This window comes from Tessaracoccus flavus (assembly GCF_001997295.1).
Classification (GTDB): Bacteria; Actinomycetota; Actinomycetes; order Propionibacteriales; family Propionibacteriaceae; genus Arachnia; species Arachnia flava.
In genome coordinates this window covers 3,027,887-3,085,557 of the sequence record NZ_CP019605.1, presented here as the reverse complement: position 1 = coordinate 3,085,557, position 57,671 = coordinate 3,027,887, and the positions used below count along the sequence as shown (strand labels likewise).

The 57,671-nt window shown below is 67.1% G+C and carries 42 protein-coding genes (2 of these 42 running past the window's edge); 22 read left to right on the top strand and 20 right to left on the bottom strand.

Translation table 11 applies throughout. The features are described 5' to 3' along the window. The 3 genes from RPIT_RS14080 to RPIT_RS14070 form a co-directional block, all read left to right on the top strand. Window positions 1-1,328, top strand: partial view of an MFS transporter gene (locus RPIT_RS14080; protein WP_218121644.1) — the 3' portion only. It extends 4 nt beyond the left edge of the window; only the last 1,328 of its 1,332 coding nucleotides appear in the window; its start codon lies beyond the left edge, outside the window; its stop codon occupies window positions 1,326-1,328. Next, window positions 1,328-2,677 (top strand): L-serine ammonia-lyase, encoded by a 1,350-nt coding sequence (locus RPIT_RS14075; protein ID WP_077344017.1) that lies wholly within the window; start codon window positions 1,328-1,330, stop codon window positions 2,675-2,677. The genes RPIT_RS14080 and RPIT_RS14075 overlap by 1 nt, the downstream gene beginning before the upstream one ends. An 83-nt stretch (window positions 2,678-2,760) precedes the next feature. Next, window positions 2,761-3,297 carry an NADPH-dependent FMN reductase gene (locus RPIT_RS14070; protein ID WP_077344016.1) on the top strand — a complete coding sequence of 179 codons (537 nt, stop codon included), beginning with the start codon at window positions 2,761-2,763 and terminating at the stop codon, window positions 3,295-3,297. 6 nt (window positions 3,298-3,303) lie between these two features. Here the strand turns inward: RPIT_RS14070 and RPIT_RS14065 are convergent, their stop codons facing one another. From RPIT_RS14065 to RPIT_RS14055, 3 genes are all read right to left on the bottom strand, one after another. Continuing rightward, window positions 3,304-4,284, bottom strand: coding sequence for a ribose-phosphate diphosphokinase (locus RPIT_RS14065; RefSeq protein WP_077344015.1), 981 nt, complete (start codon window positions 4,282-4,284; stop codon window positions 3,304-3,306). Between the two features lie 579 nt (window positions 4,285-4,863). Beyond that, window positions 4,864-6,078, bottom strand: a complete 1,215-nt coding sequence (locus RPIT_RS14060; protein WP_077344014.1) for a TIGR04053 family radical SAM/SPASM domain-containing protein — start codon at window positions 6,076-6,078, stop codon at window positions 4,864-4,866. A gap of 46 nt (window positions 6,079-6,124) precedes the next feature. Then, window positions 6,125-7,498, bottom strand: a complete 1,374-nt coding sequence (locus RPIT_RS14055; protein WP_226996275.1) for an MFS transporter — start codon at window positions 7,496-7,498, stop codon at window positions 6,125-6,127. A 192-nt stretch (window positions 7,499-7,690) separates the two neighbouring features. Here RPIT_RS14055 and RPIT_RS14050 point away from each other — a divergent pair, with 192 nt between their 5' ends. From RPIT_RS14050 to RPIT_RS15125, 3 genes are all read left to right on the top strand, one after another. Further along, window positions 7,691-7,933, top strand: a complete 243-nt coding sequence (locus tag RPIT_RS14050) for a DUF6458 family protein (protein ID WP_077344013.1) — start codon at window positions 7,691-7,693, stop codon at window positions 7,931-7,933. A 179-nt stretch (window positions 7,934-8,112) separates the two neighbouring features. Next, on the top strand, window positions 8,113-9,399 hold the full coding sequence (locus tag RPIT_RS14045; protein WP_077344012.1) for a citrate synthase: 1,287 nt from the start codon (window positions 8,113-8,115) through the stop codon (window positions 9,397-9,399). A gap of 600 nt (window positions 9,400-9,999) precedes the next feature. Then, entirely contained in the window at window positions 10,000-10,155 is a 156-nt protein-coding gene (locus tag RPIT_RS15125) for a hypothetical protein (protein WP_157633357.1), read from the top strand. Here RPIT_RS15125 and RPIT_RS14040 read toward each other — a convergent pair. Beyond that, complete coding sequence (locus RPIT_RS14040) at window positions 10,141-11,457, bottom strand: chromate transporter (RefSeq protein WP_162274585.1); 1,317 nt, start codon at window positions 11,455-11,457, stop codon at window positions 10,141-10,143. The genes RPIT_RS15125 and RPIT_RS14040 overlap by 15 nt on opposite strands. Window positions 11,458-11,750: 293 nt before the next feature. Further along, window positions 11,751-13,196: an MFS transporter gene (locus RPIT_RS14035; RefSeq protein WP_077344010.1), complete on the bottom strand. Its 1,446-nt coding sequence runs from the start codon at window positions 13,194-13,196 to the stop codon at window positions 11,751-11,753. Window positions 13,197-13,310: 114 nt separating this feature from the next. Between RPIT_RS14035 and RPIT_RS14030 the strand changes: the two genes are divergently transcribed. Together RPIT_RS14030 and RPIT_RS14025 are read left to right on the top strand one after the other, a co-directional pair. Then, on the top strand, window positions 13,311-15,113 hold the full coding sequence (locus RPIT_RS14030) for an ABC transporter ATP-binding protein (protein WP_176789357.1): 1,803 nt from the start codon (window positions 13,311-13,313) through the stop codon (window positions 15,111-15,113). A gap of 53 nt (window positions 15,114-15,166) precedes the next feature. Then, window positions 15,167-17,215, top strand: coding sequence for an MDR family MFS transporter (locus tag RPIT_RS14025; RefSeq protein ID WP_077344009.1), 2,049 nt, complete (start codon window positions 15,167-15,169; stop codon window positions 17,213-17,215). 62 nt (window positions 17,216-17,277) lie between these two features. On the opposite strand, the gene RPIT_RS14020 is transcribed toward RPIT_RS14025, so the two are convergent. Together RPIT_RS14020 and RPIT_RS14015 are read right to left on the bottom strand one after the other, a co-directional pair. After that, entirely contained in the window at window positions 17,278-18,675 is a 1,398-nt protein-coding gene (locus tag RPIT_RS14020; protein WP_077344008.1) for a TIGR01777 family oxidoreductase, read from the bottom strand. A 200-nt stretch (window positions 18,676-18,875) separates the two neighbouring features. Next, the gene (locus RPIT_RS14015; protein WP_077344007.1) at window positions 18,876-19,553 is read right to left on the bottom strand and encodes a Crp/Fnr family transcriptional regulator; all 678 of its coding nucleotides are present in this window, start codon (window positions 19,551-19,553) and stop codon (window positions 18,876-18,878) included. 116 nt (window positions 19,554-19,669) lie between these two features. Between RPIT_RS14015 and RPIT_RS14010 the strand changes: the two genes are divergently transcribed. Both RPIT_RS14010 and RPIT_RS14005 read left to right on the top strand, forming a co-directional pair. Further along, complete coding sequence (locus RPIT_RS14010; RefSeq protein WP_077344006.1) at window positions 19,670-19,900, top strand: heavy-metal-associated domain-containing protein; 231 nt, start codon at window positions 19,670-19,672, stop codon at window positions 19,898-19,900. 13 nt (window positions 19,901-19,913) lie between these two features. Then, window positions 19,914-21,842 (top strand): heavy metal translocating P-type ATPase, encoded by a 1,929-nt coding sequence (locus tag RPIT_RS14005; RefSeq protein ID WP_077344005.1) that lies wholly within the window; start codon window positions 19,914-19,916, stop codon window positions 21,840-21,842. Window positions 21,843-21,861: 19 nt separating this feature from the next. On the opposite strand, the gene RPIT_RS14000 is transcribed toward RPIT_RS14005, so the two are convergent. Both RPIT_RS14000 and RPIT_RS13995 read right to left on the bottom strand, forming a co-directional pair. After that, complete coding sequence (locus RPIT_RS14000) at window positions 21,862-22,140, bottom strand: hypothetical protein (protein ID WP_077344004.1); 279 nt, start codon at window positions 22,138-22,140, stop codon at window positions 21,862-21,864. 23 nt (window positions 22,141-22,163) lie between these two features. Further along, window positions 22,164-27,686, bottom strand: coding sequence for an ATP-binding protein (locus RPIT_RS13995; RefSeq protein ID WP_077344003.1), 5,523 nt, complete (start codon window positions 27,684-27,686; stop codon window positions 22,164-22,166). Between the two features lie 424 nt (window positions 27,687-28,110). On the opposite strand from RPIT_RS13995, the gene RPIT_RS13990 reads away from it, so the two are divergent. Both RPIT_RS13990 and RPIT_RS13985 read left to right on the top strand, forming a co-directional pair. After that, window positions 28,111-29,544 carry a sensor histidine kinase gene (locus RPIT_RS13990; protein ID WP_077344002.1) on the top strand — a complete coding sequence of 478 codons (1,434 nt, stop codon included), beginning with the start codon at window positions 28,111-28,113 and terminating at the stop codon, window positions 29,542-29,544. After that, on the top strand, window positions 29,541-30,206 hold the full coding sequence (locus RPIT_RS13985; RefSeq protein WP_077344001.1) for a response regulator transcription factor: 666 nt from the start codon (window positions 29,541-29,543) through the stop codon (window positions 30,204-30,206). Before RPIT_RS13990 ends, RPIT_RS13985 begins: the two co-directional genes overlap by 4 nt. Before the next feature lie 71 nt (window positions 30,207-30,277). Here RPIT_RS13985 and RPIT_RS13980 read toward each other — a convergent pair whose 3' ends face one another. The 5 genes from RPIT_RS13980 to RPIT_RS13960 all read right to left on the bottom strand — a co-directional run bounded on the left by RPIT_RS13980 (window position 30,278) and on the right by RPIT_RS13960 (window position 37,238). After that, window positions 30,278-31,369: an IS110 family RNA-guided transposase gene (locus RPIT_RS13980; protein ID WP_077344000.1), complete on the bottom strand. Its 1,092-nt coding sequence runs from the start codon at window positions 31,367-31,369 to the stop codon at window positions 30,278-30,280. Between the two features lie 514 nt (window positions 31,370-31,883). Then, a complete protein-coding gene (locus tag RPIT_RS13975) occupies window positions 31,884-32,303 on the bottom strand; it encodes a hypothetical protein (RefSeq protein ID WP_077343999.1) in 420 nt (139 codons plus the stop codon). 85 nt (window positions 32,304-32,388) lie between these two features. Next, complete coding sequence (locus RPIT_RS13970) at window positions 32,389-34,065, bottom strand: fumarate hydratase (RefSeq protein WP_176789370.1); 1,677 nt, start codon at window positions 34,063-34,065, stop codon at window positions 32,389-32,391. Between the two features lie 110 nt (window positions 34,066-34,175). Then, window positions 34,176-35,612 carry an alanine/glycine:cation symporter family protein gene (locus tag RPIT_RS13965; RefSeq protein ID WP_077343997.1) on the bottom strand — a complete coding sequence of 479 codons (1,437 nt, stop codon included), beginning with the start codon at window positions 35,610-35,612 and terminating at the stop codon, window positions 34,176-34,178. A 216-nt stretch (window positions 35,613-35,828) separates the two neighbouring features. Next, a complete protein-coding gene (locus RPIT_RS13960; protein ID WP_218121668.1) occupies window positions 35,829-37,238 on the bottom strand; it encodes an MFS transporter in 1,410 nt (469 codons plus the stop codon). Window positions 37,239-37,340: 102 nt separating this feature from the next. Between RPIT_RS13960 and RPIT_RS13955 the strand changes: the two genes are divergently transcribed. Then, window positions 37,341-37,760, top strand: coding sequence for a hypothetical protein (locus RPIT_RS13955; protein WP_077343996.1), 420 nt, complete (start codon window positions 37,341-37,343; stop codon window positions 37,758-37,760). 242 nt (window positions 37,761-38,002) lie between these two features. Beyond that, a complete protein-coding gene (locus RPIT_RS13950; protein ID WP_077343995.1) occupies window positions 38,003-39,832 on the top strand; it encodes a polysaccharide biosynthesis protein in 1,830 nt (609 codons plus the stop codon). Window positions 39,833-39,837: 5 nt separating this feature from the next. On the opposite strand, the gene RPIT_RS15275 is transcribed toward RPIT_RS13950, so the two are convergent. After that, the gene (locus tag RPIT_RS15275) at window positions 39,838-40,122 is read right to left on the bottom strand and encodes a PqqD family protein (protein ID WP_077343994.1); all 285 of its coding nucleotides are present in this window, start codon (window positions 40,120-40,122) and stop codon (window positions 39,838-39,840) included. Window positions 40,123-40,272: 150 nt separating this feature from the next. Here RPIT_RS15275 and RPIT_RS13940 point away from each other — a divergent pair, with 150 nt between their 5' ends. Continuing rightward, window positions 40,273-42,153, top strand: a complete 1,881-nt coding sequence (locus tag RPIT_RS13940) for a glycosyltransferase (RefSeq protein WP_077343993.1) — start codon at window positions 40,273-40,275, stop codon at window positions 42,151-42,153. Here RPIT_RS13940 and RPIT_RS13935 read toward each other — a convergent pair. After that, complete coding sequence (locus RPIT_RS13935; protein ID WP_077343992.1) at window positions 42,142-42,609, bottom strand: arsenate reductase/protein-tyrosine-phosphatase family protein; 468 nt, start codon at window positions 42,607-42,609, stop codon at window positions 42,142-42,144. The two genes, RPIT_RS13940 and RPIT_RS13935, sit on opposite strands and share 12 nt — an antisense overlap. A 93-nt stretch (window positions 42,610-42,702) precedes the next feature. Between RPIT_RS13935 and RPIT_RS13930 the strand changes: the two genes are divergently transcribed. Further along, entirely contained in the window at window positions 42,703-43,683 is a 981-nt protein-coding gene (locus tag RPIT_RS13930; RefSeq protein WP_077343991.1) for an O-antigen ligase family protein, read from the top strand. Window positions 43,684-43,860: 177 nt separating this feature from the next. Here the strand turns inward: RPIT_RS13930 and RPIT_RS13925 are convergent, their stop codons facing one another. Next, on the bottom strand, window positions 43,861-44,334 hold the full coding sequence (locus tag RPIT_RS13925; protein ID WP_143028304.1) for a hypothetical protein: 474 nt from the start codon (window positions 44,332-44,334) through the stop codon (window positions 43,861-43,863). Between the two features lie 650 nt (window positions 44,335-44,984). On the opposite strand from RPIT_RS13925, the gene RPIT_RS13920 reads away from it, so the two are divergent. The 6 genes from RPIT_RS13920 (at window position 44,985) to RPIT_RS13895 (ending at window position 53,395) form a co-directional block, all read left to right on the top strand. After that, a complete protein-coding gene (locus tag RPIT_RS13920; RefSeq protein WP_077343989.1) occupies window positions 44,985-46,262 on the top strand; it encodes a nucleotide sugar dehydrogenase in 1,278 nt (425 codons plus the stop codon). A 451-nt stretch (window positions 46,263-46,713) separates the two neighbouring features. Then, window positions 46,714-47,691, top strand: a complete 978-nt coding sequence (locus RPIT_RS16205) for a polysaccharide pyruvyl transferase family protein (RefSeq protein WP_077343988.1) — start codon at window positions 46,714-46,716, stop codon at window positions 47,689-47,691. Window positions 47,692-48,012: 321 nt separating this feature from the next. Continuing rightward, complete coding sequence (locus RPIT_RS13910) at window positions 48,013-49,377, top strand: IS1380 family transposase (RefSeq protein ID WP_169835162.1); 1,365 nt, start codon at window positions 48,013-48,015, stop codon at window positions 49,375-49,377. A 271-nt stretch (window positions 49,378-49,648) separates the two neighbouring features. Continuing rightward, the gene (locus tag RPIT_RS13905) at window positions 49,649-51,130 is read left to right on the top strand and encodes an ABC transporter ATP-binding protein (protein ID WP_218121669.1); all 1,482 of its coding nucleotides are present in this window, start codon (window positions 49,649-49,651) and stop codon (window positions 51,128-51,130) included. 301 nt (window positions 51,131-51,431) lie between these two features. Further along, window positions 51,432-52,271: a glycosyltransferase family 2 protein gene (locus tag RPIT_RS13900; protein WP_077343986.1), complete on the top strand. Its 840-nt coding sequence runs from the start codon at window positions 51,432-51,434 to the stop codon at window positions 52,269-52,271. Continuing rightward, the gene (locus RPIT_RS13895; protein ID WP_077343985.1) at window positions 52,268-53,395 is read left to right on the top strand and encodes a polysaccharide pyruvyl transferase family protein; all 1,128 of its coding nucleotides are present in this window, start codon (window positions 52,268-52,270) and stop codon (window positions 53,393-53,395) included. Before RPIT_RS13900 ends, RPIT_RS13895 begins: the two co-directional genes overlap by 4 nt. Here RPIT_RS13895 and RPIT_RS15115 read toward each other — a convergent pair. The 3 genes from RPIT_RS15115 to RPIT_RS13885 form a co-directional block, all read right to left on the bottom strand. Beyond that, window positions 53,378-54,019 (bottom strand): hypothetical protein, encoded by a 642-nt coding sequence (locus RPIT_RS15115; protein WP_143028305.1) that lies wholly within the window; start codon window positions 54,017-54,019, stop codon window positions 53,378-53,380. The genes RPIT_RS13895 and RPIT_RS15115 overlap by 18 nt on opposite strands. Window positions 54,020-54,922: 903 nt before the next feature. Beyond that, window positions 54,923-56,188 (bottom strand): IS256 family transposase, encoded by a 1,266-nt coding sequence (locus RPIT_RS13890; protein ID WP_077344348.1) that lies wholly within the window; start codon window positions 56,186-56,188, stop codon window positions 54,923-54,925. A gap of 691 nt (window positions 56,189-56,879) precedes the next feature. After that, window positions 56,880-57,671, bottom strand: partial view of a glycosyltransferase family 2 protein gene (locus RPIT_RS13885; RefSeq protein ID WP_162274584.1) — the 3' portion only. Its footprint extends 366 nt past the window's final position; only the last 792 of its 1,158 coding nucleotides appear in the window; its start codon lies off the right edge, out of view — the gene reads right to left on this strand; its stop codon occupies window positions 56,880-56,882.

Genomic DNA, 57,671 nt, shown 5'->3' with positions numbered 1-57,671 from the left:
ACAAGACTGGATACGGCCACATGGGCTGGATCGTCTGGGGCGTCGGCCTGTTCGCCTACGGCGTGGCCGTCATGCACCGGACGTCGCTGGGCGTCGCGGGGCTCGAGGCGGCCGACCACTTCGGCACCACTCCCGGGATCGTCTCCACCTTCGTCGTGCTGCAACTGGCCACCTATGCGCTGGCCCAGGTGCCCGTCGGCCTGGTGCTCGACCGCGTCGGGTCGCGCGTGATGGTGGTGGCCGGGTCCCTCATCATGGGGGGCTCGCAGGCGCTGCTGGCCGTCTCCGACGACCTACCGCTCGCCTACGCGGCCCGCGTGCTCCTCGGCATCGGCGACGCCTGCATCTTCAACTCGGTCCTGCGCCTGCTGCCCCGCTGGTTCCGGCCCCAACTGGTGCCGCTGCTGAGCCAGGTCACGGGCATGTCGGCCTCCTTCGGGCAGATCGCCGCAGTCGCCGCGCTGCTGCCGCTGGTCAAGAGTGGTGGCTGGGAGTACGGGCTGCTGATCGCCGCAGCGGTGAGCCTGCTGCCTGCGACTGCCGCCGCCATCTGGATCCGCAACGCACCGCCGGGCACCGAACCCGGCGTCGTCAGCGACCGGCTCCGCGAGATCCCTTCGAACGTGCTCGGCGTCACGAAGCACCCGGCCACCCAGCTCGGCTTCTGGATCCACTTCACATCGGGCTTCTCCTTCACCGCGTTCGTGTTCATGTGGGGCCTGCCGTACCTGGTGGTCGGGCAGGGGCTCAGCCAGGCGGCGGCCGGTGGCCTGCTGTCGCTGCTGGCCGTGTCAGCGATGGTCGCCGGTCCCATCATCGGGACGCTCACCAGCCGTCACCCTCTCCGACGCTCCGACCTCGCGCTCATCGTCATCGGGGCCATCATCCTCGCCTGGGCGGTCGTCCTGCTGTGGCCGGGGCGGGCGCCGCTGCCGCTGCTCATCCTGCTGGTCGTCGTGCTCTCCGCCGGGGGCCCGGGCACCGGGATCGGTTTCGACTTCCCGCGCACGAACCTCCCCCTCACCCGGCTGGGCGCGGCCAACGGCGTGGTCATCACGGGCTCGTTCAGCGGCGCAACGTTGCTGATCCTCGTCATGGGCGTCTTCCTCGACCTCGTGGCCGACGGCCGGCCCTACACCCCGGACCACCTCCGCTGGGCCTGGGCGTTGCAGGCGCCGTTCTTCCTCGTCGGGCTGGCGGGCATCCTCGCCAGCCGTCGCCGCTTGCGCCGGCTCATGGCGGAGCAGGGCGTCGTCGTGCCGTCCTGGCGCGAGGTGGTCGAGCGCATCCGCCGCCGCCGGGGCCGGCCGGGTCGTAGGCTTCACTGATGGCCCTCAGCGTCTTCGATCTGTTCAGCATCGGCATCGGGCCGTCGTCGTCCCACACCGTCGGCCCCATGCGCGCCGCCGCGACCTTCCGCGCCTCCCTCCCCAACGACGCCACGCGCGTGACCGCGGACCTCTTCGGGTCGCTCGGCGCGACCGGCCACGGCCACGGCACGCCTGGCGCCGTCGTGCTCGGCCTGCTGGGCGAGCTGCCGGAGACCGTCGACCCACGCCTCGGCGCCGAGCGGGTGGCCCGGGCCCGCGAAACCGGGCTGCTCGACGTCGGCCACGAGATCGCGTTCAGCATGGACGACGACATCACCCTCCACCGCCGCCGGGAGCTGCCGCTGCACTCCAACGGCATGATCTTCCGCGCCTACACCGGAGACGAGATGGTGCAGGAGCGGACGTTCTACTCGGTGGGCGGCGGGTTCGTCGTCGACGGTGCGGCCGACGGCGACGCGCGCGTGGTGCAGGACACCACGGCGGTGAGCCACCGGTTCCACACCGGCGACGAACTGCTCGCACTCTGTGAATCCACCGGAAAGTCGATCTCGCGGATCGCGCTGGAGAACGAACTCTCCTGGCGCTCCGAGGACGAGGTTCGCGCCGGGCTGCTGCGCATCTGGGCGGTGATGCAGGAGTGCGTGCAGGCGGGCATCGCGACGGAGGGGTACCTCCCCGGCGGCCTGAAGGTGCGCCGTCGCGCCCCGGAACTCGCCGCGAAACTGGCCGTCGAGGGCGACTCGACCGACCCCATGCGCGGGATGGACTGGGTGACGCTCTTCGCACTGGCGGTCAACGAGGAGAACGCGTCGGGCGGCCGCGTGGTGACGGCCCCCACCAACGGTGCCGCCGGCATCATCCCGGCCGTGCTGCACTACTACGCCCGGTTTGTGCCCGGCGCCTCCGACGACGGGGTGGTTCGCTTCCTGCTCACCGCTGGCGCCGTTGGGATGATCTTCAAGGAGACGGCCTCCATCTCGGGTGCCGAGGTCGGGTGCCAGGGCGAGGTCGGGTCGGCCTGCTCCATGGCCGCCGCCAGCATGGCGGCGGTGATGGGCGGGACCCCGCAGCAGATCGAGAACGCCGCGGAGATCGGGATGGAGCACAACCTCGGACTCACCTGCGACCCGGTGGGCGGGCTGGTCCAGATCCCCTGCATCGAGCGCAACGCGATCGCGTCGGTCAAGGCGATCGCTGCGGCCCGCACGGCACTGCGCGGCGACGGCCGCCACATCGTCAGCCTCGACAAGGTGATCAAGACGATGCGCGAGACCGGGGCGGACATGAAGGTCAAGTACAAGGAGACGGCCCGCGGCGGTCTTGCCGTCAACGTCATCGAGTGCTGAGCGTCGGTCCCTGAGCTGTCGAAGGGTTACGGACAAGCTCAGAGCCCCACTACCCTGGGATGCGTTCTGCGGAAGGAGCAGCCATGAAGGTGGGAATCATCGTCGGGTCCATCAGGGACGGACGTGTCGGACGCGGGATCGCCGACTGGGTCTATGAGATCGCAAGCAAGCGCGACGACGCCGAGTACGAGCTGATCGACCTCAAGGAGTTCAACGTCCCCCTGCTGACCAGCGGCACCCACCCGATGGCGGCGAAGCGGAAGTACGACTCGGAGGAGGTGCAGGCCTGGAGCAACGCGATCGACCCCTGCGACGCCTACGTCTTCGTCACCCCCGAGTACAACCACGGCGTGCCGGGCGCCCTCAAGAACGCCGTCGACTGCCTCGGGGAGGAGTGGATCGGCAAGACGATCGCGTTCGTCGGCTACGGCTCCGTCGGCGGGGTGAGGGCCATCGAGCACTGGCGCTCCATCGTCGCGAACTTCTCGATGGTCGACATCCGCGCGGAGGTGAACATCAGCCTCTTCGCCGACTTCAAGGAGGGCACGTTCACGCCCATCGACCGCCGCCCCGACGAGGTCAACGCCCTGTTCGACGCGCTCGTGAAGGCCGCGTCCTAGGCGGCCTCAGAACAGCCCCTCCGGCTGGGGCGGCGGCGCGTAGGACGGGTCGACGTCGTTGAAGAGCTTGCTCACCGAGCGCCCGTTGTGGATCCGGTCGATCGCCTCGGCGAAGAGCTGGGCGACGCTCAGCACCTGGAGGCCCGGGAAGTTCGACGGCGGCGGCACGGTGTTCGTCGAGACCACCTCGACGATCTTCCCGCAGGAGGTGAGCTTCTCGCGTGCGTTGCCGGTGAAGAGGCCGTGCGTGCAGGCGACCGACACCTCCTCTGCGCCGAAGTCCGCTAGGCGGTTGCAGATCTCGAGGATCGATCCCCCGGTGGCGATCTCGTCGTCGAGCACGATCGCGCGCTTGCCTGAAACGTCGCCGACGATGGCGTCGATGACCACCCGGTCGTCGGCGAGCCGCTGCTTGGAGCCCGCAGCAACAGGCAAGTTGAGCAGCCGGGCGAGCAGCGTGGCCTGCTTGGCGTTGCCGAGGTCGGGCGAGACGACGACGCAGTTGGTGAGGTCGCGCTCGCGGTAGTGGTCGGCGATGACGCCGAGCGCCGTCAGGTGGTCCACCGGGACGGAGAAGAACCCGTGCACCTGTGGCGCGTGGAGAGCCATCGTGAGGACCCGGTCGACGCCGGCGGCCGCCAGCATGTCGGCCACGAGCTTCCCGCCGAGCGAGATGCGGGACGAGTCCTTCTTGTCCGATCGCGCGTAGGCGTAGTGCGGGATGACGGCGGTGATCTGTCCGGCCGACGCCCCGCGCGCCGCGTCGACCATGAGCAGCAGCTCCATCAGGTGCTCCTGAGTGGGCGGCACGAGCGGCTGGACGATGTAGACGTCGCGCTGCCGGCAGTTGGCCAGCAGTTGGGCCTGGAGACAGTCGTTGCTGAACCGGGAGATCTTCACCCCGGATCGTCGAAGCGAGAGATAGCCACAGATCTCGTCGGCCAACTCGGGGTGCGCCGAGCCGGAGAAAACTACGATGCCCTTCACGGATGATGCCCTTCCCGCAGGTTGGCCTCAGCCTAGTGCTCCTCGCCCGCGGTATGTCCGGGTACCACATTGATCCCTGAGCTTGTCCCCATGCTCCCTGAGCTTGTCGAAGGGGTAACGGCCCCGTTCCTAGTCGCCGCCCGACGATTCGCCAACCGTCCGGTCAGAACGCCAACCGGGAGCAGGAAACGCCAACCAGGGAAGGAAACGCCAAGGACCAGGCGCCGGACGCCAACGGAGATCCACAAACGCCAACGCGGACGTCGAGACGCCAACGGATATGCGGAAACGCCACCTGACAAGGAAAAACGCCGGCGAAACTCAGCGACGCCCGCGAAATATCACGGGCGTCGCTGAGTCTCGGCGGCGTCAGGGGAGGTTGGTTGGCGTTTGAACCTAACCGTTGGCGTTCGGGCCTGACCGTTGGCGTCGGGGTTGACGCCTCGACGAGCCGACCACCAGGGCGGCGGCCAGGAAAGGGGCCGTTACCCTTCGACAAGCTCAGGGATCACGGGGACAAGCACAGGGATCACGTGGACAGGCTCAGGTGCCCAAGGGCGGCGGCCAGGAAAGGGGCCGTTACCCTTCGACAAGCTCAGGGATCACGGGGGCCGAGGGGCGCCACGCCTCGGGGATCCACACGCAGGTCGGGTCCGAGGCCAGCGGGTCGCCGAGCATGGCGTGCGCGCGGGCGCGGGAGCCGCCGCAGATCCAGTTGAACTCGCACACCCCGCACTTGCCCTCGTACGACGACGGGTCGCGCAGCGCCTTCATCATCGGGGCCTCGGCGTAGATCTCGGGGAACGACTGCTCCTTCACCGAGCCGCAGCGGTGCGGCAGGAACCCCGACGGGTAGACGTCGCCAATGTGGTCGACGAACGCGAACCCGCGGCCGCTGTTGACCCCGATCGGGGGCCGGGGTGGGCGACGCTCGGTCACCTCGCCGAGGAGCCGTTCGGTCTCTTCGGTGAGCCACGCGTGCAGCTCACCGGTCGGGGGCATCGGCTGACCGGCGGTCCGGGCGTCGTCGCGCTGGATCGCGACGCGGCGGTAGTTCGGCGCCTCGGTCACCTTGACGGCGATCCGGTCGGAGACGTCGTGCAGCCAGTGCAGGACGTCTTCCATCTCCTCCGGGCTGAGCGGCTCCAGGTTGGAGCCGCGCCCCATCGGCACGAGGAACAGCACGTACCACATGTGCGCCTGCATGCTCATCGCGGTCGCAAGGAGTTGGGGCAGCTCGCGGAGGTTGTTGCGGCAGATCGTCGTGTTCACCTGGAACCGGAAGCCGTGCTTGACCACCAGCTTGGCGGCGGCCATCGTGTCGTCGAACGTGCCCTCGATGCCGCGGAAGGAGTCGTGGGTCTCGGGGGTAGCGCCGTCGAGAGACAGGGAGAACGCCTTGACGCCGGCCTCCCGGACGGAGGCGAGGCGCTCGTCGGTGAGCAGCGGCGTCACCGACGGCGACAGCGCGATCGGCAGCCCGATGCTGGTGCCGTACGCGATGAGCTCCTCGAGGTCGTCACGCTCGAAGGCGTCGCCACCGCTGAGGATCACGATGGGCCGGGGGGTGCCGTAGGACGCGAAGCTGTCGAGCAGCGCCTTGCCCTCGTCGGTGGTGAGTTGGCGCGGGTCGGCGCGCGTGAAGGCGTCGGCGCGGCAGTGACGACAGGCGAGCTGGCAGGCGCGCGTCACCTCCCAGACCAGCACGTGAGGGCGCTCCCCCGCGTCGTGGTGCAAGGTGCGGACGACGCCCTTGCGGGCCTCGTGGGGATGGGATCCAGGATGCGGGCTCACGCCGCGATACTACAAGGCGTAGTGAGAGCTGCCTGCAGCCGGGTCGCTACTGATGCCGACGCGGGTCCATCGACCGCACTTCGGGCGGCACCGCGACCACGGGATGCTTGGACGGGTCCTTGACGAACAGCGCGAAGACGAACCCGACGGCGAGCACCAGCACGATGCCGAGGATGCCCCAGTGCTGCGCCGACTCCTCGGCCGAGTCGGTGAACGTCGCTCCGACGGCGATGGCCACGCCGAACATCGTCGGGGCCAGGAAGCTGACGGCGCGCCCGGTGGTCGCGTAGAGCCCGAACATCTCCCCGCTGTGCCCCTCCGGGATCAGCCTCGCGAGGAAGGAGCGCGACGCCGACTGCGCGGGCCCGACGAAGATGCACATGGCCAGCCCGAGAGCCCAGAAGACCGGCTTGCCGCCGTCGTGGAAGATGAAGATGGCCGTGCCGAGCGCGATGAGCGAGACCAGCGAGGTGAGGATGACGGTCTTGGGCCCGATCCTGTCGTCGATCAGGCCGAAGCCGATCGTCGCTACGCCGGCGATCACGTTGGCGGCCACGCCGAACATGACCACCTCCGAGAAGGCGAACCCGAAGGTGCCCGCCGCCAGCACGCCGCCGAAGGTGAAGACGCCGGCCAGCCCGTCGCGGAACAGTGCGGCGGCGATGTAGAAGAACAGCGTGTTGGGCGCGGTCCTGGCCAGCCACTTGATCGAACGGAACAACTCCCGGTACGAGCCGAGGATGCCTATCTTGGGTGCCACGTGGTCGGGGCGCCGGTCCTTGAGGGCGACGAAGATCGGGACCGTGAACACGAGCGTCCACGCGCCGCAGAACAGCATGGCCACGCGGACGTCGTCGGGCCCGAACTCCGAGCCGCGCACCGCGATGATGAGCAGCAGGATCGCGATGCCGCCCAGGTACCCGAGACCCCAGCCCAGGCCGCTCACCCGGCCGACGTTGCGGGGGGTGCTGACCTGATCGATGGCGGCGTAGTAGTTGACGTTGGCGATCTCTGAGATGACGTTGCCCGCGCCGAGCAGCGCCGCGCCGAGCAGGAAGTACTCCGGGGCGGGCGCGACGAAGTACATCGCGGCGCAGATGGCCGCCAGCACCCACGTCTGCCACCGCAGGTGGAACATCCGCTTCCCGGTGCGGTCGGCCCCCTGCCCCAGCACCGGCGCCAGCAGCGCGATGAGCAGCCCGGCCAGGCCGGTGGCCCAGGCGAGCTTCATCGTCACCTCGTCCTTGGGACCGAACGCCGAGCTCGTCAGGTACACCGAGAACACGAAGGTGGTGATGACGGTGGCGAACGGCTGCGTCCCCCAGTCCCAGAGCGCCCAGCTGATGACCCTGCTCCGCGGGGCCTCCGTCGCCGACAGTGCCCCGGGCGTCAGGCCGGGCACCTCCTGAAGATTCGTCACGGGCCCACCGTAACCACAATCGCCCCCACGGCAGCGCAGATCCACACATCGAAGGGCCACGCAACCCCACGCGACGTCGCCGCCACCCCTCCCGCGACGCGCCCGACAGCGCGATCTACTGCATCGCCGCTGGTCAAGGCCCTATGCTCAGTCCCACACTGCGCTCTGCGCTCGACCCCCTAGGAGGAACCAATGCGAATCGGTTCTGCAATCGTCCTCATCGCCGTCGGCGCGATCCTCGCCTGGGCAGTCAATGCCGAAATCCCCTACATCAGCCTCGACCTCGTCGGCTACATCCTCATCGGTGCCGGCGTCATCGGCCTCATCTGGGCGCTCATGGCCTCCCAGCGCAGCCGCGTCACCGAGTCCCGCGTCGTCCAGGACCCCAACACGGGCGAGACCGTCCGCCGGTCGGAGTCGCACGACGGGCTCTGATCCCGAGCAGCGAACAGCCCCGGTCGCCACGCGCGACCGGGGCTGTTCACGCTCAGAGCGCACGTATGGACCGAATTGCCACCCCGTTACGCTCGGGTTGTAAGGTGGGTGTCCACCGGCCAACGAAGACGGTTTTCGCGCCCACCGTTGGACGCTTTCAATCAGAGAAAGGCACATGCATGACCGACAGCGGAGTCCTCAAATACGGAGAACTCGAACTTGAACTGCCGATCGTGGAAGCCACGCAGGGAAACAACGGTTTCGACATCAGCAAGGTCCTGGCCACCACCGGCGCGACCACGCTCGACCCGGGATTCGTGAACACCGCTTCGTGTACCTCGGCGATCACCTTCATCGACGGCGACGAGGGCATCCTCCAGTACCGCGGCTACCCGATCGAGCAGCTCGCGGAGAAGGCCACCTTCATCGAGGTCGCGTACCTACTCATCTACGGTGAGCTGCCCACCCAGGAGCAACTCGACCGGTTCAGCGGCAAGATCTCCCGCCGCATGATGCTGGATGAGCGGCTGAAGGAGCTCTACCGGTCGTTCCCCCGCGGTGCCCACCCGATGCAGGTGCTGGCCGCCGGCATCATGGCGCTCGGCGCGTTCCACCGCGACAACCTGTCGGTGCACGACCCCGCGCAGGTCGAGGAAGCCTCGCTGCGACTGCTGGGCTCCATGCCGACGCTGGCCGCCTACGCCTACAAGAGCTCGGTCGGCGAGCCGTTCCTCTACCCGCAGACGAGGCTGGGCTACGTCGAGAACTACCTGCGTCTGTCGTTCGGCACGCCGCAGGAGGAGTACGAGATCGATCCCGACATTGTGCGGGCCTTCGAGACGCTGTTCATCCTGCACGCCGATCACGAGCAGAACGCGTCGACCTCGACCGTGCGTCTCGTCGGCTCGGCCGATGCCAACATCTACGCCTCGATGAGCTCGGGCGTCAACGCGCTGTCCGGCCCGCTGCACGGCGGCGCCAACCAGGCGGTGCTGGAGATGCTCGCCCGAATCAACGACGAGGGCCTCGACATCAAGGAGTTCGTCTCCCAGGTCAAGGACAAGAAGTCCGGCGTGAAGCTGATGGGCTTCGGCCACCGCGTGTACAAGAACTACGACCCGCGCGCCAAGATCATCAAGGGCCACGCCGATCAGCTGCTCCGCAAGACCGGCGCGTCGAACGCGCTGCTCGACATGGCTCTGGAGCTCGAAGAGACCGCGCTGAACGATGACTACTTCATCGAGCGCAAGCTCTACCCCAACGTCGACTTCTACACCGGCCTGATCTACGAGGCGATGGGCTTCCCGGCCCAGCACTTCACCGCGCTGTTCGCACTCGGCCGTCTGCCCGGCTGGATCGCCCAGTGGCGCGAGCAGCACGCCGACCCGGCACGCAAGATCGGCCGCCCGCGGCAGATCTACGTCGGCGAGAAGGATCGCACCTACTCGCCGATCAACGAGCGCTGACCTCGGTCCGCTCCTCGACGGCCCCCGCAGCCCCGGCTGTGGGGGCCGTTCGGCGTTCCTCACGATCCGGTATTTGGTATGCCATCTGCCGTTTGGCAAGGCGTTTTGCCTGACTTTGCAGCTGAATTGCCCGTTTCGACCGAGTCCGTACAGGTCCGTACGCTCTACAGCCGCCTTCGACCGCCCCAATTACCGGGCGGCGGCTGACAATGGAAGCGGCCCGGTGATCAGGCCGGCAGCATTGGGGGGCTGCCGGATCGTCCCGGGCCTTCTACATCACTGCTCAGGGGCCAGTTCCCTGAGCTTGTCGAGGCCAGTTCCCTGAGCTTGTCGAGGCCAGTTCCCTGAGCTTGTCGAGGCCAGTTCCCTGAGCTTGTCGAGGCCAGTTCCCTGAGCTTGTCGAAGGGTTACGGCCGTGACCTTCGTCGCCGCCCTTGTGGTCGGGGGCGGCGGTAGGGATCGGGGCCGTTACCCTTCGACGGACGCTCGCTCGTTCCTCGCGAGCTGCTCAGGGACCACCCTTCGACGGACGTTCCTTAGCTCTTGCGCTCGTCACTGCTCAGGGGTCAAGGTCCCTGAGCTTGTCGAAGGGTTACGGCCGTGACCTTCGTCGACGGCCAGCCGGGTCAGAACTACCTGTGCGAGGGTTACTACACGTTCTTCAGCCATGCGGCGCCCGCGATCGAGCAGATGGCGCGGCTCATCTCGTCCGGACGTCCGGCCGCGGACATCATGGGTGTGTCACACCAGCAGTAGCGCCACCAGCGACAGCACGCCGGCGACGGCCAGCAACACCAGGTCGGGCGCGAGCTTACGGACGTGCAGCACCGTCAGGATCGCCGCCGCGGCCACCAGCACCCACAGTGCTGGCCCCACCGGGTCGACGACGTCCTCCATCACACCGGCCGACACCTCGAGCATCGTCGCCGCCACGGACACCAGCAGCCCGCAGATGACCGGAAGGATGTAGCGCCCGATGCCGACGATGACCGGATGGTCCTTCAGCTGTTTGTAGAGCCCCAGCACCGGGACCGCGAGCGCGCAGCAGGCGCCCACCGTGATGAGGAGGCCTGCCCCGCCGAGAGCCCAGCCCTGCCAGGCGCCGTGCGCGACGCCGAACAGGTAGCTGGACCCGACACCCACCTTGACGAGGATCGGCCCCGGGAGAGCGTTCGCGATGGGCACCAACTGGGTGTAGAAGACGCCGGCGTCGATGAGGCCGGGCTGCACGAAGAAACCGTCGGCGACCGCGATGTATGCCTCGCCGCCGCCGAAGGCGGTGATGGTCGAGAGCGCCAGCAGGCTACCGAACGCGAGCCCCGAAGTCCCCGCCGCCACCACGAACAGGCCGAGGCCGAGCGCGGTCAGCACGGCGAAGGCGGCGGTGGCGCGCCAGATCGAGGTCATGGACCGCAGCTGCAGGCGGCTCTGACTGCGCTCCTCGCCCCGATGGGCGACGAGGCTGGCCACGGAGATGGCGACGAGCGCGGCGAGGATGACCTGCACTGCCGATAGCTGCGGCAGCTCGCCGCTCGGCTCGGGCAGTCCCAGCAGCTCGGCACCCACTGCGGCGATGACGTTGGCGCCCGTGGCGGCCGCGGTCACGGCGGTGATGAGGGCGAACTTGGGCCAAGCGGATCCGGCGTGGCTGTGGACCTTGATGACGTAGCCGGCCAGCAGGGCGATGATGAACGCGGTGATGCCGACGGAGGCGAAGTTGAGCAGGTTGAGGCCGCCCTCCCCCAGCGCCGAGATGCCGACCATGAGCAGGAGGGTGGCGAGCGCTCCAGGCAGCGCGACGACGAGGGCGGAGGCGGTGCTGAGGCGGGCGCCGCCCCGGTTGAGGCCCGCCGCGGCGGCCAGCTTGACGGGCAGCGCCCCGGGGGTGATGTTCGCGACGACGACGTGGCGGGTGTAGGTGGCGGCCGCCAGCAGCCCCTTGTGGACCGTCAGCCGCTCCATCACCGGGATCAGGGCACTGCCACCGCCGAAACCGATGACTCCTGCGGTCAGCATGGCCGACAGGACCTGCCTCGGCCCGCCCTTGAGCTCCTCCACAGCGCCACCTCCTCGGATCGAGGAATACTGTTCCACGATCCCCCCGCTCCCACCAATCGCCCCGTTCCGAGAGCTTGTCGCACCGTTCCGAGAGCTTGTCGCACCGTTCCCTGAGCTTGTCGAAGGGTTACGGCCCCTACGCATCCGCCGCCCCCGACCACAAGGGCGGTGACCACAGTCACGGTCGTCACCCTTCGACAAGCTCAGGGATCAGGGTCGTCTGACCACAAGGGCGGTGACCACAGTCACGTCGTTACCCTTCGACCAGCTCAGGGATCAAGGTCGTCGTCGTATCAGCGAGCGTGCTGGCGTCGGTCCATCAGGCCGAGGCCGAACGCGACGACCAGGCACACGGCGATCGCCGCGTAGGCGGCGGCGATCCCGCTCACCCACGAGACGTCGGCGACCACGACGAAGAACAGGCCAGTGATCGCCGCGTTGCCGAGCGCCGTCGTGATCCGCTCGATGGTCTGCTTGATGCCGCTCGCGGTGCCGCCGTGGGCGGGCGGGATGTCCTGCATGCTGAGGGTCTGGTTGGCCGATCCGAAGATGCCCATACCCAGACCGTTCAGGACCAGCGTGGGCGACAGCCACCAGAAGGAGATGCCGAAGGCCCCGATCAGCCACGCGACGAGCAGGCTCAGCAGGGTGCCGGTGAGCAGAAGGACGACGGCGAGGATGACCAGCTGCCGGCCGTGGCTCAGCACGTAGCGGGCCGTCACCGTCGCGGAGATGGCGCTGCTGATCGCGTTCGGCAGCCCGATCAGGCCGGCGAAGATCGCGCTGACGCCCAGCCCCGACTGCAGGAACAGCGCGAGCACCGCAAACGTCGAGGTGACCCCCAGGAAGACGGCCCCGGACACCATGAGCCCGTTGCGGTACGAGCGGTACCGAAACAGCGTCAGGTCGACGATGGGCTCGCGCCCCGACTCCGCATAGCCGCGCTCCCAGCGGATCCAGATCCACAGCAGCACGGGCGCCACCGCGAGCAGCGTCCAGGCCAGCGGCTGCCGGGCCATGAACGGGTACATGACAGCGAGCACGATGGCCACCACGAGGACGGTCCCGACCGGGTCGAGGTCGATCCGGCTGCGCGCCCGGCCGGGGTTGCGGAGCTGCCGTTCGGTCTCGAACGGGAACCACAGCAGCGCCAGCACCACCGCCGCCAGCCCGACCGGTAGGTAGATGAAGAACGCCCAGCGCCACCCCGTCTCCTCGCCCAGCGCGGAGATGATGGCACCCGACAGCACCGGCCCCACCGCCACGGACGCCGAGATCACCACGCCCAGCAGCGCGAACGCCTTGGCGCGTCCCCCGCCGGAGAAGTACTGCTGGATCATGCCGGTGACCTGGGGCGAGAAGAGGCCCGCGCCGATGCCCTGCACGATGCGGGCGAGGTTGAGCAGCAGCGGCGTCGGGGCCAGACCGCAGGCCAGCGAGGCGATCGTGAAGATCGCCGCCCCGACGACGAAGAACGCCCCGCGCCCCAGCACGTCGCCCGCCCGGCCGGCCGGGATGAGCGTCACCCCGATCGCCAGCGCGTAGCCCGTGAGCACCCACTGCAGATCCGACGACGACGCGTCGAGCCCCTGCTCCAGCGCGGGCAGCGCGACGTTGACCGACGAGACGGCGATGAGCGACATCCCCATCGACATCAGGAGCACGAAGAGGATCCGGACGCGCGAGAAGGTGCGGTCGGTCCCCTCCACCGTGATGACGTTGCGGTTGGGAGTCGGCATGAGGGCAGTTCTATCACCCCGCCGTCGGATCCCCGATTCCGGCGCCGTCGCGCGGCCGCCCAACTTCAGCCGTCCGCACCGTGCGGGCTACAGTTCGAGGGAAGGAGTAATTCGTTGCGCAGCATCATCAAGATCATGGCCACCGCCAAGCAGTTGTGGCCGCTCTACCTCGGCATCGTCATCGGCGCCATCGCGATCGCGGTGACCAGCCTGATGACCCCGTTCGTCATCGCGAGGGCCACCGACACGGTGGTCGGCATCGTCGAGGGGCGCGGCGGCGCGGTGAGCACCCTGATCTGGCTGGCGGTCGCGTTGCTGGTGATCAACCTCGCCAACTCCGCGATCTCGAACCTGACCGGGTTCTGGGGGGACCTCATGGCCACGCGGCTGCGCGTCATCTTGTCGCAGCGCTACTTCCACAAGCTCCTGCGCCTGCCCCAGCGCTACTACGACAACGAGCTCACCGGCACCCTCATCTCCAGGCTCAACCGGTCGATCACGTCGATCACCGACTTCCTGCAGATGTTCTCCAACAGCTTCTTCCCGATGCTCATCACCGTGTTCGCGGTGCTCGGCATCTCGCTGTTCTACTCGCCGTGGCTCGCGCTGCTGCTCATCCTCATCTACCCGACGTTCGTGTGGCTGACCACCCTCACCAGCAAGCGCTGGCAGGTGTGGGAGCACCAGAAGAACGAGCACTACGACATCGCCGGCGGCCGGTTCGCCGAGGTGATCGGGCAGATGCGGGTGGTGAAGTCGTTCGTCACCGAGCGTCGCGAGCTGGACAAGTTCTCCGGTCACTACGACGCTGCGGTCGGGCTCACCCGCGAGCAGTCGGCGTTCTGGCACCGGATGGACCTGGCCCGCCGCGGGGTGCTCGACGTCGTCTTCTTCGCGATCTACGCCATCATCTTCGTCCAAACGGCGCAGGGCCAGTACTCGCTCGGCGTCATGGTCATGCTCATCCAGCTCGTCACGATGGCCCGGCAGCCCGTCACGTCGATGAGCTACCTCGTCGACACCACTCAGCGCGCGATCGCCGGCAGCCACGAGTACTTCAAGGTGATGAACGAGATCGACGAGCCGAATAACCCACTCGAGGCCCAGCCGTCGGCGACCGTCGAATGGACCGACGAGGATCCGGTCGTCGCCTTCCGCGACGTCAACTTCGGGTACGGCGATGACGACGGCGACCTGGTGCTCAAAGACATCGATCTGGAGATCAACCGCGGCGAGCGCGTCGCGTTCGTCGGCGAGTCCGGCGGCGGCAAGACGACGCTGGTCAACCTCATCATGAAGCTCTACCCCGCCACTTCCGGCGAGATCCGCGTCTACGGCCAGTCCGTGCGTGACGTCCCGACCGAGGAGTTGCGCCGCGAGATCGGCGTCGTCTTCCAGGACGCCAGCCTCTTCAGCGGCACCATCCGCGAGAACATGGCCTATGGCATCGCCGACGTGACCGACGAGCAACTCGAGACCGCGGCTCGCCGCGCCAACGCCCTCGGCTTCATCAACGGGCTCAAGGACCGCTTCGACACGGAGATCGGCGAGCGCGGCGTCAAGCTCTCCGGCGGGCAGAAGCAGCGCCTCTCGGTGGCCCGCGCACTGCTGAAGGACGCCCCCGTCCTCATCCTCGACGAGGCGACCAGCTCGCTGGACACCAAGTCGGAGCGCGCCGTGCAGGCCGGGCTCGAGGAGCTGATGGAGGGCCGGACGACGCTGATCATCGCCCACCGTCTCTCCACCATCTCGACGGTGGACCGGATCGTCACGCTCCGCGAGGGCCGGATCGACGAGATCGGCACGCCGGCGGAGCTCGCCACCACCGGCGGCATCTACGCCGAACTCCTGGCGTTGCAGGGCTCGACCCGCAAGGCCGACAAGGCGAGGCTGCTGGCCTACGACATCACCTCGTAGCCGCCACCCCCGCGATTTCTGAGCGCCGAGATGGAGGCGTACAGTCTCAAGCTGTGACAAATCCATCCCAGGCCCCAGCCACGTTCGATTTCGGCGCCATCAAATGGGCCTACATCGGGCTCGTGATCGGCATGTTCACCGCGTCGATCAGCCAGACGATCGTCAGCCCGGCGATCCCCCGGATCGTGGCCGACCTGGGTGGCCTGGCCTGGTACTCGTGGTTGTCGACGATCGTCATGCTCGTCTCCGCCGTCATCACTCCGATCAGCGGCAAGCTGGCCGACATCTTCGGCCGCCGCCGCTTCTACATCATCGGCCTGGTCCTGTTCATGATCGGCTCGATGCTGTCGGGTCTGGCGATGACGTTCGGCTTCCTCATCTTCGCCCGCACCGTCCAGGGCATCGGCATGGGCATCCTCATGCCGCTCAGCCAGACGATCCTGGGTGCCATCATCCCGGCGCGCCAGCGCGGCAAATACCAGAGCTACATGGGTGCCGTGATGGGCGCCTCGCAGGTGGCCGGGCCGCTGCTCGGCGGATGGGTCACCGACGTCTCGAGCTGGCGGTGGCTGTTCTACATCTCACTGCCAGTCGGGCTGGCGGCGCTGGTCATCGTCGTGCGTCACCTCCACGTGCCGGAGCTCTCCATCCCCGCCAAGATCGACTACGCCGGCATCTCGACGATGACCGTGGGCGTGTCGTCGACGCTGCTCGGCATCAGCCTCGGCGGCGCCACCGGATGGCTGACCCCCCAGGTGCTGCTGCTGCTCGGCGTCGGCGTTACCTTCGTCGTCGCCTTTGTCCTCATCGAGCGCAAGGCGGAGGAGCCCATCGTCCCGCTCCCCCTGTTCCGCAACTCGGTCTTCACCGTGTCCACCGTCGCGGCGTTCTTCATGAACATGGGCATGATGGCCGTGCTCATCTACATCCCCGTCTACGCGCAGGGCGTGCTGCGGATGACGGCCACGGAGTCGGGCCTCATCCTGATGCCGATGAACGTCGTCCTCTTCGCCATCGGCATCGTGGTGGGCAACCTCATCACGAAGACCGGCCACTACAAGGAGTTCGCCGTCGCCGGCGGGGTCTTCCAGATCGTCGGCGCGCTGCTCATGCTGCGCTTGGACGCCGCGAGCTCCGGGCTCGAAGTGGTGGTCTCGACGGGGGTGTTGGGCTTCGGCTACGGGCTCGCGTTCCAGATCTACATGCTCGCGGTGCAAAACGCCGTGCAGCGGCGCGACCTCGGCACCGCCACAAGCTCGCTGCAGTTCTTCCGCAACATCGGCAACACGCTGGGCACGGCGATCGCCGGCACGATCATGACCACGCACCTGATGTCGGGCATCGAATCCCGCCTCACGCCGGAGCTGCGGGAACGCATCCCCACGGGCGGGCTCGACCCCAACGCGGTGCTCAACCCGGGGAAACTCGCCTACCTGCCGGTGGAGCTGGCCGACATCATGCGCGCCTCACTGGCCGACGCGATGCACGCGGTCTTCCTGCTGCTGCCGGTGCTCACCGCATTGTCTCTGCTCGCCACGATCTTCATCAAGCCCCTCAAGCTCCGAGACACCCTCGCGCAGCCCGAGGACCGGGGCCGCGAGATCCTGGACTCGACAGCGATGTCCAGCCCCGACCAGGAGCGCATGCTGTCGCCCGAGGACGAGCACGCGCGGCGGCGCGAGCGGATCATGGGGGCGCACCTCGTCCTGCTGGCCGAGCAGGTGCACGACGACAACCCCATCCTGCGCGACGCGGTCGCCGACTTCGGCGGCGGGGACCTGGAGCGGGGCATCCAGATCCTTCGGTCCACCGGCACGCTCCTCCTGACCGAGGACCCGGCGGTCATGGACGAGCACGAGGCGTTCGCCGTCGAGCTGTCGAAGCGGGGTCAGCAGCAGCGGATGCTGAGCGAGTCGGTCACCGCCCGTCTCGACGCCGTGGCCGAGTTGGTCTCGCTGCACCGCGCCGGCACCCCGACGAAACCGCGCATCGACACCCCCGACGGGATCGACGGGGCAGGCCTTCGCCGCGCGCTGATGATGCTCGACAGCGCGCTTGTGGCTGACATCGCGACCCGCCGCTGGGACGACACCCTGCTTTGAGTCAGGTTTCGCCCTGAAGAAACGTGGTGCCAGGGCCTATACGGCGCCCGAGGCACGTTTTCTCAGGGTGAATCGTGGCCGCCAGCGCCACTCTGCCTGAGCAGGGTGTGCCGCAGGGCGGGTTCCAGCGTGGGGTGCGTGAACTCGAAGCCCGATGCGAGGAGCTTGTCCGCGCTCACCCGCTGGTCGGTGTCGATCAGCTGGTCGTACCCCTCGTCGCCGACGATGAGCTTCGGCCCGAACGACGGGGTGGGCAGCAGCGACGGCCGCTGCAAGACCTTGCCCAGCGTCTCGGCGAACTTCGCGTTGGTGACGGGGTTTGGCGCCACCGCGTTGATCGGGCCCGACAGATCGGGCGTGAACAGCGCATGCACGTAGGCCCGCACCAGATCGTCGATGCCGATCCAGCTCTGGTACTGCTGCGCCTTCCCCAGCCGACCGCCAGCCCCGACGAGGTAGAGCGGCACCTGCCGCTGGAGTGCGCCGCCGGCGTAGCTGAGCGCGATCCCGGTGCGGACGAACACGGTCCGCACCCCCGCGTCCACAGCGGGCGCCGCAGCGGCTTCCCACGCGTCGACGACGTCGGCGAGGAATCCCGAGCCGCGGCGCGACTCCTCGGTCAGCAGCTCGGCTGGGCGGCGGGCGCCGTAGAACCCGATGCCGGACGCCTGGATGAGCGCCGCGGACGATCCCCTGTCGCGGAGGGCGTTGGCCAGGGTGGATGTGCTGTCGACCCGCGACTGCAGGATCAGCTTCTTGTTGCGGTCGGTGAACCGCCCACCGATGGTGTGGCCGGCGAGGTTGACCACGGCGTCGGCCCCCGCGATAACGTCGGTCGGCACCTCACCGGATGCGGGATCCCAGCGCACCTCGTCGGGCGCTTCTGGGGTGCCGCGGACGAGGCGAGTGACGTCGTGGCCCGCCATCTTGAGCAGCGCCACGAGCTGCGTCCCGATGAGGCCCGACGATCCGGCGACGACGATGCGCGACGGCCTGGCGGCCAGCCGTTCGACGAGCGCGAGGTCGGCCTCGGCCTGGTCAGCGAGGAAGGTTAGCTGGGCCTGGAACGCGTCACCGGTGGACGCGGGGTAGTCGCCGGAGACGCGCTGCTCCACGCGAGTGCCGCCGTCGCCGGAGTCGGTGAACCTCGTCTCCTCAGTCCACCGCGATCGCCCGTGTTCGAGGGCGACGACGATCCTCTCGCCCGGCTCGACGACGTCGAGTCGCGCGGTCACCGGGCGCAGCTTGAGCAGCGACGCTCCGGGGATGGCCGACATGAGCGGGTGCGACGGCTGGAGCGTGACGGTGTCGCCCACCTGCCGCGCGTCCCGGTCGCCGCCGATGACCTCGCCCCACCCGGGCGGGCTCAGCCGTTCGTGTGATCCGGGCCGCAGCCACCAGTCGAAGACACGCTCGCGGGGGAAGGGAATGTCGGACGCGCGTTCGATCGGCTGGTTCATGAACCAAGAGTAGGGCGCTGGTCGGCCCCCTGAGCAGCTCGCGAGGAACGAGTGAGCGTCCGTCGAAGGGTAACGACCCCGTTCCCTACCGCCGCCCCTGATCCCAGAGGGCGGCGACCACGCTCACGGCCGTGACCCTTCGACAAGCTCAGGGACCAACGGACGACAAGCTCAGGGACCTGGAGTAGCCGCAGGACCGTTCAGAGCGCCGCCTGGGTCAGGAGGGCGTCCACGTCGCGGATCAGGACGCCCCGTCGGCCGCGGAGCTCGATCGATCCGGCGTCGACGAACTCCCGCAGCCGGCGGCTGAGCGTCTCGGGGCTCGTGCCGAGGTACGATGCGACGTCCTTCTTCGCCATCGGCAGTTCCACCAGCACCCCCTCGTCGCTCTGGCGGGAGGGGAGATCGAGGAGGTAGGCGGCCAGCCGCGTGCCGACCTCAGCGCCCCCCATGGACGCGAGCATCCGCTCGGCGTTGGCCAGCCGCTCGGACTGGATCTGCAGCATCCGCAGCGCGATCCCCGGGTAGCGCGCCACGAGCCGTGCGAGGTCGTCGTGGTCGAACGTGCAGAGCTGCGCATCAGTGTCGGCGTAGGCGTAGTGGGTGGGGCGACGGCCGAGCACGAACGCGTCCTCGCCCACCACGTCGCCCTCCCCCAGCACCCGGACCACGTGTTCGCGACCGTTCGGCAGCAGATGGACGACGCGCACCCGCCCGGAGTGCACAACGAGGAGTCGACGTCGGCTGCTGCCCGCCGTCATCACCTGCTCGTTGGGCGACGCCATCACCGGGCGCGCGAAGTCGGCCACCTCCCGCTGCTCCTCGGGGGTGAGTCCCCGGAAGATCGGCACCTTCGCCACGCATGTGTCTTCGCTCATGGGTCCACCTTGCCCGACTGTGGAAATCGCGGCTTGATCTGCGTCAAGGAGTAATCCGACGTCCCCGCCTACCTTCGAATCATCCGCACCCCGCGGACCAACGAGAAGGAGGAGCCATGCTCACCACCACCACCCACACCACGCTCCGGGCCGAGGGCTTCAGCTGCCCGTCCTGCGTCGCGAAGATCGAGAAGGGCCTCGGCCAGCTTCCGGGGGTCAGCGCGGCCACGGTCCACTTCGCGTCGGCCCGCATCGAGGTCGATCACGACCCGGCCGTCACCTCCGTCGACGACCTCGTCGCCGCCGTCGGCAAGCTCGGCTACGTCGCCCGCCCGTCGGCTTTCTGAGTCGGGGAGAGCAATGAATGCACGCACACGCCGTTGGGCGATCCCCGCCGTCGCCGGCACGCTGATCGTCTCCGCCCTCGTCGCAGGGCGTCTCAACACCACCGTCGGCGACCTGCTGATGCTCACCGCGGCCGTCGTCGCCGGCACCCCCGTGGTGATCAAGGCCTACCGAGCCCTTGCCGTCAGGGTGGTCGGGATCGACCTGCTGGTCGCCGTCGCCGCGATCGGCGCCGTCGCCATCCGCAACTTCTGGGAGGCCGCGGCCGTCACGTTCCTGTTCGCGCTCGGCCACTCGCTGGAGAGCGCGACGCTGGCGAAGACCCGGTCCGCCCTGGCTGAACTGGTCGCGCTCGCCCCGACCACGGCGACGGTCATCCGCGACGGCGCCCAGGTCGAGGTGCCCGCCCACGCCGTCGGCGTCGGCGAAACCGTCATCGTCAAGCACGGCGGCCGGGTGCCGGTCGACGGCACCGTGACGGCCGGGCAGGCCGCCGTCGACGAGGCCGCCATCACCGGGGAGTCGATCCCAGCCGAGAAGAGCCCCGACGACGACGTGTACGCCGGCACCATCGTCGCCGACGGCTTCCTCACGCTCACCGCGACGGGAGTCGGCGCCGACACGACGCTGGCCCGCATCATCCACCGCGTCGAGGAGGCCCAGGACGCGAAGGCCCGCACCCAGCAGTTCATGGAGCGCTTCTCGAAGTGGTACACCCCCGGGATCATCGTGTTGTCGCTGGTCGTTGGCCTGGCGACGATGAATCTGGAGCTCGCGCTCACCCTGCTCGTCATCGGCTGCCCCGGCGCGCTGGTCATCTCGGTGCCCGTTGCGCTCGTGGCCGGCATCGGCCGCGCCGCTCGCGACGGCGTCCTCATCAAGGGCGGCGAGTTCCTGGAGACCGCCGCGAGGATCGACGTGGTCGCGCTCGACAAGACCGGCACCATCACGCGCGGCGAGCCGGAGCTGATCTCGATCCTCGCGCGCGACGGGTTCTCCGACGACGAGGTGCTGTCCTGGGCAGCCCGCGCCGAGGCCGGCTCCGGGCATCCGCTCGCCGTCCCCGTCGTCGCTGCCGCCAGGGACCGCGGCCTCGCCGTCCCCGCGGTGCCGGACGACGTCCGCACGGTCCCCGGCCACGGGGTCGTCGCCACCGTCGACAGCAGGGAGGTGGCGGTCGGCAACCTCGCGCTGGTGGGTCATGAACCCTGGGCGGACCAGGCCGCTGATGAGCTTTCCGCCGCGGGGCTGACCCCGCTCCTGCTGGCGCTCGACGGCACGGTCGTCGGCGCGCTGGGAGTGGCCGACACCATCCGCGACGGCGCCCGGGAGCTGGTCGAGGAACTGCGCGCCATCGGCGTCAAACGGGTCCTCATGCTGACCGGCGACAACCAGCAGGTGGCCGATGCCATCGCCCGTCAGGTGGGCATTGACGAGGTGCGCGCCTCTCTGCTGCCCGACGACAAGCTGGCCGTCATCACCGATCTGCAGAGCCAGGGCCACTCGGTGGCCATGGTGGGTGACGGCGTCAACGACGCCCCGGCGCTGGCCGTCGCCGACGTCGGGATCGCGATGGGCGCGGCAGGGTCTCCGGTGGCGGTGGAGACCGCCGACATCGCGCTGATGGCAAGCCGGCTCGACCGGATCCCGCACGCGCTCGGCCTCGCCAAGAGGACCGTCGGCGTCATGCGCTCGAACATCGTGATCGCTCTGGCGACGGTGGGTGCGCTCCTGGCTGGCGTGCTGTTCGGAGGCGTGACCATGGCGATCGGCATGCTCGTCCATGAGGCGTCGGTGCTGGTCGTGATCGTCAACGCGATGCGGCTGCTGCGGCCGACACCCTCTCCACCGAGCCGTGTACTCGCCTCAGACCCTCTGGAATTGCGCTCGACGCAGGGTCTCAGCGTGGCTACACGCTCAGAGGTGTCGTCGAGCGCAACGTGAGAGGGTTGGGGGTCGATGGTCAGCCCGCGTCGCTATCCAACAGGCGGCGGACGTCGCCGACCGTCGTCCCCTCCCCGTCGGCCCACCGCGGCTCGTCGTCCGAGAGGAGGGCAAGCATCCCCGTCAGCTCGTCGGTGGCCAGCTGGTGGAGGCGGAGCAGCTCCCCGCGCGCGGTGGGCCGGGCGGGGAGCGCCGCCTCGACGGCGATCGCGCCGTCGTCGCTGGTCACGCCGTTGGCGAGGATCCCGGCCCAGAAAAGCCGGGTGCGGGTGAGGTCCCACAGGTCGTCGTCGGTCACCCCACGAGCCTACTGGCCTGGCGTCAGCGGCCGTACCCCTCGATCGTCTCGATGATCGCCGGGCGGAGCTCCGCGGGGGCGATCACCCGGTCCACCGAACCCACGGCGACGGCGCGATGGATGTTGTGCACGCCGTCGAACTCCGCCGCCACCTCGGAGATCTTCTCCGCCCGCACGGCGGCCGTCGCGTCGGCCAGCGCGATCTGCAGCTCAGCCTTCCGCTCCGGCGGCGCCGCGCGCAGCTCCGCCTCCAACTCGGCCACGCGGGTGTCGGCCGCCGTGCGCTTCGCCACGTCGCCGGCGAACACCACAGCCGCGGCGGGGGCGCCGCCGATGACGGAGGCGAATGACCCCTCGATCGCCAGCACCGTCATGTTCTCGTTCAGTGTCTTGGAGAACACGACGAAGGCGCCGCCGTGGTAGCGGGAGATCACGACGAAGACGATCGGGCCGTCGAAGTTGACGATGGCACGCCCGATCTCGGCGCCGTACTCGAGCTGCAGGTTGCGCATCGACTCCGGGGAGCCGTCGAAGCCCGACAGGTTGGCGAGCACGACGAGGGGGCGGTTGCCCGAGGCCGCGTTGATGGCGCGGGCCGCCTTCTTCGACGAGCGGGGGAACAGCGTGCCGGCGGTGAAGGTGTCGGGGCCGTCGGTGGGCGGGAAGCCCGCTCGGACCACCGGCTTCGACTCGATGCCGAGCACGCTGACCGAGTGGCCGCCGATCCGGGCGTCGACGACGACGGCGGTCTCCGCGTCCGCCATGCCGGCCCAGCGCTCGACCCGCGGGTGGTCCTGGTCGCAGACCGCCGCGATGACGGTGCGGATGTCGAACGCCTTCTTCCGGTCGGGGTTGTGCTCCACGGAGAAGATCTGCCCGACCGTCGCGAAGTCGCTGCCCGCCGCCACGTGCGGGAAGTCCGACACGTCGCGATCCGACGGGTCGGTCGTCTCCGCGCGACGCGGACCGTCCTCGCCCGCGGCGACGTAGGTGCGGTCGTAGTGGCCGAGCAGGATGCCCATCGCAGCGCCGAGGTTCGGCGCCCAGTACTGCGCCTGCCCGTTCGGGCCCATGACGCGGTCATAGCCGCCGATGCCGTAGTTGTCCTCCGCGGACACGCCGCCGGAGAAGTCGAGGGACTGCTTGCCGGTCAGCACCATCGCCGAATCCGGCGTCATGACGAGGATGCCCTTGGTGTGCATCAGCATGGTGGCCTCGGCGTTCCAGTACGGCTGCGCGCCGACGTTGATGCCCGCCACCACGACGTTGATCTCGCCGCCGGCCTGCGTGAACTCGACGATCCGCCGCAGCGCGGCACCCACCCAGTCCATGTTCTCCGTGCCCGAGTCCATCGAGATGCGCGCACCCGAGCTCAGCGTGAACCATTCGACCGGCACGCCCATCTCCTCGGCCAGGTCGATGGCCGCGATGATGCGGGAGCACTCCGGCTCGGCCACCGCGCCGAGTCCCTTGGTCGGGTCGCCGGACAGCACAATCCTCGTGACGCCCTCAGGGTGCAGCGCCGTCGGCGTGGTCACGCGGGCGCAGATGATGCCCGCCTTGTTGCGGCCCGGCTCGCGGTCCACCTCGACGAGGCGACCGGATTCGTCGAGGTCCAGCTCCGTGAGGGAGCCGCCGTCCCCGGCGAGGGCCTCGGACAGCTCGTAGGGGTAGACCAGCCCGCGACGACGGGCGCGGAGCACCTTGCCGGCGTAGTCGTCGAGCGGCTTGAGCGGCTCCGACGGCGGCGCGCTGACCGTGGTGGTGACCCCGGCGCCCGGAAGGGCGTGGAACTTCACCGCCAGCGCGACGACGTCGTCGCCGCGACGGAAGCGACCCTGGCAGAGCACCTCCTCAATCCCAGCGCCGTCGGAGAGCGGCGTGATGCGGCTCTGCAGCGGCTGGATGTCGGCGATGTCGAGGTCGATCTCGGGCCAGACGTGCACCCAGACGTGGTTCATGTCGAGCTTCGAGCCGGCCGACCCACGCGCCGACCGCGTGCGGCGGATGGCCTCGAGGCAGTTGGCGACGGCCCGCTCGGCGTGCGGCAGGCCGACCAACTCGCCCGCCTCGTCGCGCACGACGGCGAGCTGCCGGACCTGCGCCATGGCGACCAGGCGTCGGTCGTCGGGGTTGGACTTCGCCACGCATTCAAGCAGCAGGACGTCCTCGGGGGCAGGGAGGCGGGTGGTGTCGAAGTCCCGCAGGCGCCACAGGTCGAGCCGTCGCCCGGCCATGGGCGGCAGGCCCGCGATCGTCGCGTCCTCCCACGGCTGGCCGTCGGTGAACCGGAAGGTGCGGTACTCGACGTGCCCGTCCGGCTGGCACACGCCGACGGCGACGCGCTGGACGGCGGCGTCCCAGGCCCAGCCGCGCAGCAGGTCCTGCAGCGCGGTGCCCAGGTCGTCACTGGAGGGGCGGTCCGGCCACAACAGGTAGAGCTCGGCCACGGCGTCGTCGCCCGGCTCGCGGGCGTCGAACTCGCTGGCCAGGAGCCGCTCGAGCGCGCCGCCGGGGGCGGCCTCGTCGATCGTCCCGACCGTCCCGACGAACCGGCGCGGACGCTCGTTCAGCAGGTAGCGGGCGGTCACCACCGCGCGACCGTCGACGGTGCGGTGGTCGATGTCGCCCATCCCGTACTCGGAGTAGTACTTGTGCAGCAGCACCTCGAGCATCGGCTCGCGCTCGGGCGTGCCGCGGGCGAGCCGCCGGGCCAGCGACCCGACGGTCCACTCGTGAATGCCGGCCAGCCGCCTGATGCGCGCGTCGTAGTCAGGGGCGTCCGGCGAGGCGGCGAGCGCGTCCACCTCGTCGTCGACGCCGGCCAGGATCGCGGCGCGCTCGGCGTCGACCTGCGGCTGGTCGAACCAGCGGAACCTGACCGAGCGCGCCAGGTCGCCGACGGCGGGGAACCGCAGCTGCGTGGCGCGGACGAGGCGCTCGAGGTGGTCCCGCGCGGCATGGTTGCGTCCACCGTTGGGCGCGGGCTCGCCGATCCAGCGGTCGAGGATCGCCAGCACGATCCCGACATCGGAAGCCATCCGCTTCTGCGCCACGAAAATCCGCAGCACCGCCTCCTCGAGCTCGGGGGTGCGGTCGAGCGACTCGACGCCGTAGTGGCGAAGCACCCGGCCGAGGCGGTCGACGAACAGGTCGGGCAGCCCGGCCCGGGCGGTGTCGAGCGTTGTCAGGTAGCGGTGGAAGTGCTCGCGGTCGGAGTGGACCCGCAGCTCGGTCTGCGCCTCCTCCCCGAAGGGGCGGTTGCGGCTGAGCTCCGCAAGGTCGGCGAACAGCGCGATCAGCTCGATCTCGCCGCCGAGCACGTCGCCTCCGTCGGCGAGCACCTCGTCGCGGACCTTGAGGTACGCCTGCAGCGTCCTGGCGGTGGGGTCGACGTCGTAGCCGAGCAGCGTCGCCGAGAGGTCCGCCTGGAGCCGTACGGCGCGAGCCTCCGCGCTGGCGACGACGGCCGGGCGCGGCAGGTCGACGGCCGGACCTTCGGCCGCGGCCTCCTCGGTGCCGTCGCCGAGCGGTTCGAGCCGCACCAGCGGAGCCATCGTCTCCACCTGGGAGCCGGTGATGACGTGGAGTTCCTTCACCTTCGCGGCGAAGGGGGCCGGGATGACGGTCTCCATCTTCATCGATTCCAGGACGATGACGGGCGCGCCGGCCTCGACCTCGTCACCGACGGCGACCGGCGTCGCCACCACGAGCGCCGGGGCCGGCGAACGCAGCACGCCGCCCTCGTCGCGGGAGACGCGGTGGGTCACGTTGTCGACCTCGATGAGGTGGACCGGGCCGTGGGTGGCGCTCACGATGCGGTGATGCTGCTCCCCCACGGTGATCCGGCCGTGCACGTCGTCGAGGCGCTGCAGCGAGGCCTCGACGGGCTGGCCGTCGACGGTGACGCGGTAGCGCTCGGGGCCCGTGGCATAGGCGACGACGTTGTGCACCATGCCACGGAGCTTGAGGTCGACGGCGCCGCCCGGCTTCAGCTGCGTCTGCGGGCGGCCGCCGTGGGCGGTGGTGAGCAGGCGCTCCGTCTCGATCTGGAGGTTCTCCTCGTAGGCCTCGATGGCGGCGACCACGAGCGCCACGCCCGCGTGGGCGTCGGCCACAAGACCGCCGTCGGCGCGGACCCGGTCGATCCACCCGGTGTCGGCCCACTCGATGGCCGGTTGCGTCCCCTCCGCGCGCCTGGGGGTCGCCCGAGCGGTCGTCGGCCCGGTCACCTCGGGCTGATCCAACAGCTCGAGGATGAAGCTCTTGTTGGTGGCGCCGCCCTCGATGACGACGGTGGTCTCCCCCATCGCCCGCCGCAGCCGGCCGAGCGCCTCGGCCCTCGTGCGGCCGTGGGCGATGATCTTGGCGATCATCGAGTCGAAGTCGGCGGGGATCGTGTCGCCCTCGGCGACGCCGGTGTCGACGCGGATGCCGGGGCCGGCGGGTAGATCGAGCCGGGTGATGAGCCCCGGTGCCGGTGCGAAGTCTCGGTCGGGGTCTTCGGCGTTCAGGCGCGCCTCGACGGCGTGGCCGAGCTCGGTGGGGCGCTCGGCGAGCTCCTCGCCCGCGGCGACGCGGATCTGGGCTTTGACGAGGTCGAAGTCGCACGTCACCTCGGTGATCGGGTGCTCCACTTGCAGACGCGTGTTCACCTCGAGGAACGCGAAGAACTGCTCGCCCGGGTGGTAGAGGAACTCGACGGTGCCCGCGCCCTGGTAGCCGACCGCCAGCGCGAGTCGTTCGGCCGAGGCCTTGAGCTCGGCCACCTGGTCGGCGCTGAGGAGCGGGGAGGCGGACTCCTCGATGATCTTCTGGTTGCGGCGCTGGATGGTGCAGTCGCGCACGCCGAGTGCCCAGGCGTTGCCGTGGCCGTCGGCGATGACCTGCACCTCGACGTGGCGGGCTCCGGTCACGAGCTTCTCGAGGAAGACGACGCCGGAGCCGAACGCGCGCTCGGCCTCGTCGCGCGTGCGGTGGTAGGCGTCGACCAGCTCGTCGGCCGATTCGACCTTGCGGATGCCGCGGCCGCCACCGCCGGCGGTCGCCTTGAGCATGAGGGGGTAGCCGATGGAGTCGGCGGCCGCGAGGGCGTCGTCGAGGCTGTCGACGCCGCCGCGCGACCACGGCGCGACGGGGACGCCGACCTCCTCGGCGATGAGCTTGGAGCCGATCTTGTCGCCCAGCTTGCGCATGGCGTCGCCCGACGGTCCGATGAAGGTGATGCCGAGGCTCTCGACGAGGTCGGCGAAGGCGGCGTCCTCGGCGACGAAGCCCCAGCCGACCCACACGGCGTCGGCGCGCGCCTCGGTGAGGATGCGGGCGAGCAGGTCGTGGTTGAGGTAGGGGCGCTCGGAGGCGGGACCGATCGCGTACGCCTCGTCCGCCTCGCGGGCGAACATGGCCGAGCGTTCGGCGTCGGTGTAGAGCGCAATCGTGGTGATCTGGTCCTGGTCTGGATGCTCTGCGTTGAGGTCGCGCACTGCGTGGATGAGCCGCATGGCGGCCTCGCCCCGGTTGACGATGGCGATGCGCTTGAACAACATTCCTCCTGGGCAGAGCACTAGACCCGGAGAAGACCGGGTGTTGTCAGAATTCCTCATGAACCGGGGTGAACGGGCGACGGCAACGCCCAACGTCGTCGGAGAAACTTTGTGAGAGCCCGACAATCCAGGCGCCCATCTGCTCCCTGAGCAGGGCCGGCGAGCGCAGCGAGCAGCCCGTCCGTCGAAGGGTCACGACCTACCACCTACCACCGCCCCCGACCGCAAGGGCGGCGACCACAGTCCCGGCCGTAACCCTTCGACAAGCTCAGGGAACGAGGACGACAAGCTCAGGGAACGAGGACGACAAGCTCAGGGATCATGAGAGACCTCTCAGGTCCACCTCACCCTCTACCACCGGCGCCTGCCCTTTGATGGACCTATGCACACCGCCTCCCGCGCGCAGGGGAGCAGGCACACTTGGGGCATGACCGCGCCCGCGACCGCCTTCGCCCCGACGGCGACGATCCGCGCCCGGATCATGTGGACGATGGTGCTGCTGGCGGTGGCGTCGCTCATCACGTCGGGTGTCGTCGTGGCCGTGCTCCAGGACCGCAACATCCACGCCAACGTCTACGCGCAACTGAGCCGGTCGAAGGACGAGCTGCAGGTACTCGCGTCGCGCGGCGTCGACCCCGCCACCGGAGCCGCGTTCACCGGGCCGTCACAGCTCCTGCAGACGTACCTGCAGCGCACCGTGATCGGCCCCGCCGAGGGCGAGTTGGCCTTCGTCGACGGCAGGGTGGCGTGGGTGACCGAAGACGCGGCGCTGAGGCCCGAGAACGACGAGCAGCTCCTCGCCATGGTCACCCCGCTGGCGACGGGGAATCAGATCGTCATCGAACGCATGCGCACCGACCAGGCCCACTACTACGTGCTGGTGGCGCCGGTCATCTTCCCGAATGAGTCCGGCGCGCTGGTGCATGTCCACGACCTCGACGCCGCCGAGGCCGAGCTGCGGCGCACCATGACGTCCTACGCCGTCGTCGCCCTCATCACCATCGTCGTCGTGGTCCTGTTGGCCTGGTTCGCCGTCGGCAGGCTCCTGAAGCCGATCGAGCAGCTGCGCGAGGCCGCCGAATCCATCGACGAGCGGGACCTGACCTCCCGAGTCCCGGTCCACGGCCGCGACGATCTAACCGCGCTCTCGGTGACCATCAACCACATGCTCGACCGCGTGCAGCGCTCCGTCGAGAGCCAGCGTCGACTGCTCGACGACGTCGGCCACGAACTGCGCACCCCCATCACCGTCGTGCGTGGACACATGGAGCTCATCGACCCGGCCGATCCCGCCGACGTCGTCCAGACCCGCGACCTCGTCATCGACGAGGTGGACCGCATGAGCGTGCTGGTCAACGACCTGCTGATGCTCGCCAAGGCCGGCGAGAGCGACTTCGTCACTCCCCAGTGGTTCGACCTGGCGACGCTCACCGACCAGACCTTCGAGAAGGCCAGGACGCTCGGCAACCGACGCTGGAGGCTGGAGCGGGTGGCGTCCGCCGAAGCCTGGTTCGATCCCGGCCGGATCACACAGGCCTGGCTGCAGCTCGCGGCCAACGCCGTCAAGTACTCGGACGAGGGCACCGCGATCACGCTCGGCTCCGCGCTGCACCGGGGCGAGGTGTTCCTGTGGGTCAAGGACGAAGGCATCGGCATCGCGCCCGACCAGCTGGAGACGGTCCGCGAGCGGTTCGGCCGAACGCGAGAGGGCGCGTCGCACGCCCAGGGCGCAGGTCTGGGGCTCAGTATCGTCGAGAGCATCGTCCGGTCCCACGGCGGGCGGCTGGACATCGAGTCACGCGAGGGTGAGGGGTCCACCTTCATCATCGTCTTTCCCCTCGGTCCGAAGGAGGACGTGTGAGCACCATCTTGATCATCGAGGACGAGCCGAGGATCTCGGGCTTCATCGCGAAGGGCCTGAAGGCGGCCGGGTTCACGTCCCACCAGACGGCCTCCGGCGCCGAGGGGGTGGCGCTGGCCGTCCATGGGAACTTCGACCTGGTCATCCTCGACGTCGGGCTGCCGGACATCGACGGCTTCGAGGTCCTGGAGCGGATCCGGGGGCAGGGGGTGAGCGTCCCGGTCATCATGTTGACCGCGCGTTCGTCGGTCGCCGACCGCGTGGCCGGCCTTGAGGGTGGGGCCGACGACTACGTCCCGAAACCGTTCTCGTTCGAGGAGCTGCTGGCCCGCATCCGGCTGCGTCTGCGCGCGGACTCCTCCGCCGGGAGCGCGTCGGCCACCCAGTTGAGCCATAACGGGCTTGTTCTGGACTTCCGCACAAGGAAGGCGCAGGTCGACGGCGAGTGGGTCGACCTGTCGGCCCGCGAGTTCACGCTCGCCGAGACCTTCCTGCGCAACCCGGGCCAGGTGCTGAGCCGTGAACAGTTGCTGAGCAACGTCTGGGGCTACGACTTCGACCCCGGCTCCAACGTCGTCGACGTCTACGTCCGCTACCTGCGCGGAAAGCTCGGGAAGGACCGCTTCGAGACGGTCCGCGGGATGGGCTACCGCCTCATCTGACCACCACGAGCGGCCGCCACGTCGCCCTGAGTAGCGAGCGAGGAACGAGCGAGCGAAGGTCTTATGGTCTGTCAAGTGGTGTGGGGGAGGTTGTTGAGGTCTGTTTGGAGGGCGGTCCAGAGGTCTCGGGTGACGTGTCGTTTGAGTGCTCGGATGGCTTCGGAGCGGGTCTTTCCTTCGGATACTCGGCGTTGGATGTAGGTCTTGGATCGCGGGTCGGTTCCGAGGCGTCCGATGACGACGCGGTGGATGACGCTGTTGGCTTGCCGGTCGCCCGAGCGCGACAATCTCCACCGGCTGGACTTTCCCGATTGAACGGGCAGTGGTGCCACGCCGACAAGTTTGGCGAACGCGTCACCGGAGGTGATCCGGCCGGGGTGACCGGCGGTGATCAACAACTGGGCAGTGGTCACTGGCCCGACATGATGCTGGGCCAGCAGGGTCGGCGCGATCGGGGTGAGGATCCTGAGCAGTTGCGCATCGATCTCGACGATGGCCCGATCATGGTCGAGGCAGGCACGGGCGAGGTCCCTGAGGGCGAGTTTGTAACTGTTGACAGGGTCGTGGAGACGAGTCAGGTCGGGACGCCACGCGGCGATCCGGGCCCGTTTCTGGGCCGAGTTCAACCCCCGCACCTGGTCAGCGAGGTCGTCGGGACAGGTCACCAGCATCCCGCCTACACGGCCCCAGGCCCGCTGCCTGGAGCTCCGGTGATGGGCCCGCAGCACCATCAACGGTCGTAGCGCGGCGATCGCGGGATGATAGTGCTTGGCTAGGCCCTTCTGGGTGCCGGCCGCCGCCGCGGTCGCCGCCCGGTACGCGTCGAGCTCATCGGTCTTCCCGTGCCGGGCCCGGTCACCTCGTTCGGTGTGGTTGATCTCGATCACCTCGATCCCGGCAGCATGCAACACGGCGGTCAACCCGGCACCATAGGTGCCGGTCTGTTCCACCCCGGCCCGCGAGACCCTGCCATGACCCACAGCCCAGTCCAGCAACTCAAGATAGCCGGCCGGGGTGGCCGGGAACTGCTGGTCAGCCACCGGAGCACCGGTCGCCGCATCCACCAACGCCGCGCGATGGATGTCCAGATGGGTATCGATACCCACCACCACCGATCCTGATGGGGGGTTGCGGTGACCGCGCGTGTGTGATGTCTTGTACATGTTGCCTCCCTCAAGGCTTGTCACTATCAGCCGGGAGGGATGGCTCAGCAGGCCGGGGACCGGAGCACTACAGAGATGAGCCCCACACACGCGGGGCACGGTCTTATCAAGCTACCGCCCCGGCCTGACCCATCCCCCAACCCGCACGCGGGGTCAGACACCGGCCCGGATCTCCCAGGGATCAACGAGGCAGGGCACATCGCAGCAACGCCCTCCAGGGCAGTATCGAAGACAGCCACCACCACAAGACCACCGGAAAGCCCGGCACCCTCATCCTTGCTGATCCCCGGGAAACCCGGTACCCCCAATCCTCTCTGTATCGAAGGGCTACCCACGCATCCCGCTGACTAGGGACAGCGGCCCAGTCACGAGCCCTTCGATACACGGCCCCTCGTCCCTCGGGGCCGCTACTCAGGGGAACGTACAAACACACCCCTCGTCCCTCGGGGCCGCTACTCAGGGGGACGTACAAACACACCCCGCGTCCCTCGGGGCCGCCACTCAGGGAAACGGCCTAGTCATCGTCATCATCGTCATCATCGTCATCGTCGTCATCGTCGTCATCGTCGTCATCGTCATCGTCGTCGACGTACACAGGCTTCGGCTTGGGCTTGGGGACGGGCTTCGGCGCGACCGTCTGCTTGGGCGGGGCGGGGGACGCGGCTGGCGGAGGGGCGACGACGGCGGGCGACTGCGTAACCTCCGCCGACGGCGTCGGAGACACAGAAGGTGTCGGCGAGGCCGACGGAGACGGCGTCGTGGGTGCGGGCGACGGCGAGACGGACGGCGCAGGCGGCACCACGGTCACGACAATCGCCGGCTCGCTCGCCGGGGCTAGGGGCGGTGCGGCGATGGCGGCGGCAAACCAGCCCGCGAGCACGGCGCCGACGATCACCAGCGCGATACCTCCCGCGCGAGGGATCTTCTCTCCCATCCGGCCTCCTCCGTCACAGCCCAGTACAGGCCACCCGCATGTGAAGGTAACGAACAGAAGATGAGAGCTTTCTCATCTGGAAGACTCAGAGGCCGGGGCGCTTCGGGATGCTCGACACCAGCGGCTTGTTGACTTCGGCGAAGAAGTCGTTGCCCTTGTCGTCGACGATGATGAAGGCCGGGAAGTCCTCCACGTCGATCTTCCAGATGGCCTCCATCCCGAGCTCCGGGTACTCCACCACCTCGACCTTCTTGATGCAGTCCTGCGCCAGACGGGCGGCTGGGCCGCCGATCGAGCCGAGGTAGAACCCGCCGTGGCGGCTGCAGGCGTCGGTGACCGCCTGCGACCGGTTGCCCTTGGCGAGCATCACCATCGAGCCGCGGGAGGCCTGGAACTGGTCCACGTAGGAATCCATCCGCCCGGCCGTCGTAGGCCCGAACGACCCCGACGCCATCCCCTCGGGCGTCTTCGCGGGTCCGGCGTAGTAGACCGGGTGGTCCTTCAGATACTGCGGCATCTCCTCGCCGGCGTCGAGGCGCTCCTTGATCTTGGCGTGGGCGATGTCCCTGGCGACGATGAGCGAGCCGGTCAGCGACACCCGCGTCTTTACCGGGTGTCGGCTGAGCTCGCCCAGGATCGATTCCATCGGCTGGTTGAGGTCGATGCGCACGACGGCGCCCTTGCCGGTGCCGGCGACGCCGTCGGTCTCGGCGTCGAGGTCGTCGTCGACGTGGTCGGGCATGAAGCGGGCGGGGTCGGTCTCGAGCTGCTCGATGAAGACGCCCTCGGGGGTGATCTTGCCGAGGCACTGGCGGTCGGCGGAGCAGGACACGGCGATGGCGATGGGCAGCGATGCGCCGTGGCGGGGCAGGCGGATCACGCGGACGTCGTGGCAGAAGTACTTGCCTCCGAACTGCGCGCCGATGCCGAGCTTGCGGGTGAGCTCCAGCACGTCCTGCTCGAGCTCGACGTCGCGGAACCCATGCGCGGCGAGCGAGCCGCTCGTCGGGAGGGTGTCGAGGTAGCGGGCCGAGGCGTACTTGGCCGTCTTGAGTGCGAACTCGGCCGACGTGCCGCCGACGACGATGGCCAGGTGGTACGGCGGGCAGGCGGCGGTGCCGAGACCGCGGAGCTTCTCCTCCAGGAACGTCATCATCGACGACGGGTTCAGGACCGCCTTGGTCTCCTGGTAGAGGTAGCTCTTGTTCGCCGAGCCGCCGCCCTTCGCCATGAACAGGAACTTGTAGCTGTTCTCGTGCCCGGGCGCGGTGTCGGCGTAGAGCTCGATCTGGGCCGGGAGGTTGGAGCCGGTGTTCTGCTCGTCCCACATCGTGATGGGGGCGTTCTGCGAGTAGCGCAGGTTGAGCGTGGTGTAGGCGTTGAAGACGCCGAGCGAGAGCGGCTTCTCGTCCACCCCGTCGGTCAGGACGTGCTGGCCGCGCTTGCCCATGACGATCGCGGTGCCCGTGTCCTGGCACATCGGCAGCACCCCGCCGGCGGCGATGTTGGCGTTCTTCAGCAGGTCGAGCGCCACGAACTTGTCGTTGGGCGAGGCCTCCGGGTCCTCCATGATGGTGCGCAACTGCTGCAGGTGGCCGGGGCGCAGGTAGTGCGCGATGTCGTGCATGGCGGTCTCGGCCAGCAGCGTCAGCGCCTCAGGGGCCACCTTGAGGAATCGCCGCCCGTCGGGACCCTCCACCGTCTCCACGCCGTCGGTGGTGAGCAGCCGGTACGGGGTCTGGTCGGCGCCGAGGGGGAGCATGTCGGCGTAACGGAATTCGGGCACTGCGGTTCTCCTGATTGACGGGCAAACGCCAGTCTTCCAGAGGCGATGTCGGCCCCCGAGCGGGGGTGGGGCTTAGCCGTCGCGGTCTAGCGGACGGCCGCCTTGGGCGGGTCGGCCACCCAGATCTCGGTGTCGAGAACGCCCGGCAGGTGATCGTTGCCGACGGCGACGAAGCGGCCTTCGGGGTTGGCCTCGTAGTCGCGCAGCGCGGCGAACGCCCACTTGCCGAGCAGGATGATCGCGACGAGGTTGATGATCGCCATGAAGAACATCGACGTGTCGGCCAGCACCCAGACCGAGGAGAGCTTGGCGATGCCGCCGACGAAGGTGGCGATGACGACGACGATCTTCAGCGTCAGGTCCGACCCGGGGCGGTCCTTGGTCAGGTAGTCGAGGTTGACCTCGGCGTAGGCGTAGTTGCCGATGAGCGTGGAGAAGGCGAACACCGAGATGAGCACCACCATGACCGGCGCCATCCAGTCGCCGAGCGCCGCCGCCACTCCGGACTGCGTCAGGGTCGCCCCCTCGAGGTCCTGGCCGGGGGTGTAGACCCCGGAGGACAGCACGATGAAGGCGGTGGCGGAGCAGACGATCATGGTGTCGACGAAGACGCCGAAGGACTGGATGAGGCCCTGGCGCGCGGGGTGGATCGTCGTCGCCGTCGACGCGGCGTTGGGCGCCGATCCCATGCCGGCCTCGTTGGAGTAGAGGCCGCGCTTGACGCCGTTCATGATGGCCGCAGTGATGCCGCCAGCCGTGCCGGCGAACGCCTCGTTGAGGCCGAACGCGGACTGGATGATCTCGCTGAACACGAAGCCGATCTGGTCGAGGTTGAGCGCGATGACCACGAGCGCGATGAGCACGTAGATGAGCGCCATGGCCGGCGCCAGCACCTCGGAGACCTTCGCCACGGAGCGGATGCCGCCGATGATCGCGGCCCCTGTCAGCGCCGCGATGATGAGGGCGGTGATCCAGGTGTCGACCCCGAAGGTGCTCTGGACGGTGGTGGCGATCGTGTTGGCCTGCACCATCTGGAAGGCGATCCCGTAGGTGAACAGCAGCACGACGGCGAAGACCGCGCCCCACTTCCAGGACTTCAGCCCGCGCCAGATGTAGAAGGCGGGACCGCCGCGGAAGGTGCCGTCGCCCCACGGCATCTTGAAGATCTGGGCCAGCGTCGCCTCGATGAACGCGGTGGCCATGCCGAGCAGCGCGACGACCCACATCCAGAACACCGCACCCGGCCCGCCCAGCGTGATGGCGATGGCGACGCCGGCGATGTTTCCGGTGCCGACCCGTGAGGCGAGCCCGATGGCGAAGGCTTGGAAGGACGAGATCCCGCCGTCCTTGTCGGCCGAGTGTCGCGACCCTCCGAGCACCGAGAACATGCGTCCGATGAGGCGGAACTGCATGCCCCGCGTCGCGACGGTGAACCACACGCCCGCCCCGAGGAGGACGGGGATGAGGATCCAGGAGTAGATCTGTCCGTTGAAGCCGTCGAGCCAGTTCGTGATCGTCTCCATGACAGCACTCCTTCCGTAGCTGGGGCCGACGCCGTCGCCGACGATCGTGAGTCTGCCACGCGGCTTACCCTCCGCGCGGGATTTCCGGCTGGCGGATGCCTGGGGCGGTGGCAGGACGGCGAGTTGAGCAAATGAGATGGGTCAACGCCATGACACGCCGGTGTAACAGCGTTTGGATTCGTCGACCCATCTCACTTGCTCAAGTTATCCACAGCCCTACGACTCAGCGTGGCCCTTGCCGAGCGGGTCGGGTCCGGGGATCGGGTCGGCGGCCTCGCCGGGCGCGAAGGCGGCGATGTCCTTGTTGACGTCGCCCGCCTCGTACGTGGCGTTTAGCCGGCGGTAGGTCTTGGTGAAGAACACCAGCGACGTCAGGATCAGGCCCCCGACGCTGACGAGCACGAAGACCAGCGCGATCCCGCGGGCATCCCCGGTGCCCAGCAGCCACTCCCACTGACGCTGCCCCCGCGGCGACTCAGCGTGCGGGATCAGCCAGAACTGCGCGACGGGTCCGATGATGAACGCACTGATGGGCGCCGCCGACACCTCGACGGCTTGGGCGAAGCCGAAGACGCGGCCCTGCTTCGCCAGCGGCACCACCTGCTGCAGGAGGGTCTGCTCGGCGCCCTCGATGAACGGGATGAGCACCATGTAGAGGAACATGCCGACCACCAGCAGGACCACGGAGTCGCGGATCGTGAATCCGCCCGCCACGATCCACATGCCCAGACACGAGAACAGGAGGCTGCGCAGCGGCAGCCGTCCCAGCCCCCGCTGGGCGATGATGGCGCCGCCGACGATGAACCCGATGCCGGAGAGCCCGAACAGGATGCCCCACACCTCGACGGACACCAGTTCGAGTCCGTACGGATCGAGCAGGCCCATGAAGACGCCGCCGAGGAAGTTGTTGAACGTGGTGAACAGGATGAGCCCGATCAGGCCCGGCACGGCGACGACGGCGGCCCAGGCGCCCTTGAAGTCCACGGCCTTGGGCGCTCCCTCGACGTGGACGATCTCGGGCTCGGGGATCCGGATGGTCAACAGGTGGACCAGGGAGAGCAGCACCACCGCGAGCGAGATCAGCAGCGTCCACAGCAGCCCCAGCTGGCCGATCGCGAGGCCCGACAGTACCCCCGTGACCATCATCATCATGCCGTTGACGGTGCCGACCAGGCCGTTGGCGTTCGCGCGGCGCTCGGAGTCCACCAGGATCGTGACGCAGGTCGACAGGGCGATGGAGCGGATGTTGGCCAGCAACCCGCCCATGAGGATCAGCCCGCAGAAGAGCCAGAACCAGGGCTGCCCCAGGTCGGTCAACCGGTCAGGCGGAGTCAGCAGGAACACGGCGGCCGCGAGCGAGAAGACGATCGACGTCGCGACCGCCGAGAACACCATCACGCGGTGCTTGTGGTGTCGGTCGATGAGCGTGCCGAACGGCACCCCGAGGACGGCCATGCCGAGCATGTAGGCCCCGCCGAGGAACGACGTCGCCAGCACCGACCGCGTCTCAAGGTAGGCCCAGAACGTGATGCCGAACCAGATAAAGGTGGTGCCGAGCATCGCCGCGGCGGTGTTGCCGAGGACGTGGTTGAACGTCTGTGCCCGAGTCAGGCTCCGAATGCCCACGGGGCAACGTACCACGCGGTTGGGGCCTCAGCCTAGAGCTCCGCCGTGCCCCGATCCGGCCCTGACAGCGTGCCTTGCCCGGCCGCCGACTACCCTTACCTCATGGCAGACGAGCACCTCACTGAGCGCCAGCGGGCGGCGAAGATCCGCCATGAACTCAGCCAGGGCAACGCCCGGGCGGAAGCGGCGCGGGCGAAGGTGCTGATCGACGAGTTCATCGCGGCCGCCAACGAGAAGGGCCTCGCCCCCCGCCCCCTCAAGGCGACGACGCTGGACGGCCATGTGGTGAAGACCGACAAGGTCGGCTGGTACCTCCGCACGAACCACTCGGTGGCCATCGACACCGACGGCAACTACTACTCCCTCGTGGTGCCGGGAGGCCTCAAGGAGCGCCTCCGCGGCGTGAAGCTCACCCCGACGCTGGCGCCGCTGGTCATCGGCCGCGGCGGCCGCGACGGGGAGACCGGCGACCTCAAGGAATTCCTCGACTGGACGCTCAACGGCACCATCCCCCAGGACTGACCCCTGAGCCCACGAACTGATCCCTGAGCTTGTCGAAGGGTAACGGCCCCAACCGTGGTCACCGCCCCCAATACATCCCCCTGAGTCCAAGAACCGCGGTCACCGCCCCCAAGACTGACCCCTGAGCCCAAGAACTGATCCCTGAACTTGTCGAAGGGTTACGGCCCCAACCGCGGTCGCATTTGGGCTATCGGAAAGGGAACAGATAGCCTAGTGTGGATCGGGGTTGGGGGACTCAAAGCATGACGGTTAACACTGGTGATCTCGGCGCCGCCATCGGCAGGCTGCCAGTCGCTTTTAGGCGGATGGCTCTCATCATCTGGGACGCCTTGGCCTGGATTTTCGGGATTTTCGCCTTCGCGCTCACCCGCTACGACCTAACGCTGACCACCGCGCAGTGGCAGATGACCTTCGTCTACACGACGCTCGCCGTCTTCGGGCAGATCATCGCGGGGTTCCTGACGCAGCACTACCTCGGCAGAAGCCGCATCGGCAGCTTCAGTGAGGCGTCGTGGACGGCGTTCATCGTCGCGGTCATCGCCGCCCCGCTCCTGCTTCTCTTCACCGCCGTCGACACCGAGATCCCCCGGGGCGTCACGCTCGCGGCACCGCCCATGGCGCTCCTCATCATGGGTGGCGCCCGGTGGCTGTTCCGCAGCCTCGTCGACGCGCGCTCCAAGAGGGACTACGACGGCGCGGTGCCGGCCCTCATCTACGGCGCCGGCAATGCGGGCCTCCAAGTGGTCCAGCTCATGCACATGTCTGAGGAGCCGCCCTACCGCATCGTCGGCCTCATCGACGACGACAGGAGCAAGAAGCATCTCCGCCTCCGGGGAATCCGGGTGATGGGCCGAGGCAAGGATCTCGCCAAGGTGGCGCAGAACACCGAGGCCCAGGTGGTCATCCTGGCCGTGACCTCCGCCAGCCCCAGGCTGATCCAGGAGATCGACAAGACCTGCCGCGACAACGGTCTCGAGCTCCTCATCGTCCCGCCGGTGCGAGAGATGGTGGGCGGCCAGGTGACGATCGGTTCAATCCGCCAGCTCAACGTCGCCGACCTCCTGGGCCGACGTCCCATCTCCACCGATCTGCACTCCATCGCGGGATACATCACGGGCAAGCGGGTCCTCGTCACCGGCGCGGGCGGCTCGATCGGTGCCGAGCTCGCCAACCAGGTGTACATGCTCGGCCCCAAGCAACTCCTGCTGTTGGACCGCGACGAGTCCGCCCTGCACGGCGTCCAACTCGACATCTACGGTCACGGCCTCCTCAACAGCGAGGAGACCATCCTGTGCGACATCCGCGACGAGGAAGCGCTCCGCGAGGTCTTCCACAAGCACCAGCCCGAGGTGGTCTTCCACGCCGCGGCGCTGAAGCACCTGCCGATGCTCGAGCGTTTCCCCGTCGAGGGATGGAAGACGAACGTCCTTGGCACCCGCAACGTCCTGCGCATGGCGCAGGAGACCGGAGTCGAGCGCTTCGTCAACATCTCCACAGACAAGGCCGCCGCCGCCACCAGCGTCCTCGGCCGCACGAAGCGGCTCGCGGAGCGCCTCACCGCCTGGTACGCGGAGTTCTACGGCCTGCCCTACCTGTCGGTGCGCTTCGGCAACGTGCTGGGCTCCCGGGGCTCGGTGCTCATCACCTTCCGCTCGCAGATCGAAAAGGGCGGCCCCGTCACCGTCACGCACCCGGACGTCACGCGCTACTTCATGACTATCCCCGAGGCCTGCGAGCTGGTCCTCCAGGCGGGGGCCATCGGCGAGCCCGGTGACGTGCTCGTGCTCGACATGGGCGAACCCGTGAGGATCCTCGACGTTGCGGAGCGCATGATCGCCGAGTCCGGCAAAGACATCGAGGTCCAGTTCACGGGTCTCCGCGATGGCGAGAAGATGCACGAGGTGCTGTTCAGCACCGCCGAGATCGGCTCCGACAGCCGCCATCCCCTGATCAGCGCGGTCCACGTGCCGAGCCTCAGCCCAGAGATGGTGCCCGACGATGTGCTCTCCAGCGACGACGTGCTGGAGATCCTCGACAGCGAGCAGTCGATCCGCCCAGAGGTGCGGACGTAAGGCCTTCAGCCGCAGCTCGCGAGCTTCGCGTCCTCCAGCTGCCGCAGGAACGCGGCGACGTCGTCGGTGATCACTCCCGGTTCGATGCCGGCGAGCTCGGCCACCTGGGCCACGACGTCGGTCTCAGCCAGCGGTCCCTCGCTGAGCGTCTGCCAGATGAGCGCCGCTGGGCCTTCGAGGACGAGGGGCTGCTTCTCGGGTGTGGCCAGGGCCATGGCGACGAAGCGGTCGCCGCTGCCCGTCCACGCGACGTCCCCTCGGACCTGCCACCGCGGCTCACGTTCGCTCATGCCCGTCATGGTAGTGCGGCCGACGTTGCAGCCGCCGCTCACTCTCTGCACCCGTCGACGGTGTAGATTGGCGGCGTCCTCCACGCCCCGCGAAAGGGAAGAACGATCAGCCCGCCCACGCGCAGCGACCAGCCCCTCTCGAGCATTGCGATGCACGAATCGTTGGCGTTGCTCCGGGCCCTCGCAATCAACGTCGCGCGCCGCCACGGCCACCGCGTGCTGGTGATCAAGGGTGAATCCCTCTCCCACCATGGGCTCCGGGAGCGCAGCACCCACGCCGACGTCGACGTCCTCGTGGCACCCGCCGACGTCGACGCCTACCTTGAGGCCATGGCCGCCATCGGGTGGCGATCCCGAATGGGCAGGTACAACGACTACCCGGTGCGCAACCACTCGGTCACGCTCATCCACGACACGTGGCCGGTCGACCTCGACGTCCACCGCGTCTACCCCGGCTTCCTCCGGAGCGCCGACGAGGTGTTCGACGTCCTGTGGAGCCGGCGACAGGAGATCACCTCGGCGCACCAGGGCGTCGACATCCCCGACTTCTCCTCCAGCGCGCTCATCCTCGCCCTGCACTCGGCGCGCAGCCGGGCCGACAACTCCCGCCACGCCGCCGAGCTGGCCCATCTCATCCACCTGTCCGCCGGGTGGTCCGAGCAGCAGCGCGCCGACGTCGCCGAGGTCGCTCGCGCCACCGGCTGCAGCCAAGCGCTCGACGAGGTGCTGCCGCTGATGGGCGTCCCCGTCAGCACCGACGACGGTGCCTCTCCCGCCGACATCGTCCGCTGGCGGCACGTGATCCACGGCGAGGTGTCGTCCCTGGAGGCGTGGCGAGCGAACCTGCGCGAGCAACCGGTCCACCGCTGGCCGGGCCTGGTCTGGCACGCGGTCTGGCCCAGCGAGGAGTTCCTCCGCGCCACGTCGCGCATCCCGCCGAACGCGACGGACATCGACGGCATCCGCCTCAAGCGCCTCACCGACGGCGCCGCCCGCATCGGCCGCGCGCTGAAGGTCAAACTGGGGTGGGGGACGGCCACCACACCGGTCTCGGCGGCCACGCAATCCGCCCAGCCCCGGCCGGGCGAGCCCCCGCTGGTGTCGGTCGTCATCCCCGTGTACAACACGGCCGCCTACCTGGAGGACTGCCTGACCTCGGTGCTCGCGCAGACGTACACCAACCTTGAAATCGTCTGCGTCGACGACGGCTCCACCGACGACTCCCTCGCCATGCTGCAGCGGATCGCCGACGGCGACCCCCGGGTGAGAGTCATCCGCCGCAAGCACGAGGGCGTGGGCGCCACCCGCAACACCGGCATCCGGGTGGCGAGCGGCGAGCTGCTCACCTTCGTCGACTCCGACGACGTGGTCTCCCCCACCCTCGTCGAAACCCTCGTCTCGGCCTTGGGCCACACAGACGCGGTCATGTCAGGCTGGCCCCGCGAGGGACGCATCGTCGACAGCGCAACTGCGATAGCCGAGGGCATACGCTTGGGAACCCTCAACATGCACGGCAAGCTACTGCGCACCGAAGTACTCCGAGACCATACGGTGCTCTTCGAGGAGGACCTGTCCCTGCGCGAGGACATCATCTTCAACGCGGGGTACCTTCTGCAGGCTCGCCGGATCACGCTCCTGCCAGAACAGCTGTACAAGCACCGGCCTCGTCCGGGATCGCTGACCTCTGCATATAGGCCGCACAAGTACGAGGAACTCACGTCGGCGAATTCGCGATTGGCTGGTCTCACTGGCCACCTGCACACGCCCGAGTTCGCGTCGTTGATCAACTATCTGCAGATCCGCAGCCTGATCTCGGCGGGCCTGAACCTGCACCACCCTGATTCCCAGGTGCCCTCGGCCTCCGCGGCGCGGCTGCTGCGCACGTGGCAGAGGGACGCGGGCGACCTACCGGTTCGTCACGGCGATCCGAAGATGCGCGTGGTGGGCCTGCTCTACAACGCGTTGGGCCTCAACGGCACGGTCGGCCTGATCCATTGGCTCAAGGGGCTTCGCGCCAAGCTACCGGGCTGACTCCTGCGCGAGCGGCAGGATCTCGGTGAGGTACTGGTCGATCTGCTGCGCCGCTTTCTTCGCTGCACCGCGACCGCGTCGATAGGGGTCTGCAATGTCCCACACCATGCTGTTGCGCTGCCCCGACTTCGCGAACTGACCGAGGCCGCGCACCCGGTCGGTAGCCCACGGCCACTTCTCGAGGATGGCCATGTGATGGGAGAACTCCATGGTCAGGACGAGGCTGGCGTCCCTGAGGATGTCCTCGGTCAGGATGCGGCTCGCATGGTCCGACGCGTCAACGCCCCTTACCTCCAGCAGAGCGGCCATCTGCGGGTCCATCGGCCGGCCGTCGAAGCCGGGGATCCCGGCGCTGGCCACCTCGACCGCGGATGTGTCCCCCAGGAGCTGAGCCATCCGACGCTCGGCGTAGGGCGAGCGCGAGATGTTGGCCGTGCACACAAAGACCCATCGCATGCCCACGACTGTATAGGTATCCCCGCGCGGGAGCCGTCCGGGAACGCGGCCTGGGTTACCAGCCGCCGCGTAGTCTGAAGCAGGGGGAGGCTGATGAAGGTGCACCTGTCATTCATCGATCGTGCTGGCATCGTGCTGCTCGGTCTCTGGGGGACGTGGGTGGTTGCCTCGGCGATCTCCCACGAGTCGGCCTTCGCCGACGCCCTCCCCTACCTCACCGCACCGACCTTCGGAGCTCTGGGAGTGGCCGCGGGCCGTTTGCTGCAGACCCGAGGCATCCCGCGATGGTTCGCCGCGTCCCTGCTGGCGCTCTCCGTCTACGTGCTGGCCGGCGTGACGGTGTTGGGAAGGGCGAGTAGTCCGTTGGGCTATGCGAACGCCAACGCCGCGCTGGCCGTCCAACTCTCCGCCGTGGCCGCCATCACGGCGCTGAGCGTCCGGGGGCAGGCGCGGTCCTGGGCCATCTGGGCTGCTGCGCTGTTCGCCGTCGCCGTCCCGTGGACGCTCAGCCGGGCTGGCCTCGTCCTGTTGATTGCCTACCTGGTGGCCGTCGCCGTCGCGACGATCGGGCCAGCCAAGCGCCGACCGTGGGTGATCCCAGCGTCGGCCCTGATGGTGGTGGCTGCCGGAGCCACCGTCATGCACGCCGCGCGGATGTCCGAGTGGCCGCCGGCCTACACGCAAGCCTTCAGCAGCGCGCGACGGCAGCTCTGGTCGGAGGCCCTGGGGCTGTGGGCGAAGCACCCCGTCACCGGCGGAGGTCCGGGCTCTTTCAGGGCGATCGGCGGATTGACTCTGGATTCGGACACCGAACGGGTACACATGTCGGTGCTCCAGGTGGGGTCAGAGCTTGGCATCATCGGGGTGATCCTCTTCGCGACGTTCGTGCTCCTCGCCTTCGTTCAACTCGTACCTGCCGAGCCACGCTCACGGCTACTGGGCGCGGCCGCCGTCGCCGCGCTGTTCATCCATACGTTCGTCGACCACCTGCTTGAGTTCCCCGCCATCCCGCTGGCGATGGGCATGGTGGTGGGGCTGGCCAGCCATTCCCGGTCTGGGGTGAACCGCGCCTGAGAGGAGTCGAAGCACCGCAGGAGACAGACCAGTGGCTGACCACTACGGATGACGTAACGCCGTCAGAGTCATCGGCGCCTGGCTCCCGTGACCGGCAGGCAACGACCAGGCGAGACGAATTAGCAGTTCTGCGAACCAACTACGACGAATTAGCCGAGCCGGTGAAAGTGATCGGTGCTAGTTCGGCAGCCCGAACTCGCCACGGATGCTGGATGTCAACCGCAACAGCCGGACGTTTCGGGCCCACTGCTTGGGTCTCCGCAACATCCGGCCGGGCGACAGATAAGCAGTGAGAATCGCCTTCGGCGGGCTCGTTGAGTCTGAATAACCAATTCGATATACTGCCCCCGGAAACGCGACGGGTCTCATCGGTGTGCCCACTGCCGCTAGGTCATTCTTCAAGAAGATGTGAGACCCCAAGGCCCTATCCACGAACGTCTCATCTACATCATCCAACGTGTCTGGTATGCGCAACAGATCAGCTCGCACAATCAGGCTAGTGCCGCACATGCGGTCAAAATTCGACGGGTGCTTCAGGACTAGCCTGCCACCGTCGAAGAGGAATCCGCTGTCCACAAACCAGCCCACAGAGTCTGGGTCGGCCGCCGGGAGCTCTGCAAGCCTCGACGATACGAAGTCGTCGTAATCCACCACCATCACGTGCCCACGGGGCTGTTCCGCTACCAGTCCTGCGATAATTCGTGCTCCTTTGTCCCGTCGTACCGCGGCATATCGAGCGGGCCCCTCCCCCTCCGGCAAAGGGACATAGGGGCGATCCACCTCAACGAGCCGCGCCCCAGGGGGAAGAGCAGGTAGCTGCGTGCCACGTGTCGCGGATACCACAACACGCCCCTGAGCTCGGCTCAGGGAATCGAAAGTAGCGGCCATTAACTCCATCATGCGGGACCAGTTCCTGACCCCCCTCGGGTCTCGGACTGGAACCACGAACGTCAGTGAGCCATCCCCCATGCGGCAACCCTAGCGCGGCGCCGGCTCGGACAACCGTGAAGCGCCCGAGACTCCAAGACCCTTCTGAGTTCCATCGAGAAACCCATTACCCTACAAGTCGACGGGCGTCATTTCGTGAGAGTTCAGGCGCTCAAAAAGTGGCAGGTGATCAGTCTCGCCACGATCGGGCACGCTGGATCAGGGTCGCCGAAACTACGCCCGCAAGATAATCGCCAGCACTGACAATTTTCTTGCCAGGCGGTTCCTGCCGAGTAGAGCCTTGGGTGGACGTCCGGATAGTGTGTTCCCTGATGGCAGCTCATCAGAGTGCCAGCGATGCACATGGGGGAAACATGCAGCGCGTTGAGGACGTGAAGATCGCCGTGATCGGCTTGGGGTACGTCGGGTTACCGCTGGCCGTCGAGTTCGGGAAGCAACTCCCCGTCGTGGGCTTCGACATCAACCACCGCAGGATCGACGAACTCAAGGACGGCACAGACCGCACCCTGGAGGTCACCGCCGAGGAATTCGCGTCCGTCCAGTCCCTGTCTTTCACCGCTGACGCCGCGGACATTGCCGACTGCACGGTCTTCATCGTCACGACCCCCACGCCGATCGACGAGCACAAGCGTCCCGATCTGACTCCGCTGCTCTCTGCCACCCGCACCGTCGCGGCTGTCCTGAAGCCAGGCGACGTCGTCATCTACGAATCCACCGTCTACCCCGGTGCAACCGAAGAGGATTGCGTGCCGATCCTCGAGGAGATCTCCGGACTGACGTTCAACGAGGACTTCTTCGCCGGCTACAGCCCTGAGCGCATCAACCCGGGCGACAAGGAGCACCGCGTCTCCACGATCGTCAAGGTCACCTCGGGCTCCACCCCCGAGGCCGCGGATTTCGTCGATGAGCTCTACCGTCGCATCATCACGGCGGGCACCCACAAAGCCCCGACCATCAAGGTGGCCGAGGCCGCCAAGGTCATCGAGAACACGCAGCGCGACGTCAACATCGCGCTCATGAACGAGCTGGCCATCCTGTTCGGGAAGCTCGGCATCGACACGCATGACGTCCTGGCGGCCGCTGGCACGAAGTGGAACTTCCTGCGCTTCACCCCGGGCCTCGTCGGCGGCCACTGCATCGGCGTCGATCCGTACTACCTCACCCACAAGGCCCAGCAGGTGGGCCACCACCCCGAGATCATCCTGGCCGGCCGCCGCATCAACGACTCGATGGGTCCCTGGGTGGCCTCGCAGATGGTCAAGCTCATGTCCAAGGCGGGCGTGCCAATCAACGGCTCCAGGGTCTTGATCCTGGGACTGACCTTCAAGGAGAACACCCCCGACCTACGCAACACCCGCGTCGTGGACATCATCTCCGAACTGGAGGGTTACGGCATCAACGTGGATGTCAACGACCCCTGGGCGGACCCGGCCGAAGCCGAACTTTACTACGGCCTGCAGCTTAAGGACCAGTGGGATGCAACCGACTACGTTGGCATAATCTTGGCGGTGCCACACCGTGCCTACGTTGAACAGCTGACTGCACTAACGGAACCACTGGTGGGGGCCCGTCGAGTGTTCGTGGACCTTAGGGGTGCCCTACCTCTGGGACACTCAACCTGGCGTCTCTGAGTGGAGAAGGCCTTGCAGCGTCGTCCTATCGTGAGGAATCCAGTCTGATGCAGTCCCCGCCCAAACGCATCCTTCTCCGGGCAGCGAAGGCGCCAACCGACCGACTCGATGCCGAAGACGTCTACCGACGGAATCTGATCAGCAATAACAACGGGAACTTGCTGTTCACGACCGCGGCCTACAAGCTGCTTTCCACAACAGACACGACGATTCACTGTAATGGTTTCGACTTCGATCCGGCCGGCGCTCCGCGCGTCAACGAGGAATATGACGCGGTCGTTCTTCCCTTGGCGAATGCATTTCGACCCGGCTTCCGGGATCGGCTCCGGCAGCTGACTGGATTCGTATCGGCACTCAAGATCCCGGTGATCATGCTTTCAGGTGGCGCTCAGAGTGGACCAGATGGAGGCTTCGCGAACCTAACACCCATGAGGGATGACATTGCCGCCTTCTGTCGTGCCGTGCTCGATCGCAGTGCACGCCTCGGCGTTCGGGGGAACGGACAGAAGCCTATCTACACACCCTCGGGTTCAAGGACACTGCTGTCATCGGGTGTCCTTCGATGGCAATGTTTGGTCCATCGCACTCCGTCCCCAACCCCGTGATCAGCGAGGACACCCTCGTTGCCTACAACGTCGAGACCTCTGTCGACAGGATGGGCGCTGCAGTCGCTGACGCCGAACTAAACTACCGAGCCGTCTACTTTCCCCAAGACCTGCAGACTCTCGGATTGATGCTCTGGGGCTCCAAGAGAAGTCCGATGCGTCGAGATCGTCGACTGCCCATCTGGGCTGGCCATCCTCAGTTTCGCTCGGGGACCGCGGAGTTCATGTTGGATGCCGATTCCTGGATAGGCCGGCTACGCAGTTTCGATTTCTCCTTCGGGACCAGGATCCATGGCAACATCGCTGCACTTCTGGCCGGGGTTCCCTCGCTCACGATTCCTCACGACTCCCGAACCGCGGAACTCGCCGAGTACCATCAACTCGCCAGGTACGCGCCCGCCCGAGAGGAGTTCATGACTGTCGCCCAACTCGTTGAATGGTTCAGCGCGGATGCTATGAATCGGGCTACTCGCTCCAACTTCGAGCGGCTACGGTCGTTCCTCCACGAAAACGGACTCGAGTCCATCTTCGATCCAGGTCAGGAACAAGCACTGCGGCTCTACGAGAGCACGATCCAGCAAAATCTGCCGCAAGAGCCGGTTCGTTGCCGGTGGGTCGGACTTGACTCCCAGGATCGACGAGCTCTCTGGCGCCAGCGGCCACGGCACCTGGAGCCTGCCCTTCGACGCGGGGTCACCAACCGTGCCGCCAGAGCAATTCGCCGTCATCATTACGAGCGCCTCCGCGCCAGCTCTACCCTGGGCAACGCCGCGGCGGGCGCAGGGCAGGATCCGCCAAGTGCTAAGTCTAGGGACCGAGGATAAGGCGGATGAGGCAACCTAAACAGGCACGGCCAGTCGCCAGGGGCAAGGCTCCCCTGAGAGCATTGGTGGCGCGGTACCGCGGTTCCGTGGCGCTTCTTGCTGGAACCTCCTTCGTCGGTGCCCTCCTTGAGGCTCTCTTCCTGGTCATCATTACGGGAATCGCGATGGCGCTAACCTCGATCGTTCATGGCGGAGTGAGCGACGCGTGCTGCAGATAGGCCGGAGTGCCTTCTGACTACGGGATACTTGGACATGCGACTGTTCAAAACCCCTGAAGCGGAAGGCACTCCGTAGGTGAAGCGTACTTCGTGGTCCACCGGTATGTCCGTGACCGGCGATGGCGGCGCGGTGATCGCCCACGCCGGCAGCATCGGACTCAGGATGCTGGCCGAGAACACCGGCCTGACCGGAGCCCTATCGACGGCGATGGCCCGGCGTTCGTTCATCCCCTCGGTGCATGACCGCGGCCAGGTACTGACCGATGTCGCGGTGATGCTCGCCGACGGCGGGGAGGCGATCTCCGACATCGACGTGCTGCGCCACCAGGGGCAGGTGCTGGGGCCGGTCGCGTCTGCTCCGACGGTGTGGCGTGCGTTGGACGAGGTCACCGACGCCAGGCGCAGGAAGATCCAGGCGGCCCGGGCCCGCGTCCGTCGCCACGTCTGGGCCCAACTGACAGCCGCTGGCGGTGTCCCGGCCTCGAAGGTCGCCGGGACCGATCTCGGAGAGACGATCGTGTTGGATGTCGATGCCACGATCGTGGTGACGCATTCGGAGAAGGAGTTGGCGTCGCCGACGTTTAAGAGGACGTTCGGGTATCACCCGATCGGTGTGTGGTGCGACAACACGGGCGAGTTCCTCGCCGCCGCGCTGCGGACAGGCCGGGCCGGGTCGAACACGGCCGTCGATCACATTCAGGTCCTGGGCGAGGCGATCACCCAGATCCCGATGCCGTATCGACGCAACCTGTTGATCCGCTGCGACGGTGCCGGCGCCTCTCACCAGTTGCTGGACTGGCTCCATGCGCAAGGCCAAGTCAGAGGCAGGACGCTGCACTACAGCGTGGGGTTCACGATCGGCGAGAAGGTGCGTGCCGCGATCACCGAACTTCCCGCAGGCTTGTGGTCCCCCGCGCTCACCGCTGAGGGTGAGGTCCGAGAAGGCGGGGACGTCGCCGAACTGACCGGACTGCTGGACCTGACCAGTTGGCCGGCCGGGATGAGGGTGATCCTGCGCCGCGAACGCCCCCATCCCGGGGCTCAACTGTCGCTGTTCGAAGTCCACGACGGGTGGCGGTATCAAGCGTTTGCCACCAACACCACGAGCGGCACTCTGCAGTTCCTGGAGGCCCGGCATCGGGCGCATGCCCGGGTCGAGGACCGGATCCGTCACGCCAAGGATTCTGGGCTGGGACGTTTCCCGTCTCGCGAGTTCGCCATCAACCAGACCTGGCTTGCACTGACGATGATCGCCGCCGATCTGGTGGCCTGGCTCAAGATGCTCGCCCTCGACGGCGACCTCGCCAAAGCCGAACCAAAGGCACTCAGGTATCGGCTGCTGCACGTCCCGGCAAGACTCGTTCACGGCGCCCGACGGCGACGACTGCGTCTACCCAAGACCTGGCCCTGGGTCGAGCACCTGGTGGCCGCGTTCGCCCGGATCGCCGCGATCCCACCACCGCACTGACCCCAGCCCGTCCGCACCAAGCCGAGGAAACCTGGAGAACCGCCCACCGGCAGCGTCAGCCGGCCAACAGTCACGCCCTCACCCGGCCCAGTGTTCAGATCGGGCGCCGACAGCCCAGCTGGCAGCTCTCAAGCCGCCTCATGAAAGAGGGAGGCTAATCGGGGGTCAGGAGCGGGTTGGACCGTTCTTGGGCCAGACCATTAGAACCACAACCGCGCTCTGGGTTGGAGGCGGGCTCTTGGTCGCACGTTTGGTTTTGAGCCTGTGGGCGGTGTTCATCTCCACCCGGCTGACCGCGACGGTCACATCCGATCAGCGGCAACGGCTCGCCCACGCCTACCTCAACTCGAGCTGGGCGGTTCAGTCGGCGGAGCCTGCCGGAAGGCTCCAAGAGCTTCTAACCAGCTTCGTGACGCGCGTGAGCAATGCCGTCGGGACCCTGACGCAGGCGATCATCGCCCTCCTCAGTCTGACCGCCTTCCTGACCACCGGGCTGGCAATTGATGCGCTTGGAACGTTGGCAGTTCTGGTAGCTCTCAGCGCCGTCGGATCGGTCCTGATCCCGCTACGACGGCACTTGCGCTCCCGGTCTCGGGCTTCGGCCAAGGCCAACCTAGGCTTCGCAAAGGCCGTGGCCGAGTTGGGCTCCCTGGGTATGGAAATGCAGACCTTCGGTGTGCGTCGCAGCTTCACCACCCGCATCGATGACCTGACCCAGGCCGCCACGGAATCCCAACGGAAGGTCGGGCTTCTGAGTTCCGCCGTTCCCCCTGTCTACGTTGCACTGGCCTATGGCGCCATCTTGCTTGGCGTCGCGAGCCTCAGCCTGGTTGCCTCGGGTCAGCTGGCAGCCGTCGGGGCCATCATGCTTCTCATGCTTCGCTCCTTGTCCTACGGGCAAGCGCTGGCGTCCTATGCGGGTTCGTTGGCTGCAAATACCCCTTTTCTGGAGCAGGTCGAGGAAACGATCCAGAGGTACGAACAAGCACCAGCGGAGGGGGGAGATCAGACGCCTCCCTCAACTACACCTATCGAACTCAGCAACGTGACGTTCAAGTACGAGGACGGACGAGTTGGGCTTACGGACGCAACCCTCACGATCAATCCTGGCGAGATGGTCGGTGTCATCGGCCCATCAGGAGCTGGCAAGTCCACGCTCGCGCAACTGCTGCTCGGACTTCGGGCGCCGGATAAGGGGACCGTCACCACCGGAGGAAGGGACCTGCGGAATATAGAAAGGGAGTGGTGGACGAAACGTGTGGCCTTCGTCTCGCAGGAGGCATCCCTCATCACCGGCACGGTGGCCGAAAACCTGCGCTTCTTCAGAGCGGGCATCACCGACGAGGACCTGCACCGGGCGGCCGCACAGGCGAACGTTCTGTCCGACGTAACAGCGCTTCCCGACGGGTTCAACACCAGCCTCGGGGAACGGGGTCGAGAACTGTCTGGAGGTCAACGCCAGCGCATGTCGATTGCTCGCGCGTTAGCGGGTTCACCCGAGGTGCTTATTCTCGACGAACCCACCTCAGCGCTCGATAGTCAGAGCGAGGCACTGATCCGCCAAACACTGGGTGAACTCAAGGGCCGCGTGACGGTCATTATAATCGCTCACCGCATGTCCACCCTCGATTACTGCGATCGTATTGCGGTCGTAGAACGGGGCCGCGTCACCGGCTTCGATTCGCCAGACGCGCTCAAGACCCGCAGTTCATTCTATAGACGTGCCCTCCGTGGCGGTCTGGGAGCTGAGTGAGGTGGCCGAGCTGGGTGGCTCGCCGCGTTGGATCAAGTCGGGTGATCCGATCTGTTCCCTCATGCTACCGCCGCCGCATACCGAATGAGCCGGGAGCATGGCTCTATCACGTTGACCGCCACATTGGGCTGTGCAATCGGAACAAGGCTTCGGACATTGAGCGTCGCATGAATAAGGAGCGGCGGGCAGCAGCAGCTCTTGGTACCATCTTGGCATTGCTGGAGCTGAAGCTCACGCCAGCCGCTGTGCGGCGGCATTGGGTTCTCCGGTCCGCCTACGGGGCATTGTCGGAGGAGTTCGGATGACCGCTCAAGTTGGGATCGTGATCCCTTGCTTCAACGACCTGGCGGACCATGTCCGAGAAGCCGTAGAGTCCGCCCTCGGGCAGGACGTTCCCGTAGACGTCGTCGTGGTGGACGACGGTTCGACACGCGCCGAGACCCTCACCATGCTCGAGGATCTCCCGCCCTCGGTCAAAGTCATCCACACGCGAAACTCCGGGCCCGCCGCGGCGCGGAACAGGGGAGTAGAGATTCTCGCGACCGAATTTGTTCTGCCCCTTGACGCGGACGACCGAATCAGCCCGAACTTTGCCCGTGCGGCTTCGTCGGGCCTAGCACGCGACGAGGACGTGTTCATCGCCTACGCAGACGTGATTTTCTTCGGTGATGCCACTGGCCATGACAAGAAGGCTTCGGAGGTTCGCCTAGCGGACATACTGACCGCGAACCGGTTACCTTCTTGCTCGATGTTCCGCCGCTCGGACTGGGAACGCATCGGCGGCTACGATGAGTCGCTTAGAGTGGGACACGAAGACTACGAATTCTGGGTGAGGCTACTCGCGGAGGGTGGACGGGCCGTTAAGGCTGCTAACGCGGTCTTCTATCACCGGATTCGCGCAGGGTCTCGCCAGAGTCAACAGGGGCTTGAGGAGGCGGCCGTCCGCGCCACGCGGGCCGCGATCGCCCGAAATAACCCCGACCACCGGGAAGCTTTACTGACCGAGACCGGCGTTGCGCTCCACCTCTTGAACCGCGAGAATCGGCGCCTCAGAGCTCAACTCGCGTGGTACCACCGCCGCTATGGGTGGACGTGGCGCCTTGCCCGGCGTCTGCGCGACCAAGGACGAGGTGTCCAATGAGTTCGACGAAGACCAGATCGCTGAGAATCTACGTGCACGCCTACTGGCAGCAGAACCTCGGCGATGACCTTTTCGTCAAAGTGTTATGCGAACGCTATCCCGAAGTGCTCTTTTATGGTGCCTGCAGTCGGCGAAAGTCCCGAGCGTTTGAGGCGCTTGACAACTTCCGAAGAGTTCCGCGGTTGGCACGCGTGGACCGAATCCTGAGCCGATTGTCCCTGGGGCCTCTTTTGGGGCCTGCGCTCGAGCGCCTGTACAAGGCTCGCAGCGACGCGGTCGTCAACATCGGCGGATCGATCTTCATAGAGCGGGAAGGATGGCGGCAACGCATGCCCGCAATGCGCGCTCGCTTCGGATCCGGCAAACAGACTTACGTCGTCGGGTCAAATTTCGGACCCTATGAGGATCCTCATTTCCTGGATGAATACAAGGCTCTCTTGAGAGGAGGTGCTGACGTATGCTTCAGGGATAAAGTGTCCGCCGAACTTTTTGAGGAGTTGCCGAACTGTCGGTATGCGCCCGATGTGATTCTTTCCATGGATCCGGGCGAGACGGCTGATCACGGAACTGCTGTTATTTCGGTCATCGACCTAGAAACACGTCCAAGTCTTCGCGAACACTCGAATGCCTACACGACCAAATTGTCGGAGGTTGCACTCGCCTGCATCGCAGCAGGATTGGATGTGGTGCTGATGAGTTTCTGCCGTAGTGAGCAAGACGTGGCGGCCGCCAAACGTCTGAGCCAAGAACTCGACAAGGCCGGAGCCAGCGTCCGATCGTACACTTACGACGGGGATCTGCTCGCTGCGCTGACCCTGCTGTCGACTGCCAGCGTAATCATTGGAACGCGCTTTCACGCCGTCATTCTTGCTTGGGTCTTTGGGAAAAGGGTTCTTCCGATCTCCTACTCACCAAAGACGGAACATGTCCTTCGCGACCTTGCCTTTCCGGGTGAGTGGATCAACCTCGAGGAGATTGCTGAGCTTGACGTCGCTAACAGCGTGAGCGAACTCCTAAGAAGCGCCCCCTTCGCCGTCGGCGAACTTCGCGCGATGGCCGAGCAGCAATTTGCAGGGCTGGATGCCTTCGTGGCCCAGCCCCTCGGGTCAAGAAGCGGAGGTTGAGCGTCGCGTCGATAGGAGCCGCGTCGCCAGTTGGCGGGCTCGACCACTGGCAGCAACGCTGGCATGAGCCGCGAGACGCCCAACCGATTCCACTGCGGCGCCGACGGGGTCAAGCCTGCGATGTTCGTCTTCGGGCTTCGATAGGCCCAGCGCAACCCGGAGCAGCCTTGCCAGCATGATCGGCGAGGCGAGCACCTCATCTGCGGTGGCATTCTTAAGCCACGTCGGGAATCGCTCGTTGTAGAGGTTGATACTGCTGACCTCAGGCCGCAGGAGCTGGTCCGGCCGCGTGAAGCGGCTGAGGTAGCAGTCTGACTGGGTCCAAGGAAGGGGTGCGACCCGAGACCTGGGAAGTTGGAAGAAGGGATCATCTCCAACCGCAACGGTGAGGCTAGTGGCGCCCAGCGAAGTCCACGGAAGAAGATCTGATCCAGGCTTCAGTTCATGAAGAATTCCCTCCTGAAGCCGGATCCATCGAAGCATCGCTGGGGACCTCGAAGACGCTATCAACGGCGCGGTTGAAATTCCGATCTGGTTGCGCCGAAACGCGAGCCCTGAGGTTTCCGCCCCCTCGAAGGCCCAATTCAGGTCGCCGACGACCACCGCGTCGACGTCGAGCCACATCCCACCTTGGGCGGCTAGCAGGTGAGAACGATAGTAGTCCGACCTTTGGCCTGGTCGGCGAACCTTCGCCGCGAGACCGGGATCGAGATCGGGCGCCAATGCCTCGACGTCGCGAGGGGCTAAGAGCGTCACCGGCACTCCGGCATTTCGCTCAATCGTCCGGAGGCATAACTGGAGGTAGGGGGGAAGCGAGCCCTCGGGCTCCCACAAGCACCAGATCCGCCTGTTGACGCTCGTTGACATGAACCCCAGCCTAGTCCGAAGTTCCAAGTTGACGCATGGGTCGTAGACCGGTGGATACACGATAATCGCGCGCGGCGGAAGGCAAGGACACGCTTGTCAGCACGTTCTGAACCCGTCGAGATCAGGGTGCCTGGGTGGGGTCCAGGCTGGCAGCGGCATCCCTCGATGTGCTGAGAGGACCAAATCGACCCAGTCTGAGTGGCGAAGTGTGACCAGGACCGGAATCGATGGGAGACTCAGTGCTTGGGCAATCGCGAGGCGGTGACGTCCATCGACGAAACGGATCTCCCCAGTGCGGGCGACCGCTACCAGAACCTCGTCCCAAGGACGCCCCGAACGAAGTTCACGCTGCGACTTATACCCACGTGATCTAATCGCTTCAATCATGCGGTCGACTTCGTCAAGATATGATCCGACGGCTTCCGCACCTAGTCCGGCGAAGCGCGGGCGTCTCGCCACGACCTCGGGAAACTGCGTCTCGTGCCACTCGGCACCATGAACTCGCGCATGAACAGCAGCGAATACCCTCAGGTCATGCAGTCGCGACGGTTCCAAGTCCCAATCGCCTCCGCTGACCGTTCCCACGCTCAAACGTAGCATCCCCAGAGAGTTCGCCGATTTGGGACTGTCCGATTTTCGGTGTAAGTGGCGGTTTTCATTTTATTGGTTCTGGGTTGTGGGCATGCGGTCTGCGAAGGTGATGGCGAAGGCGTTGAGGGCGGGCTTCCAGCGCATGCCCCAGCGGGTCTGGCCGGTGCCTTTGGGGTCCAAGGATCTCACGGTCAGGTACAGGGTCTTCAGGGCGGCTTGCTCGTTGGGGAAGTGTCCCCGTGCCCTCACCGCCCGCCGGAAGCGGGCGTTGAGGCTCTCGATCGCGTTGGTGGAGCACAGTACCTTGCGGATCTCGAGGTCGTAGTCCAGGAACGGCACGAACTCGGCCCAGGCGCTTCGCCAGAGCCGGATCATGGCCGGGTAGGCCTTGCCCCACTTCTCGGCGAACTCCTCGAACGCCCGCTGCGCATCGGCTGCGGTGGCGGCTTCGTAGACGGGTTTCAGGTTGACTGCGATTTCGGGCCAGTGCCGCTTCGACGCATACGAGAAACTGTTGCGCAGGAGATGGAGCAAACAGGTCTGGACCTTCGCCTGAGGGAACACGTTGCCGATGCTGTCGGGCCGACCCTTGAGCCCGTCACAGACGATGAAGAACACATCCTGGACGCCGCGGTTCTTCAGCTCGGTCAGGCACGCGAACCAGAACTTCGCCGACTCCCCGTCGCCGTTGCCGGGCCAGATGCCCAGGATGTCCTTGTGCCCGTCCAGGTCGACCCCGATCGCGGCGTAGTACGGCTGGTTGCGGACCTGCCCGTCACGGACCTTGACCACGATCGCGTCGATGAAGATCGCCGCATAGATGCGTTCCAGCGGCCGCGCCATCCAGGTGGTCATCTCGTCGACGACCCGGTCGGTGATGCGACTGATGGTGTCCTTGCTCACGCTGGTGCCATAGACCTCGGCGAAGTGGGCGGCGATTTCCCCGGTGGTCAATCCCTTGGCGAACAGGCTCAACACCATCGCGTCCATGTCCGACAATCGCCGTTGACGTTTCTTGACCAGCTGGGGTTCGAAGGTGCCGTTGCGGTCCCGCGGGACTTGGATGTCAATGGCACCCACGGTGTCGGTGAGCACGGTCTTGGCCCGGGTCCCGTTGCGGGAGTTCCCGCTGCCGCGGCCGATCGGGTTGTGCTTGTCGTAGCCCAGGTGCTCGTTGAGCTCTTCGTCAAGGGCGGCCTCGACGATCTGCGCGGTCAACGCTTTGAGCAGACCATCGGGGCCGGTCAACGCGATCCCGGCGTCCTTGGCCTGGCGCACCATGTGCGCGATCGCTTCCCGCTGATCTGGACCCAGATCAGCCGGCTCCTGCGGCATCGATGGATGTGGTTCGGTCACGTCGTCCAGTCTGGCTGACGCCTCGATCTCCTCGAGGGAAATGACGTGGTTCTCGGTCATGATGACTTCCTCCTGCCCTCACGGGCACTGGAGCCACTTACACCGTTTGCCTGACAGACCCTAGTGCCCCGGTTCTCAACGGGAATCTCTCTTGACTTGGGCATCTGTTCGCCGCCGCGGCGTTCCACGGAGGGTGTTGTGGAAGTCAGGTCAGAGCGAAGCTGGTGTTGCAGATGCGCGCCGAGGGCCTGTCCGGGCGGGCGATCGCGGTTTCGCAGCAGATGTCACGCAAGAGCGTCACGGCGGTGCAGGATGCCGCTGATGCTGCCGGGGTGGCGTGGGACGAGGTCGCGGGGCAGAGCGAGGCCGAGGTGTATGGGCGGGGTCCCCGGGGCATGGGGAGCATGAGGGTGTGTTCACCCAACCGGATTGGGGGCAATATCCAGTGGCCCCGACGCCCTCGAATACTCACCCCGGCGCAGGTCGCCGAAGTGCCCTGCCCCGCGTTCAAGTCCGAGAAGAGCGAGCAGGTCCCGGCCGGCTTGTCGTGCGCCGCATCCCGGACGGAGGCGCCGACAAGGAGAAGCGCACCGGGCAGGACTCCTGACCGAATCGACCGCAAACTCAGAGACGTCTCAGCGACAAGCCACTGGGTGACGCAGCGGCACACTCATGCGACAGACTGCGGCATCATTCCCGTGCGGACCGCGAGACGGCGGGCCAAGAGCTTCAGCCGAACGGGCAGGAACTTCGCTTGGAACAGAAGATGGGCGAGTGTGTAGTGGTTCGAGTTGATGCACCGCCTGACGACCCGATAGAAGGGAGTGGCTCCAGGAGGTTGAAGCTTTGAATACCACTCTACGACATGGGGATTGCAGAGCACCTCAGTCGTTCGCTTGTTGGCCTCTGAATGACCGCGGCTGTGGGAGAGCGTCGAAAATATCACATCTGTGATTGCCGAGACTCGATATTGAACCGCCATTGGGCTATCGAAATCAAAGTCTTTCTCAAATAACTCACGATACCGGAGTTGGTTAGATATGACGGCGTCTAGCTCGCCTGGGTTGTAGCGCGTTTGCAGGGATTTCGGTCGCCGGATATAGCTATAGAAGGCCTCGTCAACGAAGGTCACGCTCTTCGCTGTGGCGAGGAACTCGACCACAAAGAGTCGGTCTTCGAACCTAAGCCGTCCCTCGTCGAACGTGATACCACCATTTCTGGCGTTGCTGGCGCGGAAGAGCTTATCACATGCAGAGTTGCCAACGAACAGTGAAGGGTCGATTTTGATGCCTACAAGCGGTGCGATAACGTTCGTCATCAAATAGTGCCGTCCCAGTTGTACATTCTTGGGATGGCGATTGTAGGTCACAACTTGGCGAGACCCACCGTCGTGTACGACGCGCAGATTTGAAATCACGATATCGGCGTCGGCCGCCACCGCAGTTTTGAATAGGCGCATATA

What these genes read in the sequence shown, in the direction of transcription:
- RPIT_RS15115 (WP_143028305.1), bottom strand. Translation starts at nt 54,019, where the DNA reads ATGTGGCTCGACGTCGACGCGGTGGTCGTCGGCGACCTGAATTGGGCC.
- RPIT_RS14005 (WP_077344005.1), top strand. Translation starts at nt 19,914, where the DNA reads ATGAATGCACGCACACGCCGTTGGGCGATCCCCGCCGTCGCCGGCACG.
- RPIT_RS13955 (WP_077343996.1), top strand. Translation starts at nt 37,341, where the DNA reads ATGGCAGACGAGCACCTCACTGAGCGCCAGCGGGCGGCGAAGATCCGC.
- RPIT_RS13940 (WP_077343993.1), top strand. Translation starts at nt 40,273, where the DNA reads ATGCACGAATCGTTGGCGTTGCTCCGGGCCCTCGCAATCAACGTCGCG.
- RPIT_RS13965 (WP_077343997.1), bottom strand. Translation starts at nt 35,612, where the DNA reads ATGGAGACGATCACGAACTGGCTCGACGGCTTCAACGGACAGATCTAC.
- RPIT_RS13995 (WP_077344003.1), bottom strand. Translation starts at nt 27,686, where the DNA reads ATGTTGTTCAAGCGCATCGCCATCGTCAACCGGGGCGAGGCCGCCATG.
- RPIT_RS13980 (WP_077344000.1), bottom strand. Translation starts at nt 31,369, where the DNA reads ATGTACAAGACATCACACACGCGCGGTCACCGCAACCCCCCATCAGGA.
- RPIT_RS13895 (WP_077343985.1), top strand. Translation starts at nt 52,268, where the DNA reads ATGAGTTCGACGAAGACCAGATCGCTGAGAATCTACGTGCACGCCTAC.
- RPIT_RS13900 (WP_077343986.1), top strand. Translation starts at nt 51,432, where the DNA reads ATGACCGCTCAAGTTGGGATCGTGATCCCTTGCTTCAACGACCTGGCG.
- RPIT_RS13930 (WP_077343991.1), top strand. Translation starts at nt 42,703, where the DNA reads ATGAAGGTGCACCTGTCATTCATCGATCGTGCTGGCATCGTGCTGCTC.
- RPIT_RS14015 (WP_077344007.1), bottom strand. Translation starts at nt 19,553, where the DNA reads ATGAGCGAAGACACATGCGTGGCGAAGGTGCCGATCTTCCGGGGACTC.
- RPIT_RS14075 (WP_077344017.1), top strand. Translation starts at nt 1,328, where the DNA reads ATGGCCCTCAGCGTCTTCGATCTGTTCAGCATCGGCATCGGGCCGTCG.
- RPIT_RS13890 (WP_077344348.1), bottom strand. Translation starts at nt 56,188, where the DNA reads ATGCCGCAGGAGCCGGCTGATCTGGGTCCAGATCAGCGGGAAGCGATC.
- RPIT_RS14010 (WP_077344006.1), top strand. Translation starts at nt 19,670, where the DNA reads ATGCTCACCACCACCACCCACACCACGCTCCGGGCCGAGGGCTTCAGC.
- RPIT_RS13935 (WP_077343992.1), bottom strand. Translation starts at nt 42,609, where the DNA reads ATGCGATGGGTCTTTGTGTGCACGGCCAACATCTCGCGCTCGCCCTAC.
- RPIT_RS13990 (WP_077344002.1), top strand. Translation starts at nt 28,111, where the DNA reads ATGACCGCGCCCGCGACCGCCTTCGCCCCGACGGCGACGATCCGCGCC.
- RPIT_RS14045 (WP_077344012.1), top strand. Translation starts at nt 8,113, where the DNA reads ATGACCGACAGCGGAGTCCTCAAATACGGAGAACTCGAACTTGAACTG.
- RPIT_RS14070 (WP_077344016.1), top strand. Translation starts at nt 2,761, where the DNA reads ATGAAGGTGGGAATCATCGTCGGGTCCATCAGGGACGGACGTGTCGGA.
- RPIT_RS13950 (WP_077343995.1), top strand. Translation starts at nt 38,003, where the DNA reads ATGACGGTTAACACTGGTGATCTCGGCGCCGCCATCGGCAGGCTGCCA.
- RPIT_RS14020 (WP_077344008.1), bottom strand. Translation starts at nt 18,675, where the DNA reads ATGAACCAGCCGATCGAACGCGCGTCCGACATTCCCTTCCCCCGCGAG.
- RPIT_RS13970 (WP_176789370.1), bottom strand. Translation starts at nt 34,065, where the DNA reads ATGCTCCCCCTCGGCGCCGACCAGACCCCGTACCGGCTGCTCACCACC.
- RPIT_RS15275 (WP_077343994.1), bottom strand. Translation starts at nt 40,122, where the DNA reads ATGAGCGAACGTGAGCCGCGGTGGCAGGTCCGAGGGGACGTCGCGTGG.
- RPIT_RS14035 (WP_077344010.1), bottom strand. Translation starts at nt 13,196, where the DNA reads ATGCCGACTCCCAACCGCAACGTCATCACGGTGGAGGGGACCGACCGC.
- RPIT_RS13975 (WP_077343999.1), bottom strand. Translation starts at nt 32,303, where the DNA reads ATGGGAGAGAAGATCCCTCGCGCGGGAGGTATCGCGCTGGTGATCGTC.
- RPIT_RS13920 (WP_077343989.1), top strand. Translation starts at nt 44,985, where the DNA reads ATGCAGCGCGTTGAGGACGTGAAGATCGCCGTGATCGGCTTGGGGTAC.
- RPIT_RS13910 (WP_169835162.1), top strand. Translation starts at nt 48,013, where the DNA reads ATGTCCGTGACCGGCGATGGCGGCGCGGTGATCGCCCACGCCGGCAGC.
- RPIT_RS14050 (WP_077344013.1), top strand. Translation starts at nt 7,691, where the DNA reads ATGCGAATCGGTTCTGCAATCGTCCTCATCGCCGTCGGCGCGATCCTC.